General features: G+C 64.8%; 53 protein-coding genes (2 of these 53 cut by a window edge). 43 read left to right on the top strand and 10 right to left on the bottom strand.

What is annotated here, in order from left to right; all coding sequences use genetic code 11:
* The 9 genes from DKM43_RS15310 to tatC form a co-directional block, all read left to right on the top strand.
* A protein-coding gene (locus DKM43_RS15310; RefSeq protein ID WP_109799372.1) for a hypothetical protein crosses the window boundary here: on the top strand, positions 1-612 show its 3' portion. The gene continues 78 nt to the left of window position 1, outside the view; 612 of the gene's 690 nt are visible here — the last part of the coding sequence; its start codon lies off the left edge, out of view; the stop codon is at positions 610-612.
* A gap of 66 nt (positions 613-678) precedes the next feature.
* Positions 679-2430, top strand: coding sequence for an arginine--tRNA ligase (gene argS, locus DKM43_RS15305; RefSeq protein ID WP_109799371.1), 1752 nt, complete (start codon positions 679-681; stop codon positions 2428-2430).
* Between the two features lie 31 nt (positions 2431-2461).
* Positions 2462-3271 carry an SPOR domain-containing protein gene (locus tag DKM43_RS15300; protein ID WP_109799370.1) on the top strand — a complete coding sequence of 270 codons (810 nt, stop codon included), beginning with the start codon at positions 2462-2464 and terminating at the stop codon, positions 3269-3271.
* A gap of 110 nt (positions 3272-3381) precedes the next feature.
* A complete protein-coding gene (gene nagZ / locus DKM43_RS15295) occupies positions 3382-4398 on the top strand; it encodes a beta-N-acetylhexosaminidase (RefSeq protein WP_109799547.1) in 1017 nt (338 codons plus the stop codon).
* Positions 4398-5192 carry a segregation and condensation protein A gene (locus DKM43_RS15290; protein ID WP_109799369.1) on the top strand — a complete coding sequence of 265 codons (795 nt, stop codon included), beginning with the start codon at positions 4398-4400 and terminating at the stop codon, positions 5190-5192. The genes nagZ and DKM43_RS15290 overlap by 1 nt, the downstream gene beginning before the upstream one ends.
* The gene (gene scpB, locus DKM43_RS15285; protein ID WP_109799368.1) at positions 5189-5800 is read left to right on the top strand and encodes an SMC-Scp complex subunit ScpB; all 612 of its coding nucleotides are present in this window, start codon (positions 5189-5191) and stop codon (positions 5798-5800) included. The genes DKM43_RS15290 and scpB overlap by 4 nt, the downstream gene beginning before the upstream one ends.
* An 81-nt stretch (positions 5801-5881) precedes the next feature.
* Positions 5882-6142, top strand: coding sequence for a twin-arginine translocase TatA/TatE family subunit (locus tag DKM43_RS15280; RefSeq protein ID WP_109799367.1), 261 nt, complete (start codon positions 5882-5884; stop codon positions 6140-6142).
* 27 nt (positions 6143-6169) lie between these two features.
* A complete protein-coding gene (gene tatB, locus DKM43_RS15275) occupies positions 6170-6583 on the top strand; it encodes a Sec-independent protein translocase protein TatB (protein WP_109799366.1) in 414 nt (137 codons plus the stop codon).
* Positions 6580-7389 carry a twin-arginine translocase subunit TatC gene (gene tatC / locus DKM43_RS15270; RefSeq protein ID WP_109799365.1) on the top strand — a complete coding sequence of 270 codons (810 nt, stop codon included), beginning with the start codon at positions 6580-6582 and terminating at the stop codon, positions 7387-7389. The genes tatB and tatC overlap by 4 nt, the downstream gene beginning before the upstream one ends.
* A gap of 168 nt (positions 7390-7557) precedes the next feature.
* Here the strand turns inward: tatC and DKM43_RS15265 are convergent, their stop codons facing one another.
* Together DKM43_RS15265 and DKM43_RS15260 are read right to left on the bottom strand one after the other, a co-directional pair.
* Positions 7558-9261, bottom strand: a complete 1704-nt coding sequence (locus DKM43_RS15265; RefSeq protein ID WP_109799546.1) for an amidohydrolase — start codon at positions 9259-9261, stop codon at positions 7558-7560.
* Positions 9262-9263: 2 nt separating this feature from the next.
* Positions 9264-10196, bottom strand: coding sequence for an NAD(P)-dependent oxidoreductase (locus tag DKM43_RS15260; RefSeq protein WP_109799545.1), 933 nt, complete (start codon positions 10194-10196; stop codon positions 9264-9266).
* Between the two features lie 117 nt (positions 10197-10313).
* Between DKM43_RS15260 and DKM43_RS15255 the strand changes: the two genes are divergently transcribed.
* The 6 genes from DKM43_RS15255 (at position 10314) to DKM43_RS15230 (ending at position 20865) form a co-directional block, all read left to right on the top strand.
* Positions 10314-10691: a VanZ family protein gene (locus DKM43_RS15255; RefSeq protein ID WP_236632621.1), complete on the top strand. Its 378-nt coding sequence runs from the start codon at positions 10314-10316 to the stop codon at positions 10689-10691.
* Between the two features lie 71 nt (positions 10692-10762).
* Positions 10763-12028 (top strand): threonine ammonia-lyase, encoded by a 1266-nt coding sequence (locus tag DKM43_RS15250; protein ID WP_109799364.1) that lies wholly within the window; start codon positions 10763-10765, stop codon positions 12026-12028.
* A 215-nt stretch (positions 12029-12243) separates the two neighbouring features.
* A complete protein-coding gene (locus DKM43_RS15245) occupies positions 12244-13104 on the top strand; it encodes an arginyltransferase (RefSeq protein ID WP_109799363.1) in 861 nt (286 codons plus the stop codon).
* Positions 13031-15349: an autotransporter assembly complex protein TamA gene (locus DKM43_RS15240; RefSeq protein WP_109799362.1), complete on the top strand. Its 2319-nt coding sequence runs from the start codon at positions 13031-13033 to the stop codon at positions 15347-15349. The genes DKM43_RS15245 and DKM43_RS15240 overlap by 74 nt, the downstream gene beginning before the upstream one ends.
* Complete coding sequence (locus DKM43_RS15235) at positions 15349-19545, top strand: translocation/assembly module TamB domain-containing protein (protein WP_109799361.1); 4197 nt, start codon at positions 15349-15351, stop codon at positions 19543-19545. The genes DKM43_RS15240 and DKM43_RS15235 overlap by 1 nt, the downstream gene beginning before the upstream one ends.
* Before the next feature lie 75 nt (positions 19546-19620).
* Positions 19621-20865: a glycosyltransferase gene (locus DKM43_RS15230; protein WP_109799360.1), complete on the top strand. Its 1245-nt coding sequence runs from the start codon at positions 19621-19623 to the stop codon at positions 20863-20865.
* A gap of 33 nt (positions 20866-20898) precedes the next feature.
* Here the strand turns inward: DKM43_RS15230 and DKM43_RS15225 are convergent, their stop codons facing one another.
* A complete protein-coding gene (locus DKM43_RS15225; RefSeq protein ID WP_109799359.1) occupies positions 20899-22323 on the bottom strand; it encodes an aldehyde dehydrogenase family protein in 1425 nt (474 codons plus the stop codon).
* Between the two features lie 251 nt (positions 22324-22574).
* Here DKM43_RS15225 and DKM43_RS15220 point away from each other — a divergent pair, with 251 nt between their 5' ends.
* On the top strand, positions 22575-24881 hold the full coding sequence (locus DKM43_RS15220) for a putative bifunctional diguanylate cyclase/phosphodiesterase (RefSeq protein WP_109799358.1): 2307 nt from the start codon (positions 22575-22577) through the stop codon (positions 24879-24881).
* Here DKM43_RS15220 and DKM43_RS15215 read toward each other — a convergent pair whose 3' ends face one another.
* The 5 genes from DKM43_RS15215 to DKM43_RS15195 all read right to left on the bottom strand — a co-directional run bounded on the left by DKM43_RS15215 (position 24882) and on the right by DKM43_RS15195 (position 29470).
* Positions 24882-25367, bottom strand: a complete 486-nt coding sequence (locus DKM43_RS15215) for a CHAP domain-containing protein (RefSeq protein ID WP_109799543.1) — start codon at positions 25365-25367, stop codon at positions 24882-24884.
* Positions 25368-25578: 211 nt separating this feature from the next.
* Positions 25579-26988, bottom strand: a complete 1410-nt coding sequence (gene glnA, locus DKM43_RS15210) for a type I glutamate--ammonia ligase (RefSeq protein WP_109799357.1) — start codon at positions 26986-26988, stop codon at positions 25579-25581.
* A gap of 147 nt (positions 26989-27135) precedes the next feature.
* Positions 27136-27474: a P-II family nitrogen regulator gene (locus DKM43_RS15205; RefSeq protein ID WP_109799356.1), complete on the bottom strand. Its 339-nt coding sequence runs from the start codon at positions 27472-27474 to the stop codon at positions 27136-27138.
* A 276-nt stretch (positions 27475-27750) separates the two neighbouring features.
* On the bottom strand, positions 27751-28578 hold the full coding sequence (map, locus tag DKM43_RS15200; protein ID WP_109799355.1) for a type I methionyl aminopeptidase: 828 nt from the start codon (positions 28576-28578) through the stop codon (positions 27751-27753).
* 55 nt (positions 28579-28633) lie between these two features.
* Positions 28634-29470 (bottom strand): DUF4163 domain-containing protein, encoded by an 837-nt coding sequence (locus tag DKM43_RS15195; RefSeq protein ID WP_109799354.1) that lies wholly within the window; start codon positions 29468-29470, stop codon positions 28634-28636.
* Between the two features lie 53 nt (positions 29471-29523).
* Between DKM43_RS15195 and DKM43_RS15190 the strand changes: the two genes are divergently transcribed.
* From DKM43_RS15190 to argC, 3 genes are all read left to right on the top strand, one after another.
* On the top strand, positions 29524-30906 hold the full coding sequence (locus DKM43_RS15190) for a leucyl aminopeptidase family protein (RefSeq protein ID WP_109799542.1): 1383 nt from the start codon (positions 29524-29526) through the stop codon (positions 30904-30906).
* Positions 30907-30994: 88 nt separating this feature from the next.
* Positions 30995-31348 carry an SH3 domain-containing protein gene (locus DKM43_RS15185; protein ID WP_161554106.1) on the top strand — a complete coding sequence of 118 codons (354 nt, stop codon included), beginning with the start codon at positions 30995-30997 and terminating at the stop codon, positions 31346-31348.
* On the top strand, positions 31345-32274 hold the full coding sequence (gene argC / locus DKM43_RS15180; protein ID WP_109799352.1) for an N-acetyl-gamma-glutamyl-phosphate reductase: 930 nt from the start codon (positions 31345-31347) through the stop codon (positions 32272-32274). The genes DKM43_RS15185 and argC overlap by 4 nt, the downstream gene beginning before the upstream one ends.
* Positions 32275-32363: 89 nt before the next feature.
* Here argC and DKM43_RS15175 read toward each other — a convergent pair whose 3' ends face one another.
* Positions 32364-32681, bottom strand: coding sequence for a 2Fe-2S iron-sulfur cluster-binding protein (locus DKM43_RS15175; RefSeq protein WP_109799351.1), 318 nt, complete (start codon positions 32679-32681; stop codon positions 32364-32366).
* Positions 32682-32818: 137 nt separating this feature from the next.
* Between DKM43_RS15175 and DKM43_RS15170 the strand changes: the two genes are divergently transcribed.
* Positions 32819-33436, top strand: coding sequence for a DNA-3-methyladenine glycosylase family protein (locus DKM43_RS15170; protein WP_109799350.1), 618 nt, complete (start codon positions 32819-32821; stop codon positions 33434-33436).
* Positions 33437-33472: 36 nt separating this feature from the next.
* Positions 33473-34276, top strand: a complete 804-nt coding sequence (locus DKM43_RS15165) for an SDR family oxidoreductase (RefSeq protein ID WP_109799349.1) — start codon at positions 33473-33475, stop codon at positions 34274-34276.
* 3 nt (positions 34277-34279) lie between these two features.
* Here the strand turns inward: DKM43_RS15165 and DKM43_RS15160 are convergent, their stop codons facing one another.
* A complete protein-coding gene (locus DKM43_RS15160; protein ID WP_109799348.1) occupies positions 34280-34570 on the bottom strand; it encodes a 4a-hydroxytetrahydrobiopterin dehydratase in 291 nt (96 codons plus the stop codon).
* 56 nt (positions 34571-34626) lie between these two features.
* Between DKM43_RS15160 and ccmA the strand changes: the two genes are divergently transcribed.
* The 22 genes from ccmA to DKM43_RS15050 form a co-directional block, all read left to right on the top strand.
* Positions 34627-35217: a heme ABC exporter ATP-binding protein CcmA gene (ccmA, locus tag DKM43_RS15155; protein WP_109799347.1), complete on the top strand. Its 591-nt coding sequence runs from the start codon at positions 34627-34629 to the stop codon at positions 35215-35217.
* 13 nt (positions 35218-35230) lie between these two features.
* Positions 35231-35893, top strand: a complete 663-nt coding sequence (ccmB, locus tag DKM43_RS15150; RefSeq protein ID WP_109799346.1) for a heme exporter protein CcmB — start codon at positions 35231-35233, stop codon at positions 35891-35893.
* 117 nt (positions 35894-36010) lie between these two features.
* Positions 36011-37033, top strand: a complete 1023-nt coding sequence (locus DKM43_RS15145) for a cysteine synthase A (protein WP_109799345.1) — start codon at positions 36011-36013, stop codon at positions 37031-37033.
* A 159-nt stretch (positions 37034-37192) separates the two neighbouring features.
* Positions 37193-37480: a hypothetical protein gene (locus tag DKM43_RS15140; RefSeq protein ID WP_201739902.1), complete on the top strand. Its 288-nt coding sequence runs from the start codon at positions 37193-37195 to the stop codon at positions 37478-37480.
* A gap of 57 nt (positions 37481-37537) precedes the next feature.
* Entirely contained in the window at positions 37538-38230 is a 693-nt protein-coding gene (locus DKM43_RS15135; protein ID WP_109799343.1) for an ABC transporter, read from the top strand.
* A 345-nt stretch (positions 38231-38575) separates the two neighbouring features.
* Positions 38576-39073 (top strand): division/cell wall cluster transcriptional repressor MraZ, encoded by a 498-nt coding sequence (locus DKM43_RS15130; protein ID WP_201739889.1) that lies wholly within the window; start codon positions 38576-38578, stop codon positions 39071-39073.
* Positions 39070-40077: a 16S rRNA (cytosine(1402)-N(4))-methyltransferase RsmH gene (gene rsmH / locus DKM43_RS15125; RefSeq protein ID WP_109799341.1), complete on the top strand. Its 1008-nt coding sequence runs from the start codon at positions 39070-39072 to the stop codon at positions 40075-40077. The genes DKM43_RS15130 and rsmH overlap by 4 nt, the downstream gene beginning before the upstream one ends.
* A complete protein-coding gene (locus tag DKM43_RS15120) occupies positions 40074-40859 on the top strand; it encodes a hypothetical protein (RefSeq protein ID WP_109799340.1) in 786 nt (261 codons plus the stop codon). The genes rsmH and DKM43_RS15120 overlap by 4 nt, the downstream gene beginning before the upstream one ends.
* Positions 40856-42586, top strand: coding sequence for a peptidoglycan D,D-transpeptidase FtsI family protein (locus DKM43_RS15115; RefSeq protein WP_109799339.1), 1731 nt, complete (start codon positions 40856-40858; stop codon positions 42584-42586). Before DKM43_RS15120 ends, DKM43_RS15115 begins: the two co-directional genes overlap by 4 nt.
* Positions 42583-44031: a UDP-N-acetylmuramoyl-L-alanyl-D-glutamate--2,6-diaminopimelate ligase gene (locus tag DKM43_RS15110; protein WP_109799338.1), complete on the top strand. Its 1449-nt coding sequence runs from the start codon at positions 42583-42585 to the stop codon at positions 44029-44031. The genes DKM43_RS15115 and DKM43_RS15110 overlap by 4 nt, the downstream gene beginning before the upstream one ends.
* Positions 44028-45497, top strand: a complete 1470-nt coding sequence (locus DKM43_RS15105; protein ID WP_109799541.1) for a UDP-N-acetylmuramoyl-tripeptide--D-alanyl-D-alanine ligase — start codon at positions 44028-44030, stop codon at positions 45495-45497. Before DKM43_RS15110 ends, DKM43_RS15105 begins: the two co-directional genes overlap by 4 nt.
* Complete coding sequence (mraY, locus tag DKM43_RS15100) at positions 45498-46562, top strand: phospho-N-acetylmuramoyl-pentapeptide-transferase (RefSeq protein ID WP_109799337.1); 1065 nt, start codon at positions 45498-45500, stop codon at positions 46560-46562. It abuts the gene before it with no gap.
* Entirely contained in the window at positions 46559-47881 is a 1323-nt protein-coding gene (gene murD, locus DKM43_RS15095; protein ID WP_109799336.1) for a UDP-N-acetylmuramoyl-L-alanine--D-glutamate ligase, read from the top strand. The genes mraY and murD overlap by 4 nt, the downstream gene beginning before the upstream one ends.
* Entirely contained in the window at positions 47878-49113 is a 1236-nt protein-coding gene (locus DKM43_RS15090) for an FtsW/RodA/SpoVE family cell cycle protein (protein WP_407938511.1), read from the top strand. The genes murD and DKM43_RS15090 overlap by 4 nt, the downstream gene beginning before the upstream one ends.
* Complete coding sequence (gene murG, locus DKM43_RS15085; RefSeq protein WP_109799334.1) at positions 49110-50276, top strand: undecaprenyldiphospho-muramoylpentapeptide beta-N-acetylglucosaminyltransferase; 1167 nt, start codon at positions 49110-49112, stop codon at positions 50274-50276. The genes DKM43_RS15090 and murG overlap by 4 nt, the downstream gene beginning before the upstream one ends.
* Entirely contained in the window at positions 50273-51712 is a 1440-nt protein-coding gene (gene murC, locus DKM43_RS15080; protein WP_109799333.1) for a UDP-N-acetylmuramate--L-alanine ligase, read from the top strand. The genes murG and murC overlap by 4 nt, the downstream gene beginning before the upstream one ends.
* Complete coding sequence (gene murB / locus DKM43_RS15075) at positions 51709-52602, top strand: UDP-N-acetylmuramate dehydrogenase (RefSeq protein ID WP_201739888.1); 894 nt, start codon at positions 51709-51711, stop codon at positions 52600-52602. Before murC ends, murB begins: the two co-directional genes overlap by 4 nt.
* Positions 52599-53567 carry a D-alanine--D-alanine ligase gene (locus tag DKM43_RS15070; protein ID WP_109799332.1) on the top strand — a complete coding sequence of 323 codons (969 nt, stop codon included), beginning with the start codon at positions 52599-52601 and terminating at the stop codon, positions 53565-53567. Before murB ends, DKM43_RS15070 begins: the two co-directional genes overlap by 4 nt.
* Positions 53568-53573: 6 nt before the next feature.
* Positions 53574-54539, top strand: a complete 966-nt coding sequence (locus tag DKM43_RS15065; protein ID WP_109799331.1) for a cell division protein FtsQ/DivIB — start codon at positions 53574-53576, stop codon at positions 54537-54539.
* A 9-nt stretch (positions 54540-54548) separates the two neighbouring features.
* A complete protein-coding gene (ftsA, locus tag DKM43_RS15060; protein ID WP_109799330.1) occupies positions 54549-55829 on the top strand; it encodes a cell division protein FtsA in 1281 nt (426 codons plus the stop codon).
* A gap of 219 nt (positions 55830-56048) precedes the next feature.
* On the top strand, positions 56049-57524 hold the full coding sequence (ftsZ, locus tag DKM43_RS15055) for a cell division protein FtsZ (protein WP_109799329.1): 1476 nt from the start codon (positions 56049-56051) through the stop codon (positions 57522-57524).
* Positions 57525-57591: 67 nt separating this feature from the next.
* Positions 57592-57671, top strand: partial view of an SPOR domain-containing protein gene (locus tag DKM43_RS15050; RefSeq protein ID WP_109799328.1) — the 5' portion only. It continues 2155 nt past the right edge of the window; the window shows 80 of its 2235 coding nt (coding positions 1-80); the start codon lies at positions 57592-57594; the stop codon falls past the right edge of the window.

The following is a 57671-nucleotide window of genomic DNA, read 5'->3' as shown; positions in this document are numbered from 1 at the left end:
GCACTTGCGCTGGGCGGCTGCGGAAGCAAGCGTGGCGAACTGGTGGTCGACAATGCGGTGGGCGTCACGGCCCTGCGCGACCCTTGTCCGCGCGTCGGCATTCCCGATTACACCGGCGAAGTCACCCTCTTCTCCGACCCCAAGCGCACCGATTCGGCTGCGATCGATGTGGAAGCGGCCATCACCAACCTGCGTGCGCAGTGCACGGATGGCGAGCGGCTCTATTCTGTTGCCAGTTTCGACGTTCTGGCGCGGCGCACCGACACGCGCGGTGCCCGGCGTGTGACCCTTACCTATTTTTCCACTGTCGTGCGCGGCGGCACTGCGGTGGTGGCCAAGCGCATCGGCACGGTCGTGATCGATTTTGCCGACGGGCAGGCGCGTGCCACGGGCCGCGCGCAGGCGGCGGCCTATGTCGACAAGGCAGAAGCATCGCTGCCCGAAGACATCGTCAAGCGCCTGTCGCGCCGTCGGCGTGCCGGCGACGAGGACGCCGCCATCGATCCCTTCTCGCAGCCCGATGTGAAGGCCGCGCTGACCAGAGCCAGTTTCGAGCTGCTGGTCGGCTTTCAGTTGACCGAAGCGCAGTTGCAGCACAACGTCCGCAAGTAAGGCCGCGCTTGGGGATTTCCGTCGGCGCCCTTTCCCTTGCCGTGCACTTGGGCTAACCGCGCGGGCATGACTGACGCCCGGATCAACCTTCACGCCGACTTTGCTCGGGTTATCGATGCCGCGCTTGATGCGCTTGAGGCAGCGGGAACGCTGCCCGCTGGGCTTTCGCGCGGCGCTGTCACGTGCGAGCCGCCGCGCGATCCCGCGCACGGCGATCTTGCCACCAACGCTGCCATGGTGCTGGCCAAGCCCGCGGGCACCAACCCCCGCGCACTGGCGGGCGCTCTCGTGGCCGAGCTGGAAAAGGAACCCCGCGTCACTTCGGCCGAGATTGCCGGGCCGGGGTTCATCAACCTGCGCCTTTCCGATGATGCCTGGCGCGGGGAACTGGCGCTCATCGCGCAGAGCGGCGCCGATTACGGCCGTTCGCAGATGGGCGGGGGCAAGGTGGTCAACGTCGAATATGTCTCGGCCAACCCGACCGGGCCCATGCACATGGGCCATTGCCGTGGTGCGGTGGTGGGTGATGCTCTGGCCGACCTGCTCGCCTACACCGGGCACAAGGTCATCAAGGAATACTACGTCAACGATGCCGGGGCGCAGGTCGACGTGCTCGCCCGTTCGGTCCATATCCGCTATCGCGAGGCGCTGGGCGAGGACGTGGGCGAGATTCCCGAAGGGCTTTATCCCGGCGATTATCTTGTGCCCGTGGGCAAGGCGCTGGCCGCCGAGTTCGGCGATGCTTATGTCAAGGCTCCCGAAGCAGACTGGCTGATCCTGTTTCGCACCCGCGCTGTTGCGGCCATGATGGACATGATCCGCGCGGACCTTGCGACGCTCGGCATCCACCATGATCTTTTCTCGTCCGAAGCGGAGCTTCAGGCTTCGGGCAAGGTTGATGCCGCCGAAGCCTGGCTGCGTGCGCACGACCTTGTTTATGACGGGCTGCTTGAGGCGCCCAAGGGCAAGACCCCGGAAGACTGGGAGCCGGTGGAACTGCCGCTGTTCCGCTCGACGCGGTTCGGCGACGACCAGGACCGTCCTATCAGGAAGTCGAACGGGGCATGGACCTATTTCGGTGCCGATCTTGCCTATCATTTCCAGAAGGCGCAGTCGGCCGATGCGCTGGTCGATATCTGGGGCGCGGACCATGCCGGCACGGTGAAGCGGATCAAGGCTGCCGTTGCGGCGCTGACCAGCGCGGATGGCGGCACGCCAAAGCCCTTCGAGGTGAAGCTGGTGCAGATGGTGCAGCTTCTGCGTGATGGCCAGCCCGTGAAAATGTCGAAGCGCGCCGGGACTTTCGTGACACTGGCCGATGTGGTGAACGAAGTGGGCAAGGACGTGGTGCGCTTCACCATGCTCACCCGCAAACCCGATGCGCAGATGGACTTCGATTTTGCCAAGGTGGTCGAGGCATCGAAGGACAATCCGGTGTTCTATGTGCAGTATGCCCACGCACGCATCTGCCGCAATATCCGCAAGGGCGCGGAGGAAAGCTTTGCGCCTTCCGATGCCAACCTTGCCTTGCTGGGGGACGAGGAACTGGCGCTGGTGAAGCTGGCCGCGCAGTTCCCGCGCACGGTCGAGGCGGCAGCCGTGGCGCGCGAGCCGCATCGCATTGCCTTCTTCCTCCACGATCTCGCCTCGGCTTTCCACTCCTACTACAACCTCGGCAATGACCGCCCGGAGAAGCGCTTCATTGTGGCACATGACTCCGCTTTGACCGCAGCGCGCCTTTTCCTTGCTGCGCAAATCGGGCAGGTAATCCGCAACGGTCTTGCGCTGCTTGGTGTTGAGGCCGCTGAAGAACTTTGACGCCACGGATTGAAGGGTAGGGGCAGGGCAAATGCACGGCGAGGGTGAAGACAACGACTGGAACAGCAAGACGGTGCTCCAGCCCGGTGCCATGCCGCCGCTTGACGTGGCGGACGATCTTGCCGAGGTGCGCGAAACAGCGGAAACCGCGGTGGTTGATGCTGCGGCCGGACGCCTTGCGCTTGGCGATGAGGACCGGCTGCCCTGGCTTGAAAGCGCCGATGACGACGAAGATGCCGAGGCAGATTCGGGCAATCTGCGCCTTGTCGGCTTTGCCGTGCTGGGGCTGGTGGTGCTCGCCGCGCTGATCGGGGGAATCTGGTATGCCAGCAACCGGACAGCAGGCCCGGCCAATGCCGATGGCAGCCTGATCGAAGCAAGCAAGACGCCCTACAAGGTCGCCCCAACCGATCCGGGCGGCAAGACCTTTGCCGGAACGGGTGATTCCAGCTTCAAGGTCAGCCAGGGCGAAAAGCCGGCAGCGAACCTTGCCGGATCAGCCTCGCCCGTGCCGGCTGCTGCGTCCAGTCCTGCGCCAAAGCCGGGGGCCTCGTCGTCTGCCTCCTCGTTGGCCACAGCGGCTGCGGCTCCGGCTTCTGCTGCTGGCGGTGTGGGCGTGCAGGTCGGTGCGTTCTCGTCCAGCGCATCCGCAGAGGCTGGCTGGCAGAAGCTTTTGGTCAACCATGAGGCGCTGAAGGGGCTGTCGCACCGCGTGATCGAAGGCAGGGCGGATATCGGCACCGTCTATCGCTTGCAGGCCGTGGCGGCCGATCCGGCCGCCGCCGAAGCACTGTGCCGCAGGCTTCAGGCAGGCGGCCTCAAGTGTCAGGTCAAGCGCTGAACGCCCGCATCGGCATCTGATCGCGCATGGCGGTGCAGCGCACTGCCTTTTCCCCGGCGATCAGACCCGGTGCCCTTGCAAAACGCCTGATGCTGGGCGATTCGGGCATGATGCTGCCTGCAATTTTCGGACTGTCCGGCCCTGTCCTGACCGAGGACGAACGCGCCTTTTTCCGCGATGCCGATCCTGCGGGCTATATCCTGTTCGGCCGCAATATCGAAAGCCGGGAGCAGTTGCGGCGTCTGACCGATGATCTGCGCGCGCTCCATGGCCGGACCCGCACCTTCATCTGCATCGATCAGGAAGGCGGACGCGTTGCCCGGATGAAGCCCCCGGTATGGGCGGCCTATCCGCCCGGTGAACGGTTCGACCAGCTCTATGATCTGGCTCCTGCCAGCGCAATCGAGGCGGCACGGGCCAATGCCCATGCGCTGGGGCTGGATCTGGCCGAAGCCGGAATCAGCGTGAACTGTCTGCCGCTGCTCGATGTGCGTCAGCCCGGTGCGCATGATGTGATCGGCGATCGTGCGCTGGGATCGGAACCGCTGCGGGTGGCCGCACTTGGCCGGGCGACGCTTGACGGGCTGGCCCGCGCCGGAATTGCCGGCGTGGTCAAACACATGCCGGGGCATGGGCGGTCGCTGGTCGACAGTCACAAGGAGACGCCGCTGGTCACGGCTTCGGCCGAGGAACTGGAACTGGACCTTGCCCCGTTCCGGGCGTTGAACGATGCGCCGATTGCCATGACCGGGCACTTGCGCTTCACCGCCTGGGATGCGGAAAATCCTGCAACGCTTTCGCCTTTCGTCATTCATGAGATCATCCGCAAGGCCATCGGGTTTGACGGGCTGCTGCTGACCGATGACCTTGACATGCAGGCACTGGGCGGTTCGGTGCCCGAACGCGCCGTGCGCGCGCAGGCCGCGGGGTGCGATATCGCGCTCAACTGCTGGGCCAGAATGGACGACATGGTGGGCATTGCCAAGGGCCTGAGCCCGATGAGCGCGCAAACGGCAGCGCGGCTTGAGCGGGCGCTGGCAGGAACGCTGGCGTTCGAGGGGGCGATTGATATTTCGGATCAGGCAGCCCTGCTTGCCCGGCGTGATCAGCTGCTGGAGCTTGCCTGATGGCTGACCTTGCCTCGCCCGGCCTGTTTGACGGCGATGAGGCGTGGGAAGGCATTGGTGCTGCGCCCACGGGCGATGCTGCGCTCTATCTTGAACTGGATGGCTGGGAAGGTCCGCTGGATCTGCTGCTGGAACTCGCGCGGCGGCAAAAGGTCGATCTCAGGAAAATCTCCATCCTTGAACTGGTTGGCCAGTATCTCGATTATATCGAGCGGGCCAAGGCGCTGAAGCTGGAAGTGGCGGCGGATTATCTGGTCATGGCGGCGTGGCTTGCCTATCTCAAGTCCCTGCTGCTTCTGCCGCGTGATCCGGAAGTGCAACCCAGTCCTGAGGAACTGGCGCTCAAGCTCCAGTTGCGGCTGCAACGGCTGGGTGCCATGCGCGAGGCAGGGGCGCGGCTCATGGCGCGCGATCGGGTGGGGCGGGATGTTTTCCTGCGCGGCGCGCCCGAAGGGCTGCGGGTTGATCGCAGGGCCTTGTGGACGTGCGATCTCTTTACCCTGATTCAGGCCTATGGCGCGATCAAGCAGCGCAACCGTCCGGTGGTCCACATGGTGCGCGAACGGGCGGTGATGACGCTGGATGCGGCGTTGGCACGCGTATCAAGGATGCTTGGAGTGGCAGTGGAGTGGACCGATCTGCGCGCGTTCCTCCCGCTGGACGCCGACCCGCAATTGCGCAAATCCGCGCTTGCCTCCAGCTTTCTGGCAGCACTGGAACTGGCCAAGCAGGGCAAGGCTCAGATCGCACAGGATCATGCCTTTGGCCCCCTGATGCTGCGGGCTGCGCGATGAACAGCGTCCCCGACGAGCTTGAACGCGCAGTCGAGGCGACGCTTTTTGCTGCCGAGCAGCCCATGACCGCGCAGGAGATTTCGGTGCATCTGGGCGGCGCGGCGATAGATGCCGCCCTCAACCAGCTTCGCGAAGCCTATGCGGGCAGGGGGGTGGAACTGGTGGAGCGGGGCGGCCGCTGGCATTTCCAGACCGCGCCCGACCTTGCGCACCTGCTGCGCCGCGAGAAGGAAGAACCGCGCCGTCTTTCGCGCGCGGCGACCGAGGCGCTGGCGATCATTGCCTATCACGAGCCGGTCAGCCGCGCCGAGATAGAGGCCATTCGCGGTGTCCAGACCGCCAAGGGCACGCTCGACGTGTTGCTGGAGGCAGGATGGATACGGATTGCGGGCCGCCGCGAGGTGCCGGGACGGCCGACGATCTATGCCACAACGCCCGCATTCCTGACCCACTTCGGCCTGCAATCGCGGCGCGATCTGCCGGGGATCGAGGAATTGCGCGCGGCCGGGCTGCTCGATCCCGTGGAGGAAGCCTTTGCCGTCTTGACGAGGGGCGAGGAAGCGGACACGGAGGCTGCCGATCCGGATGAAGCAGACGAAGCGGAGTGACGCTACGGTTCGGCCGGTTCAGGAATAGCTGGCAAGTGGGGCGCGCCGTCCCTATCTATGGGGCGCAAAGGAGTTTGTGACATGGGTGGTCTTTCGCTTCCGCACCTGATCGTGCTGGCGCTGGTGGTGCTGATCCTTTTCGGCCGTGGCCGCATTTCCGAGATGATGGGCGATTTCGGCAAGGGTATCAAAAGCTTCAAGCAAGGCATGAGCGACGAGGACAACAAGCCGGTCCCGCCGCCGCCCGCGCAGATCCAGCAGCAGACACCGCCCGCTGCTCCGCCTGCGTCCGCGACCCAGGCCCCGACTGCTGCTCCCTCGCCAACCGATCAGACCCAGTAAGCCCCGCAGAAACAGGACGGCAGGACCGTGTTCGATATCGGCGCGTCCGAACTGCTGCTGCTGGTCATCGTGGCGATTGTGGTGATCGGCCCGAAAGACCTGCCCATGGCGCTGCGCACGGCAGGCCGCTGGGTGGCGAAGATGCGGCGCATGTCGAACCACTTCCGCTCAGGCATCGAAACCATGATCCGCGAGGCGGAAATGGAGGAGATGGAGCGCAAGTGGAGGGAGCAGAACGAGCGCATCATGCGCGAGACCGCCGCGCAGCAGGAAGCAGCGGCTTCCGCAGGCCAGACAAGCGAAGCCGCGGCTGACCAGAACGATCCCTTTCCTGTTCCGCTGCCAATCGAACGGACGGCCGGCGATCCTCCGCTTTCCAGCGATGTGATGGTCGGGCCGATGCCGCCTGAAGAGAAGCCGACCGGGGGCGTGCAACCGTGATTTCGGATATAGACGAGACGCAGGCTCCGCTGCTTGACCACCTGCTTGAACTGCGCACCCGGCTGCTGCGGTGCGTCTATGCACTTCTGGCAGCTTTCGTGGTTTGCTTCTATTTTGCCGACGACATCTTTGCCATCCTTGCGCGCCCGCTGGTCCATGCCTTTCCGCCGGGGCAGGGAAGGCTGATCTACACCAAGCTTTACGAGGCGTTCTTCGTAGAACTGAAGGTTTCGATGTTCGCGGCCTTTTTCGTGAGCTTCCCGATCATTGCCAACCAGCTCTGGGCGTTTGTGGCGCCGGGGCTCTATGCGCGCGAGAAGAAGGCATTTCTGCCCTTCCTGTTTGCCACGCCCATCCTGTTCACGGCGGGGGCAAGCCTTGCCTATTTCATCGTGATGCCCACCGCGTTCAAATGGTTCCTCGGTTTTGAAGGCAACAAGGGCGGGCTGCAACTGGAGGCCCTGCCGGGGACGGGGGATTACCTCAGCCTCGTGATGCAGTTCATTCTTGCCTTCGGCATCAGCTTTCTTCTGCCGGTTCTGCTGATGCTGCTCAACCGCGCGGGAATCGTGAGCCGCGCGCAACTCGTTGTGGCGCGGCGCTATGTGATCGTGGCAATCTTTGCGGTGGCAACGGTGGCAACGCCTCCCGATGTGATTTCGCAGTTGATGCTCGCAATCCCGCTGCTGTTCCTTTTCGAAGGGACGCTGCTGCTGATGCGCTTTACCGAAAGGGCCGATGCGAAGCGCCGCGCCGAAGAAGGCGATGCCGAGCCGGCCAATGCTGAAACACGCCTTCTGCCCTAGCGGCAAGCCACCGATCATCGACAGCCGCGAATGAAGAAACGGGGGCCGAAGCCCCCGTTTCCGTGGAAGCAAGATCGGGCCGGAAGGCCCGGCGAAACCGGTTTGAGAGGGCTGGTTCCGCGACACCGATAGTGTCGGCGTGCTTTGAAACCTGTTGTCATGCAAGTGTCAACGCTTTGAATCCGTTATGGTTTGAACTGCCTTGTCGGCGGACCATACCAGCCCCCCGCCAATCCATGTTTCGCTGATCTTTGCAGCGCGCAGCTGTGCCGGATTTGCGGTGAGCGGATCGATATCGACCAGCACGAAATCGGCCCGCATGCCGGGGGCAAGGCGGCCGAAGCGCTCTTCCGCAAATCCGGCAAAGGCGGCATCAGCGGTATAGGCGGCTAGAGCTTCGACAGGGGGGAGGCGCTCCTGCGGCTGCCATCCGCCCGGCGGCTGGTTGTCTGCCCCCTGGCGGCTGATCGCGGAAGCGAGACCCTCCCACGGATCAGGGCGTTCGACCGGAGCATCCGAACCGAAGGCAAGGCGCACGCCCGCAGACTTCAGCGATTTCCAAGGATAGGCTCCGGCCAGACGATCGGGCCCCAGACGCGCTTCGGCCATGATCCGGTCCGATGTCTGGTGCACGGGCTGCATCGAGGCAATCGCTCCGCTGCGCGCGACTTTCTCGAAATCGGCCGGATCGATGATCTGGGCATGTTCGATCCGCCAGCGCCGATCGCCCTTGTAGGTCTTTGAAAGGTCGATGATCGTATCTACCAGTGCGGCGTTGGCCCGATCGCCGATGGCGTGAACGGCGATCTGGAATCCGTCCATGGCGGCGCGGCTCATCATGTTGCCAAGCTGGGTCTCGCTCAACTGCGGCAGGCCGCGCGTGGTGGGGGCATCGGCATAGGGCGCCTTGAGCCATGCCCCGCGCGAGCCAAGCGCACCATCGAGATAGAGCTTGACGCCATTGAGGCGCAGACGGTCCTGATAGAGCCACGGCGAGGGGCCGGGGCCACCGATCAGGGTCATTTGGTCGGTCCCTGCGGCATAGGCCATGATGCGGACATAGAGCCGGTTGGCATCGCCCGCGCGGCGATAGGTCTGCCAGTCCTCGATCGTGGTGCCCATGTCCGCAACCGCCGTGACCCCGCGTTCGAACAGCAGCCTTTGCGCTGTGGCGAAGGCCAGATCGCGGTCTTCGGCGCGCGGCGCGGGCAGGCGCTTGGCGACAAGCTCCATTGCTGTATCGACCAGAACGCCCAGCGGTGCGCCATCCGTGCCGCGATCGATGCTGCCGCCCGCAGGGTCTTTCGTGGCGGCGGTGACGCTGGCAGCCTTGAGCGCGGCGCTGTTGGCCCAGCCTGCGTGTCCATCGACCCGTTCAAGCCAGACGGGGCGATCACCTGTCACGGCATCGAGTTCGGCGGCGGTGGGGAAGCGCCCTAGCTTCCACGCCTCCTGATTCCATCCCCGGCCGATGATCCACGGCCGTTCGGGATGTTCGGCGGCGAACTTGCCGATCAGCGCAAGTGCCTCTGCCAGCGAACGGGTTTCCGACAGATCAAGGCTGAGCGCACCAAAACCGATACCCATCACATGGGCATGGGTATCGATCATGCCCGGCAGCATGACCCGTCCCTTGCCATCGACGCGGTATTGATAGTCCTTGCGCGGGCGCGGCTTCTTTTCGCCCTCGCGGATCACGCGCTGGATCACGCCGACCTGGTCAAACAGCAGGGCATTGAAGCGTTCGACTTCGCCCGCCTTGCCGATGGTAACACCGCGCACGTTATCGACCAGCGTATCGGCGAGGGCGGCAGGCGCGGCTGCAAGCAGCAGGGCGGCCATAGCGGCCCCGGCCAGTGATCCTCTGCGCATGGTCATGCCTTGCGGGTGCGGCGGGGCAGGCGGCGGATCAGCGCGCTCGTATCTTCGCGGCCGTAACCCATGGCCTGCACATCGACATAGAACTGATCGACCAGCGCCGTCACCGGTACGCTCGCGCCAAGATTGCGTGCCTCTTCGATGGCAAGGCCCAGATCCTTGCGCATCCAGTCAACCGCGAAGCCGAAATCGAACTCGTCCTTCGCCATGGTGTGAAAGCGGTTGTCCATCTGCCACGATTGCGCCGCGCCGCCGGAGATTGCCTCGAACACCCGGTCGAGATCGAGATGGGCGATCTGGGCAAAGCGGATGGCTTCGGAAAGGCCCGCCAGCGTTCCGGCAATGCACATCTGGTTGGCCATCTTGGCGGTTTGCCCTGCGCCCGATTTGCCCACATGGACCACTCGCTTGGCATAGGCGGCAAGGATCGGCCGGGCGGCATCGACAGCCTTCATGCTGCCGCCGCACATGATGGCAAGCGTGCCGCTTTCCGCGCCCGATTGCCCGCCCGTGACCGGCGCGTCGACGCAGAGCAGTTCCCTGTCGCGTCCTTCGACCGCGATCTGCCGGGCAATGCGGGCAGAGACAGTGGTATGGTCGATATAGAGCGCGCCGCGCCGCAGCGTGGAAAAGACCCCGTTGGGGCTGAGCACCACATCAGCGAGGTCATCGTCGTTGCCGACGCAGGTAATCACCACATCGGCCCCTTCGGCGGCTTCGGCAGGGCTTGCCGCCACGCGCCGGGCAAGGCCGGGATTGGCTGCCTGCCACGCTTCGGCCCGCGCAGGACTGCGGTTGTAGATCGTCAGGTGATGGCCAGCCTTGCCGAGATGGCGGGCCATGGCCCCGCCCATGGTGCCAAGGCCAAGGAAGGAGACGTTGCGCGGCGTGAAGGGTTCTGCGGCGGCAGTGGGGGTCTGTTCGGTCATGCTTTGCTTCATATCCGGTTTGCGGGCCAGTGCCAGCCCCGGCAACGGCGTTTCCAGACCGCAGGCTTGCGGTGTGCGGGTTGCCAGCATTGGCGCAGTGGGGGATAGAGCCGGTCCATGATGCAGATGGTTCCCATCGCCTCGCGAATGGCGCGCTATGCGTTTTGGCCTGCGCTGGCTTTCGCGCTGGTCATGGCAGTGCTGCCGCATCCCCCGAAGCTGGCCGGTCTGGATGTGGGCGACAAGGTGCAGCACATGCTGGCCTTCTTTGTGCTGACGGGGCTGGCAGGGGCAGGCTGGCCGCGTCTGCCGCTGTTGAGGCTGGCACTGTGGCTTGCGCTGGTGGGGGCGGGAATCGAACTGGTGCAGGCGATCCCCTCTCTCAACCGGACTTCGGACTGGCGCGACTGGGCGGCGGATTCGGTGGCTATTCTTGCCGCATTCGTGCCTGTCGCCCTGTTCCGGCAAGTGATCGAGCGCACCGAGGCGCGCTAGGCGCGGGGATTGCACGCAGACAGCGGACACAGAGGTTTTCTTGCGGGGCGCTTTCCGTTAGGGCGCAGGGGATGGAAAACGCAGCGCTCAGGACCGCAGGTCAGCCACAATCCGGGCAGGGCCATGCCCTTCTCACCTTTGCCGATGTGCAGGCCGCAGCAGAGCGTATCGCCGGGCAGGTGGTGCGCACGCCCACGATGTACAGCAAGACGCTGAGCGCGATTACCGGCGCGGACATCTGGATCAAGTTCGAGAACCATCAGTTCACCGCTGCCTACAAGGAACGTGGTGCGCTCAACGCGCTGTTGCAGCTTGATGAAGAGCAGCGCGCACGCGGCGTGATTGCGGCCTCGGCCGGAAACCACGCGCAAGGGCTGAGCTATCACGGCACGCGGCTGGGGATGCCGGTGACGATCGTCATGCCGCGCACCACCCCGACAGTGAAAGTCATGCAGACCGAATCCGTGGGCGGAAAGGTAGTGCTGGAAGGGGAGACCTTCGACGAAGCCTATGCCCATGCCCGCCGACTGGAAAGCGAACTGGGGCTGACGTTCGTTCACCCCTTCGATGACCCGCGCGTGGCGGCGGGGCAGGGCACCGTGGCGCTGGAAATGCTGGAAGACGCGCCCGATATCGAGACGCTGGTGGTGCCCATCGGCGGCGGCGGCCTGCTTTCGGGCATGGGCGTAGCGGCGCGCGGGATAAAGCCGGGCATCGGGCTGATCGGCGTTCAGGCGCAACTGTTCCCGTCGATGTATGCAAAGCTCAAGCATCTCGATCTGCCCTGCGGCGGTGATACGCTGGCCGAAGGCATTGCCGTGAAGGAGCCGGGGCAGTTCACTTCGCAGGTTCTGGCGCAGATCGTCGATGATGTGGTGCTGGTGGGCGAGGCCGCACTGGAAAGCGCCGTGGCGCTGCTGTTGCAGATTGAAAAGACGGTTGTCGAAGGTGCAGGTGCGGCCGGACTGGCCGCGGTGATGACGCATCGCAAGCGCTTTGCCGGGCGCAAGGTGGGCGTGGTGCTGTGCGGGGGCAATATCGACACGCGCCTGCTTGCCAATGTGCTGCTGCGTGATCTTGCGCGCTCCGGGCGGCTGGGCCGCCTTCGCATTACCCTGCAAGACCGGCCGGGCGCCCTGTTCAAGGTGGTGGAAGAGTTCAACCGCTATCAGGTGAACATCCTTGAGGTCTGGCACCAGCGCATCTTCACCTCGCTGCCCGCCAAGGGGCTGACCGCCGAGATCGAGTGCGAAGCGCGAGACCGCGAGCAGATCGACCTGCTCGTGGCGGGCCTGCGCGCCAAGGGTTATGATCTGGAGCAGGTCGAACTGGGCTGATGCCATGGAACCGCGTGGCGCGTTAACTTTTGCGGCGCGCGGTGTCCTGTAATCGCACCAATTCCGCGCCGGGCAACATTTGCGCCATTCCGGTGGAGGCAGGTCGCAAAATTGTGCACAGTGGCATGGTTAAGGGGCTTTTACGATTGGCTGCGCTGGGGCATGTTTGTTGCTGACATGACAGACAGTCTGTCGTGAGGAGCCATCGCAAAGTCGTGACCGCCCCCGTTCGCTTCCCGCGCTTCTTCGTGACCAGTCCCGCGCCTTGCCCCTATCTTCCGGGGCGGAGCGAGCGGAAGGTCTTTACCGAACTGAAGGGGCCGAACACTGGCGAACTGAACGATGCGCTCAGCCGCATCGGGTTCCGCCGCAGCCAGACTGTTGCCTACCGGCCCAGCTGCGTCGATTGCGCGGCCTGCGTTTCGGTAAGGGTCGTGGCGGAGGAGTTTCGGCCTTCTGCCACCCAGAAGCGGATCTGGAAGCGCAACCGCGATCTTGTGGTGAATGTCTGCAAGCCCTGGTCCACCCCGGAACAGTTCGCGCTGTTGCAGCGTTATCTGGCCGTGCGGCATCCCGGCGGGGGGATGGCGTCCATGGATGAAATGGACTTTGCCGACATGGTGGAGCACACGCCCGTCAAGAGTTACGTAATCGAATACAGGGAGCCGACGGTTGACGGCTCGCCGGGAAGGCTGGTCGGTGCCTGCCTTACCGACGAGCAGGGCGACGGGCTTTCGATGATCTACAGCTTCTACGACCCACAACACGAAACGCGCTCCGGACTTGGCACTTTCATCATCCTCGACCATATCCAGCGGGCGGCCAGCGTGGGGCTGGCCTATGTCTATCTCGGCTACTGGGTCGAAGGGTCGGAGCGCATGCAATACAAGGTGCGCTTCCGGCCGATGGAGAAACTGGGCCGCGATGGCTGGGAACGGTTTGAACCTGCTGAACAGGCCGATGCGATCGAGCGGGCCGCAGCCCTTCGCCGCACTCGCGGCGATGGCGAGACCGGCGTCGAAGGCGGCCTCAAGGACGGCGTGCACGGCGCGCAGGAGCGCTACGCGCACAGTTGACGGAGCGCTGATCCGGGTCATCGCGCTGGCCCTGCTGCTTGCCGGCAGCGCCAGCCCTGAAGCCAGGGCGCAATCGCTGAATGCCGACCCGGAACTGGAAGCGCTGATTCCCGACGCGGCGGTGCAAAACCCCGAAGCGTGGGCGCTTGATACCGACGCGGCAAGAAGCGGCGCTCCGAGCGAGGCGGAAGTTTCCGAGATCGAGGCCGATAGCCCGATGGCCGATCTTCCCGGAATGACGCTGGCACAGCCCAACGGCAGTGAGTTGCCGGAGATCGAACCTCTTTCGCCCGATCCCGATATCGAGGCGGCGCAGCTTGCCACCGAATCTGCGGTGGAAGCCTTGCCGGGGCAGGAGGAAACCGACAGCGCAAGGAACGTGCGCCATGTCGATGCCGACATCGTGAAAGTCGGGCGGCGCGTGCAACTTGCATTTCCGCGCGGCGCGGAGCCGGTGGCCAGCCGCGACGATATCGTCAGCCGGTTTGCCGGGCTTTCAAGCCTGAAGACCTATGACGGCGACGATGACAATCTTGCCCAGATCGTGCGCCGTGCCCGCACGGATCGGGAACTGCTTGAGGAAATCCTGCGGCTGGTGGGCTATCATGATGCCAGTGTGTTCCAGTCGCTTGCCGGGTTGGGCAATGGCGCCGATGCCGAGACTGGTGCGACGACAGGAGGCGGTCCGATCGATCCCGGCAAAGTGGTGGTTCGGTTCGATATCCAGCCCGGCCCGCTCTATCGCTTTGGCCAGTTTGCCTTTGGCGATCTGGAGCGAACCGGGCCCGACTATCCCGACCTGCGCGCGGCGTTCCGGTTGAATCCCGGCGAGCCGGTAAACGCCGACCGGATCGTGGAGGAGCGCTTCAATCTGGAAACCGCGCTTGGCGAGAAGGGCTATGCCTTTGCCAAGGTGGGCGAGCCGGACCTGCTGATCGATCACGAACGGCGCGAAGGCGATCTGACCCTGCCGGTGACGCCCGGTGCGGTGCACGTCTTCGGCAAGGTCATTTCCTCGCGAGAGGATTTCCTGAGCGGGAAGCATCTGCAACGCATCGCGCGGTTCCGGCCGGGCGAGCGTTTCAAGCGCTCCGAACTCGATGATCTGCGGCGGGCCATCCTCGCCACGGGGCTGGTATCCACCCTGACGGTTGATACCCGCAAGGCCGAGGTCAATGACCAAACGCCAAGCGCGAATGGAGCCGGAGAAGCCCCGGCCGTGGTTGATGTCGAAGTGGGGCTGACCCCGGCGCCGCTGCGCACTCTGGCCGGGCTGGTCGGCTATTCCAGCGGCGAAGGTTTCCGCGTCGTGGGGAGCTGGGAACACCGCAACTTCTTCCCCCCCGAAGGCATGGTGCGCGCGCGGGCCGTGGCAGGCACGCAGGAACAGCTTGCCGGGCTGACGGTGCGGCGCAACAACTTCCTGATGCGCGATCTTGTGCTGATCGGTGATCTGTTCGCCCGCTATCAGAACAACACCGCCTATCAGGCCCGGACCGTATCGTTTACCGGCGGGCTTGAGCGGCAGACGACGCTCCTGTTCCAGAAGCCGTGGGTCTTTGCGGCGGGCTTCGAAGCCGTTGCCACCAGCGAGCGCGATGCCGCGGCGATCCGCGCAGACCTGCCACGCAAAACCTATTTCATCGGCGCCCTGCCGCTGCGCGCGGCATTTGATGGCAGCGACAATCTGCTTGATCCCACCACCGGCTTCCGTCTCGGCCTGAGGGTTTCGCCCGAAATATCGGTTCAGGATGGCACCCGGTCCAGCTATGCCCGGATGCAGCTTGATGCGAGCTACTATAATCCGGTGAGCGAGAAGCTGGTTCTTGCCGGAAGGGTGCGTTTCGGCACGATCCTTGGCACGCAGATCGACAATATCGCGCCTTCGCGGCGGCTCTATGCGGGCGGCGGCGGATCGGTGCGCGGCTATGGTTTCCAGTTGATCGGCCCGCGCGATACCTTCGGCGAGCCAAGCGGCGGACGGGCGCTGAGCGAGTTTTCTCTGGAAGCGCGGGTCAAGACCGGTCTGATGGCAGGCGCGATCAGTGTGGTGCCTTTCGTCGATGCCGGGGCCGTTGATACCACGGCCACGCCGCGTCTGCGCGATATCAAGGTCGGCGCCGGGCTTGGCATCCGTTATGAAACGAACTTCGGCCCCATTCGCATCGATGTGGGCACGCCGCTCAATCCGTCGCGCGGCGATGCGCGGATCGGTGTCTATGTTGCACTGGGGCAGGCTTTCTGATGGATCAGCCGTCTGATCTGCTCCCGCAAGCACCGCTTGCCCGGCCCAAGGGCCAGTGGTGGCGCGGTGCGCTGCGACGGCTGGCGATCCTGCTGCTGGCCGCAGCCGCGCTGTTGGCAGCAGCACTGGTCGTGCTCGATTCGCCGCTGGGGCACCGGCTTGTTGCCGATCGCATCGCCGCGCTTGCGCCCGAATCCGGGCTGCGCATAGAGATCGGCCGGATCGAGGGTTCGATCTATCGTTCGGCGCGGCTGCGCGATGTGCGGGTAAGCGATCCTGAAGGCGTGTTCCTGACAGTGCCTGAGGCCCGGCTTGACTGGCGCCCGGCCAACTGGCTGCGCGGCGGCCTCGATATCCGCAGGCTTTCGCTGCACCGGGGCACCTTGCGCCGTGCCCCCCGGCTGCGTCAGGGCGAGGACACCGATCAGCCCATACTTCCCGACTTCGATATCCGCATCGATCGCTTCGAGATCGACAACCTCACCGTGGTCGAGGCCATTGCCGGCCAGAAGCGCCGGGTCGATGTGCTGGCGCGCGCCAATATTCGCGCAGGCCGTGCGCTGGTGGACATGAACGGGCGGTTTGGCGGATCGGACCGGATCGTGCTGAGGCTCGATACCGAACCAGACCGCGACCGTTTTGACCTGCGCCTGATCTATGATGCGCCGAAGGGCGGCGTGATTGCCGGGCTTATGGGTGCGCAATCGGACATTCGCGCACGCGTGCTGGGCAAGGGCGGGTGGTCACACTGGGATGGCATTGCCTATGCCGCGCAGGATGGCCGCAGGCTGGCGGCCTTCGAACTGGCGAACCGGGCCGGGCAGTATCGCGTGGCGGGCCAGGCATGGCCGGGAAAGCTGCTTGACGGCGTGGCCGGGCAGGCAGTGGGGCAGACGCTCTCGGTGCTTTACGATGGCACCTTTGTGCAAAACGCTTTCGATGGCCGCTTGCGCCTGGCCGGAGATGCCTTTGGCGCGGCTGTGCAGGGCAGAATCGACCTTGCCCGCAACGAGGCGCGCGGTCTTGGCATCAATGCCCGGATCACCCGGCCCGAACGGCTGCTGGACACGCCCGAACTGGAAGGTCTGGCGCTTGAAGCGCAGCTTGACGGAGCCTTCAATAACCTTGCGATCAAGCACCGTATCACCGCGCGGCGGTTGAAGCTGGGCAGCCTTGATGCCACCGGGCTGGTCACTTCTGGCGAGGCGCGCTGGAACGGCAAGCGCTTGATGCTGCCGCTGAACCTGCGTGCCGAGCGGGTGGTGACGGGCGATGCCATGGTCGATGCCCCGCTCATGGGCGCGCGGATTGGTGGCACGCTGGCATTTGAAGGCGCACGGCTGGTTTCCGATGACCTCACGCTTGCATCGAGGGGCCTTGGCGCGCGGCTTGCGCTGCGGGCAGACATGGCGCGCGGGGGCTATGCCCTTGCCGGTCCGGTCGTTGCGCGAGGGCTGGTAGTCCCTGATCTTGGTGCGGTGGATGGCACGGCCAAGATCCTCTTCAAGATCGGCGATGGTGTGCCCTGGTCGGTTCAGGCAAACCTTGCCGGGCGGATGACCCGGATCGACAACGGGACGCTGGAAAGCCTCACCGGTGGCGGCATCCGGTTTGCCGGGGGGCTGGCGCTGGGCGAGCGCGTGCCCTTTACATTCCGCAAGACCAGCATCTCTTCGCACAAGCTTGAGATGGCGCTGGATGGAATGATGCGTCCGGGCGGGACAGGCGCGCTCAAGGGCAGCGGGCGTCACGCCGATTATGGCCCCTTCACGGTGGAAGCAGGGATCACGCCCCAAGGGCCCAATGCCGTTCTGGTGCTTGCCCGGCCCTTGCCCGCGGCGGGCTTGCAGGATGTGCGCGTGGCGCTTTCACCCGTGCCCGAAGGTTTCCGTATCGAAACCGGCGGCCAATCGGCGCTGGGGCCGTTCAGCGGAACGCTTGGCCTGTTCATGCCGCCCGGCGCAGGTGCGCGGGTCGAGATCGAGCAGTTCCGGGTATGGCAAACCGATCTTGGTGGCAGCATGACCTTCGGTGAGGATGGCGTGACCGGGAAGATCACGCTGGCTGGCGGGGGGCTTGGCGGAGCGATCGCGCTTGCCCCGCGCGAGGGCGGGCAGGGCTTCGATGCCGATGTGACCGCGCGCAATGCCCGTTTCGGCGGCGACCGCACCATTTCCATCGGCAACGCCCGCATCGATGGCGAAGGACTGATCCGCAATGGACAGTCCACGATCGAAGGCAACCTGCTGGCCGAAGGCATTGGCCTGGGCAAGGTCTTCATCGGACGGCTGGCCGCAGCGGCCTATCTCCAGGATGGCAGCGGTTCGGTCACGGCTTCGGTTTCGGGACGGCGGGGAACCCGCTTCAGCCTTCAGGGAACGGCGGCGTTCTCGCCCGATCAGGTCATCGCCTATATCGCGGGCGATTATGCCGGGCGGCAGGTCAGCATGCCCCGTCGCGCGGTGCTGACACGCGACGTGGAAGGCGCAGGATGGCGGCTTGCGCCAACCCAGATCGGTTTCGGGCGCGGTATCCTGATTGCGGAAGGCCACGTTCTGGGCGGGCTGACCGATGTGAAGGTGCAACTTTCGCGGATGCCGCTTTCGGTGATCGATATCGTGGTGGCCGATCTGGGGCTGGGCGGCGTGGCATCGGGCGTGGTCGAATACCGCAACGATGGCGAGGGCGCACCATCGGGCCGTGCCGCCCTGATGGTCCGGGGGCTTTCACGCTCCGGCCTTATCCTCACCTCGCGACCGGTGGACGTGGCGTTGGTGGCACAGCTTGATCCCGACGCACTGCAACTGCGCAGCGTGATCCGCGACCGCAGCGAAGTGCGCGGCCGCTTGCAGATGCAGGTGCGCGATTTGCCGCGCGGTGGCGGACTGATGGACCGGCTTGAGGCAGGGCGGCTGGCCGGCCAGTTGCGCTATGCCGGCGCGGCCGAAGCGCTCTGGCGGCTCACAGGCGTGGAACTGTTTGATCTGACCGGACAGTTGGGGCTTACGGCCGACATTTCGGGCACGATTTCCGCGCCGGAGATGCGCGGTGCGCTGTCTGCCAAGGCCTTGCGGTTGCAAAGCACACTGACGGGAACCGACCTGCGCGATCTGTCCGTTGCTGGAACCTTTACCGATTCCAGCCTGCAACTGGCGCGTCTCAGTGCTGTCACGCCGAATGGCGGCAGGGTTGCTGGAAGTGGCACGATTGGTCTCGCAGAACTTTCGGACCATGGCCCGGCGATAGACCTCCGGCTCTCGGCGCAGAACGCGCTGGTCATCAACCGCGATGACATGGGCGCCACCGTGACCGGCCCCTTGCGCATTCTCAGCAGCGGAGTTGGCGGCACCATAGCCGGGCGCGTGCACATCGAAACGGCGCGCTGGGCGCTTGGTCAGGCCGCCGCTGCGCGCGAACTGCCCGACATCAAGCGGCGCGAGATCAATGCGCCAGCCGATGCCGCGCCGCCGCGCGTGCCTGCAACGCCATGGAAGTTCATGATCGATGCCGCCGGAGAAAACCGCATTAATGTGCGCGGGCTGGGGCTGGACAGCGAATGGGGCGCCGACATCCGCCTGCGCGGCACCACGGCAGCGCCCCAGATCATGGGCACGGCCGATCTCGTGCGCGGGGGATATGAGTTTGCCGGAAGACGTTTCGAACTGACACGCGGGCGCATCCGCTTTGCCGGTGAAGTGCCGGTTGACCCCCAGCTCGACATTCTGGCTGAAGGCGAGGCCAACAACATTACCGCCAAGATTGCGATAACCGGCACGGGCATGAAGCCCAACATCTCCTTCACCTCAACACCTGCCCTGCCAGAGGAGGAACTGCTGAGCCGTATCCTGTTTGGCAGTTCGATTACCCAGATCTCTGCGCCGGAGGCGGTGCAACTGGCATCGGCACTTGCCTCGCTGCGCGGCGGCAGCGGACTGGATCCGATCAACAAGCTGCGCTCGGCCATCGGGCTTGATCGTCTGCGCATTGTCGGCGGCGATCCCACGGTCGGCACGGGCACCAGCATCGCCGTGGGCAAGTATCTGGGGCGGCGCGTTTTCGTCGAACTCATCACCGATGGCGCGGGCTATAACGCAACCACGGTGGAGTTTCGCATCACCCGCTGGCTCGCGCTCTTGGGCACGATGTCAACCATCGGCCAGGAAAGCCTCAACGTCAGGGTATCGAAGGATTACTGAGCGCGCGCGCGTCGGCTGTCATGGGGCTTAAACCTCTTCGTCAAACTGACATGCTGCGATGGCCAAAGCGCAGGAATGACAATCCTGCGCGAACCGTTGCTGCTGTGCGACCTTACCCAGAGCTATGCTCCGAGCGGAGGCGGAGGAATCAGCACCTACCTGCGCGAAAAGCGCCGCCATATCCTTGAGCAGACTCCGCACCGGCTGCTGCAGATCGTGCCGGGACCGGAGGATCGCATTGTCGAGCGCGGGCGCCATGTCTGGGTTGAAGTCGGCGCAGGGCAGGTGCGGGGCAGTCCCAATTACCGTTTCATCCTGCGCACCGGAATCGTGCGGCGGGTTCTTGAGCGCTACCAGCCCGATCTGATTGAATCGCAGTGTCCCTGGGTCTTGCCCTGGACAGCGATCCATTACCGGCGAGCCTTCCCGCATACTGCGCTGGTGGCGGGATATCATACCGATTTTCCCAATGCGCATGTGCACCGGGTGGGCAATGACCTTTTCGGCCCGGTGCTGGCGAGTGGCCTGCGGACGCTTGCGCAAGGCTATGCAAGGCTGACGTATGGCGCCTTCGACCGGGTCTATGCGCTCAGCCATGCCATGGCCTCGACCCTGAAGGGCATCCAGATCGATCACGTCGATGTGATCTCGCTTGGCGTCGATACCGAACTGTTCGGTCCGCATCGCCGCGATCCGGCCTTCAGGCAGGAGATCGGCCTGTCCGCACGCGGACCCCTGCTGGTCTATGCCGGACGGATTGACAACGAGAAGCGGGCCGACCGGCTGCTCGCGATGCTTCGCGCATTGCCGCCCGCGCTTGACGCCGGTCTGGTGATGATTGGCGATGGCAAGCTGCGCGATGCGCTGAGCACGCAGGCGCGCGGGCTGCAAGTGGCATTCCCCGGCTTCATTGCCGAGCGGACTGAGCTGGCGCGGGCGCTGGCATCGTCGGACATCTATGTTTCCGCCATGGCCGACGAGACTTTCGGCATCTCGATCGTGGAGGCACAGGCCAGCGGGCTGCCCGTGGTCGGGGTGGCATCGGGTGCCATGCTCGAACGGGTCGTGCCCGGCACCGGCCTTCTGGTTCCGGTCGACGATGTGGCGGCTATGGCGCGGGCTGTCGCATCCGTCTGGCAGGGGCGCCATGCGGCAATGAGCGCAGCCGCGCGGGCGCATGTGACGGGGTGCTTCGAATGGACGCAGACCTTCGAGACATTGCTGGGCCAAGTCTATCCTCTGGCGTTCGCCGCAGCGGACGCGCGCATGAAGAAAAGCCGCCCTGCACGCAGGACGGCCTTTCCGCTGGGTCTTGACTGAGGGGCCGCGGTTGAACGGCCCTGATAGCAGGTATCAGGCGGGCAGGCCGCTGATCGCCTTCATTTCCATGAAGTCCTTCAGGCCATAAAGACCCCCTTCACGGCCGTTGCCAGACTGCTTGTAGCCGCCGAAGGGCGCGCCGGGCGTCGGTCCCCAGTTGTTGATGGCCACCATCCCGGCGCGCAGGGCAGGGGCGATTTCGGCCGCCTTTGCCGGATCGCCGGTGATGCAGGCGGACAGGCCATAAGCGGTATCGTTGGCAATCTCGATGGCCTGATCGAGGCTGTCGTAGGCCATGATCGTGGCCACGGGGCCGAAGATTTCCTCCTGCGCGATGCGCATTTCCGGTGTGACGCCCGAAAATACCGTGGGCTTGATATAATAGCCGCGGTTGACGTTTGCCGGAAGGTCGGGGCCGCCGGTTTCCAGCTTCGCGCCATCGTCGATCGCCGACTGGATCAGGCCGCGGATCTTCTCGAACTGGGCCTTGTTGACCACCGGGCCAAGGTGGTTGCCTTCCTGCATCGGATCGCCAACGGGCGTTGCCGCATACATCGCCGAAACGAAAGCGGCGGCTTCGGCCTCGCGTTCGCGCGGGACGAGGATGCGGGTGGGCGAAATGCACGATTGCCCGCTGTTGACCAGCGGCCCCGAAGCGGTGGCAGGAAGATACTTGGCAAAATCGGCATCAGGCAGAACCACGTTGGGCGACTTGCCCCCCAGTTCCTGATGCACACGCTTGACGGTTTCGGCTGCGGCCTTGGCCACGAGGATGCCCGCACGGGTCGAGCCGGTGAAGCTCACCATATCAATGCCGGGGTGCGAACTGATCGCCGTGCCGACACCGGGGCCATCGCCCTGCACAAGGTTGAAGACGCCCGGCGGCACACCAGCGGCATCGAGGATCTCCGCAAAGATTGCCGCGTTCGTCGGGCACTCTTCCGAGGGCTTGAGGATCATGGTGTTGCCCGCCGCGATGGCCGGGGCCACCTTCAGCGCAATCTGGTTGAGCGGCCAGTTCCAAGGGGTAATCATGCCGACCACGCCGATGGGTTCCCACGCCACCTTGTAGGCACCATTGTCTTCAAGGAAGTTGAAGTCCTTCAGCGCGGCCATCGTGCCGAGAAAGCCGCCGATACCGGCACCGACCTGTGCGGTTCCGGCAAAGCTGACCGGAGCGCCCATTTCCTCGGCCATGGCCACGGCCAGATCACCGGCGCGCTTCTTGTATTCGGCAACGATCCGATCCATCAGCGCAAGGCGTTCCTCGCGGGTGGTCTTGCTGAAGGTCTTGAAGGCGCGCTGTGCGGCAGCCACGGCCTTGTCGACATCGGCCTGCGTGCCAAGCGTGATCACGCAGCATGGTTCTTCAGTGGCGGGATTGATGACCTCGTGGCGCTTGCCGCCTTCGCTGTCGACCCACTTGCCGTCAATGTAGTGCTGAAGCCTTTCGCGCATCGTCTTTTCTCCCGGAAACCGTGTGAACGAGCGGGCCGGATGATCCTGTCCCCCGAACCTCGCAACGTCTCGAAGCTAGGCAGCGATCGGGCGCTGCGCAAGCTGCCAGCCATGTCGGATTCCATCACCCGGCTGCATGACGGGGCCGGTCGCAAGCCACAGAGTCTTAAGCAATCCTTTTGCGGGCACACTCGGCGGCGCGTACCATTTGATAACCATTTCTTTGTATCCGCCCGATAACCCTGCATGGCATGGGCAATCCCCCCTCACAGACGCACGCAAGGCTGCGGCACGAAACCGGTGCGATCGGCGCCGGGTGGGTGGTTGCGGCCACGCTGCTTGCCCTGTTGGCTCTGACCGTGGCGCTGGTGGTGGCCTTCCGGAACTCGACCGGAATCGCCGATGCCTATGCCCGCGAGGAAGAGCAGCGCCTCGTGGCCCGTTACCTTGAACGCAGCCAGAAGCAGCTGCTGGAAACCGGCCGCTTGCAGGTTGTCTGGGATGATGCGGTCGTCAGGCTGAACAGCGCCGATGCCGATGAATGGTCGCGCAATTTCATCGTCGGCTATTTCTGGGGCACCCACAATGTGGACCGGATCTACCATGTGCGCTTCGATGGAGCGGTGGTGCGGTGCTGGCGCGGCACGAAGGCCGCGCGCGACTGTAGTCTGGATCAGCTTGGCGGGATGGTGCGCAATCTTGTGGGCAGGTCCGTGCGCGAGGATCGCTCCGGAAGCCCGGTTGCCGAATGGCGCTCTCATGGCGGGGTGCGTTGGCCATACGATGCCAAGGGGCTGCCCATTTCGCGCGGCAGCGCCGCGATTGTCCGGTTCGACGGCCGTCCGGCCTTCATTGCCGTAGCATCGGTCATCCCCGACGTGACCCCGTCACTTCTGCGCGGTGCACCCGATTACATCGTGCTGGTGCGGCAAATCGACGGGCGCGTTATCGGGGATCTGGCCGGTTCCCTTTTGCTTGAAGATGTGAGGTTCAGTGCCGAGCCTTCCCGCGATGCCTTGAGCAACGCGCTGGCCATCCGCGATTTGAACGGTGCTGGCATCGGCTGGATATCGTGGGCATCCAAGCCGCCAGGACCGGCAATCCTGCGCCAGACGGCGCCGCTTCTGGCCATCTACATCCTCTTCTTTGTCGGTGTGGTGGCAGGGGGCGCCATGCTGGTGCGCCGGATGCGGCGAACGACCAGCGAGTTGATCGCCAGCGAAGCGCAGGCGCAGCACAACGCCCTGCACGATGCCATGTCGGGGCTGCCCAACCGCGCCCATTTCATGCAACGGCTGCGGCAGGAGCTGGCGGCCTGTGTCGCGCGGCGCGAACTGGGCGATGTCTTTGTGGCCTATGTCGATATCGACCGCTTCAAGGTGGTGAACGATACGCTGGGTCATCATGTCGGGGATGAACTTGTGCGGCAGGTGGCTTTGCGGCTGCGCCGTTCGCTTCCACCCGGAGACTTCCTGTCGCGCTTCGGCGGCGACGAGTTCGTGATCTTGCGCCGCGCCACCGGCGGGCGCACAGCAGCCGACATGCTTGGGCGGCAGATAATGGCGCTGGCGCGCGAGCCCTTCGTGATATCCGGCCACAATCTGGACATAAGCTTTTCCTGCGGGATCAGTTGGGGACCGGAACAGAGCGAGGACCCTGGCGAACTTCTGCGCCGGGCCGATATCGCGCTCTACCGGGCCAAGCAGCGAGGGCGGGCGCGATACCGGCGGTTCACGCGCGACATGGACGCATCGGTCAAGCTGCGGCGCGAAATGGAAATGGAACTGCGCCGCGCCATTGCCCGTGACGAGCTGACTCTTGCCTATCAGCCGATCGTGAATGCCGCTGACGCGGCGATCGAGGGTTTCGAGGCCCTGCTGCGCTGGCCGCATCCCGAACGCGGGCCGATCCGTCCGGGACTGTTCGTGCCGGTGGCGGAACAGGCCGGGCTGATGGGGCCGTTGGGATCGTGGGTGCTGCGCCGCGTGTTCAGCGAATGCCGAGACTGGCCCGCTTGCGACATCTCGGTCAACCTTTCGCCGCTCCAGATCATGGCCGCGGATTTCCTGCACAGCATGGACGATCTGATCCGCGAGACCGGCGCCGATCCGCGACGCTTCGTGCTGGAAGTGACCGAGGGTGTCATGCTCGACCGCAGCGAGCATGTGGTCGAAGTGCTCAAGGGGCTGAAATACCGGGGCTTCCGCATCGCGCTCGACGATTTCGGAATCGGCTATTCCTCGCTCAGCTACCTGCGCTCGTTCCAGTTCGACCGGATCAAGATCGACCGTTCATTCGTCCAGAACATCGAGGCCGATCTCGATGCCCATTCCATCCTGCGCGCCATCGTCTCGCTGGGGCACACGCTGCGCATGAAGGTGGTTGCCGAAGGGGTGGAAACGCCGATGCAACGGGCGCTGGTGCAGGCGGCCGGATGTCAGATGATCCAGGGGCACCTGTTCTGGCAGGCCATGCCCGCGCAGGAAGCGCAGCGTCTGCTTGAGGGCGAAAGCCCGACTGCGGACGAGATTGTCGAGGCGCGAGTGGCGTTTGGCTGATCAGCCGTTGGCGGGTGTCGCCGTCTCGGCCCTGGCACTGCGCGTGGTGGGATAGATGAAACCCTTGGCGGGGCTGGCGCGCAGACCGACCGACTTCGTCGGCGCATACCATACGCGCACTTCGCTCCAGTCGCCCGCCGACGAGACATCGACGGCCATCACGCCCTTTTCCACCATGCCGGGGCCAGACCAGTTGGCATGGTCGATAAGGATATGGCGATCGTCAACCACCTTGCGGACCACGGCGACGTGACCATAGGGCATGGCGCGGGTGCCGCTGAAAGCAAGAACGGCACCGGGCACGGGCTGCTGGCCGCGCTCATATCGTCCTTCGGCATTGTTCCACCAGTCACGCGCGTTGCCGCTGATCTGCACGTCGGAAATCTGGCGCGCATAAGTGACGCACTGCAGGCGGGCATGTGCGGCGCCGGGCAGGGCGGTGATGGAAGCGAAGGCGAGAAGAGTGGCGACCACGGTTCTTAGCATGTGCAGCATGACTAAGGATTTGCGCGGATTCGGCGAGTCCCCCAGCGCTCCGTTCATCCTGCGGCAATAACAGTTCGTCCCGCCTTGTCGCCGCCTGTGGATAAAGTCACAATTTGCCTGTCGACAGCCGGATGGCCGCAAAGAAGAAGGGCGCCCGGTTTCCCGGACGCCCTCTTTTCTTTCGGTGTTCCGATCGTGCGGTGCGCCGCGATCAGAGCGAGTAGTACATGTCGAATTCGACAGCCGAAGGCGTGGTTTCCCAGCGCATCACTTCCGGCCACTTGAGTTCGATGTAGGCTTCGATCTGGTCCTTGGTGAAGACGCCGCCCTGAAGCAGGAACTCGTGGTCGGCTTCGAGGCTTTCCAGAGCTTCGCGCAAGCTGCCGCAGACCGTCGGAACCTGCGCCAGTTCGGCCGGCGGCAGATCGTAGAGGTTCTTGTCCATGGCTTCGCCCGGATGGATCTTGTTCTTGATCCCGTCGAGACCGGCCATGAGCAGTGCTGCGTAGCACAGATAGGGGTTGGCCATCGCATCGGGGAAACGGAACTCGACGCGCTTCGCCTTGGCACCTGCGCCATAGGGAATGCGGCACGAGGCCGAGCGGTTGCGGGCCGAGTAAGCCAGCAGCACCGGCGCTTCATAGCCCGGCACGAGACGCTTGTAGCTGTTGGTGGTCGGGTTGGTGAAGGCATTCAGCGCCTTGGCATGCTTGATCACGCCGCCGATGAAGTAGAGGCACATATCCGAAAGACCGGCATAGCCATTGCCCGCGAAGAGCGGCTTGCCGCCATCCCAGATCGACATGTGAGTGTGCATGCCCGATCCGTTGTCCTTCATGATCGGCTTGGGCATGAACGTGGCGGTCTTGCCATACGCATGAGCGACCTGCTGCACGACATACTTGTAAACCTGCATGCGGTCGGCGGTCTGCACCAGCGTGCCGAAGGTCAGGCCCAGTTCGTGCTGTGCCGAAGCCACTTCGTGGTGGTGCTTGTCGCAGGGCAGGCCCATTTCGATCATGGTGCGGACCATTTCGCCGCGGATATCGACGCAGCTGTCAACCGGCGCAACCGGGAAGTAGCCGCCCTTGGCGCGCGGACGGTGGGCAAGGTTGCCGCCTTCGTAGTCCTTGTTCGAGTTGGTCGGCAGTTCGACGTCGTCGATCTTGAAGCCGTTGCCATCGTAGCCGTCATAGAACTTGACGTCGTCGAACAGGAAGAACTCGGCTTCCGGGCCGACATATACGGTGTCGCCGAAACCACCAGCCTTCACGAAGGCTTCAGCGCGCTTGGCGGTCGAGCGCGGGTCGCGGGCATAGAGTTCGCCGGTCGAAGGCTCGACGATGTCGCAGCAGATGATCATCATCGGCGATGCCGAGAACGGATCAATGTAAACCGCGTTCAGGTCGGGCTTGAGGATCATGTCGGACTCGTTGATGGCCTTCCAGCCCTCGATCGAGGAGCCGTCGAACATCAGGCCGTCTTCGAGTTCGTCCTCGCCGAGCACGCTTGCGACCATGGTCAGGTGCTGCCACTTGCCCTTGGGATCGGTAAAGCGCAGATCGACCCATTCGATTTCCTCATCCTTGATGCGGGCGAGGATTTCCTTTGCAGTTGCCATCGCTGGTCCTTCTTAATGCCCCGGTGGAGAGTGCCGGGGGTATCTGGGGTGGTGTTTGCGGAGGCTGCCCGTCCACAGGCCCACCCCCGTTATGCCGCTGGCGGAGGATGATGTCCGCGCCAGCTTCAATCACGATGCGTCGTGCGATCAGATTGCGTCGTCGTCACGCTCGCCGGTGCGGATGCGCAGTGCGCTTTCGATGGGTATGACGAAGATCTTGCCGTCGCCGATGCGGCCGGTCTGCGCCGCCGAGGCGATGGCTTCAACCACGCGGTCAACCAGCGCGTCGGACACCACGACTTCAAGCTTCACCTTGGGCAGAAAATCGACGACGTATTCAGCGCCGCGGTAAAGTTCGGTGTGGCCCTTCTGGCGTCCGAAGCCCTTGGCTTCGGTCACGGTGATTCCGGAAACGCCGATTTCGTGGAGCGCTTCCTTTACTTCATCGAGCTTGAAGGGCTTGATGATCGCTTCGACTTTTTTCACGCCGTTCGGACCCCTGCGTCACATGCCGCGCCGCGCCAAACCGCGACCGACATTCTTTTCCTGAGTGTGACAAAACACTGAACCGGCTGTTTCAAGAATCGTGCCACACGCTCTGCCCTGTCAGTAGGCCATCGCACGTAAACGGGAAAGCCGAAAAAATCGGCCTTTTGGCAAGATGTGAAGCCGAAACGGGGGATAAGCATACGCAAGATTGCGCGCACTTGTTCGAAAAGTGCCCAATTTTTGCGCAGGCTTGCCTGTTTTTTAAGCAGCGGCTCAGGCGTAGGGAGGCTTGTCCAGTCCCTTGGGGCTGGTCGTGAAGATCTCGCAGCCATCCTCGGTAATGCCGATGGAATGCTCGAACTGCGCCGAGAGCGAACGGTCACGTGTCACGGCCGTCCAGCCATCGTCGAGAATCTTCACGCCCGGCTTGCCGAGGTTGATCATCGGCTCGATGGTGAAGAACATTCCGGGGCGCAGTTCGGGGCCAGTTCCTGCCCGCGCTGCGTGGATCACCTCAGGCGCATCGTGGAACAGGCGGCCAAGGCCATGGCCGCAGAACTCGCGCACCACGCCATAGCGCTGCTTTTCGGCATGGGCCTGAATGGCCGCGCCGATATCGCCCAGCCGCGCGCCGGGGCGCGCCTGCTCAATCCCGATCATCAGGCATTCATAGGTCACATCGACGAGGCGGCGCGCTTTCAGCGGAACATCGCCCACCAGATACATGCGGCTGCTGTCGCCGTGCCAGCCATCGAGCAGTGGCGTCACGTCGATGTTGACGATGTCTCCGTCCTTGAGCGTCTTTTCCGACGGGATGCCGTGGCACACGACGTGATTGACCGAGATGCAGCAGGAATGCGCATAGCCGCGATAGCCCAGCGTTGCCGGGATCGCCCCGGCATCAAGGGTCATCTGGCGGACGAAATCGTCAAGTGCATCCGTGCGCACGCCCGGAACGACCAGCGGAACAAGCGCATCGAGGATTTCGGCAGCCAGCCTTCCGGCCCTGCGCATGCCTTCGAAGGCGGCAGGGCCATGCAGCTTGATCGTGCCGTCGCGCAGCTGCACGTCGTTGTCGTCAACAGTGAGGTATTCGGTCATCAGTCTCATGTAGCGGGCCTGCCGTGAAATTGCGAGATGCGCTTGCCGGGCCGTTTCACCGGGGGGCCGTGACAAAGGCGGCGCGGTATTCCGGGCGGACGGCTTCAAGCACCTTTGCGGTAACGGGCAATGTCACCTCGTATTCGCCTTCGGCATAGGGGCCGGCGGCGTAGGGCGCAATCAGCACGCCGATGCGATCGAACGTGCGGCCATTGGACGAGCCAAGGATGACGGTCTGGGCAGCGGGATCGATGCAAGCGTCGAACTCGGAAATCCCGCTGGAGGCCTGATCGCCGCCGCGCTTCTTTGCCCGCTGGCGGTCCAGTTCGCGGCAGAAGGGCGCGCGTATGGCCGCAGAGAGCGCCGCCGCCGACGTGAACAGATCAACCGGTGCGCGGCGTTTGTCGGCTGCGCGGTCCCAAAGCAGGGTATCAAACACATAGTTGGGATGCGCGCCGCCGCTGTAGAAGCTGACCAGCGCGGAAAGGCTCAGCCAGCCCGGAAGGTCTGTCACGACCTGCCAGTTCACGCTGCGGCTGTAGGGATTGAAGGGAAAGCTGCTCTCGCGCGCGAGTGCTGCGCCTTCCTTGGCTTCGGTTGCAAGTTCGTCGCGGTTTCGGGCCAGATCGGCTTCAAGCATTGCCCGCAGGGACGCAATGGCCGCGGCTTGTGCCGGATAGGCATATTCGAACTGGTAAAGCTCGTTCTCTTCCTTCACGTCACGCGCCGTTGCCGGGGCCGGAGGCGTTTCCGGCCCGGCCGTGCCACCGACGGCTGCGCTCGCGCTGGCGCTGGTCGAAGATGCCACGACCGGTTGCCCCTTGTCCGAGCACGCCCCCAGCGCCAGCAGCGCCAGAAACAGCGTGGACCCAAGGGGCGGTTTGCTGGGCATCGGGCAATTTCCTCTCGCAACCGGCCGCGCTCTGCGGCATGAACCTGAATGACATGACGGACAAGAACGCGCTGATCCAGCCCGACCGAGGCCAGCAGGCCATTGCCCTGCACCTTGTCGACAAGACCACGCTGCCCGATTTTCTAAAGGGACTCAATGGCGGACAGCGCGCCGCGCTTGCCGCCCAGAAGTTCGAGGGCGGTGCGGGCGAACATGCCATCGTGCCGGATGGCGAAGGCTGGTTCGCCGTGGCGGGCGTTGCCGATGCCGCACAACTTTCCTCATGGTGCATGGCGCGTCTGGCCGAGGTCCTGCCGGGCGGCACCTATCGCCGGGTCGAGGGCGAACCCGGCCGGGCGATGCATGGCTGGGTGACGGGGCAATACCGGTTCGACCGCTATCGCAAGGACGCGAAGGAGACCGAACCGCGCGTGCTGCTGACACGCGATGTGGCCCGGATCGAACCTGCACTGGCCGAAGCAGCGGCCGTTCTGATGGTGCGCGATCTCGTCAATACCCCGGCCGAGGACATGGGGCCATTGCAGCTTGAAGCCGAAGCGCGGGCGCTGGCAAAGCGCCACGGCGCCGAACTGCACGTGGTTTCGGGCGATGCGCTGGAGCGGGATTACCCCATGGTCCATGCCGTGGGCAGGGCGGCCGCGCGCAGCCATGCGCCCCGCCTGATCGAACTGGAATGGGGCGATCCGGCCCATCCGCGCGTGGCCATCGTGGGCAAGGGGGTCTGCTTTGATTCGGGCGGACTGGACATCAAGCCCTCGTCGGCCATGGCGCTGATGAAGAAGGACATGGGCGGGGCCGCACATGCGCTGGCGCTGGCCGGGCTGGTCATGGCGATGGGGCTGAAGGTGCGGTTGCATCTTCTGGTGCCCGCGGTGGAGAATGCCATTTCGGGCAATGCCTTCCGCCCCGGCGACATTCTGCGCGCGCGCAGCGGCCTTTCGGTCGAGATCACCAATACCGATGCGGAAGGGCGGCTGGTGCTGGGCGACGCGCTGACACGGGCCAGCGAGGCAAAGCCTGATCTTGTGCTTGATTTTGCCACGCTGACGGGCGCGGCACGGGTTGCGCTGGGGCCTGATCTGCCCGCAATGTTCGCCCGCACCGAGGCTACGGCGGCCGAGCTGCTGCAAGCCGGCCTTGACCGGGACGACCCCTGCTGGCGCCTGCCGCTGTTCGAAGGCTACCGCGAATACCTGAAATCGGACGTTGCCGATCTCCAGAACGCGCCCGCAAACGGTTTCGCCGGAGCAAGTGTTGCGGCGCTGTTCCTTGACCGCTTCGTGGCCGAAGGGCTTGACTGGGCGCACTTCGATACCTTTGCGTGGCGGCCCGTGGCCAAGCCGGGGCGGCCCAAGGGCGGCGATGCGCTTGGCCTGCGTGCGGCTTGGGGCCTTCTAAGGGCGCGCTACGGCTGATCCGGGTCTGACCTCTGTGCAGCATCGCTTGCCTGAACGCGCCGACGCCGCTAATCGCCCGGCTTTCCTGCTGCGGGGACAACCGGAATTGACTGCTGAAGCCACGCCTCTTCCCGTTAACGTGCCGACCGGCCAGCTTGCGCTCGTGCGTCCGGCTGATCGTTCCGACAAGCCGCACCTGCCGGTGCGCGGCGATCTGGCGCATATCGGCCTCGCCGGACGGTATTTCGTTCCGCACTATGCCGTGCCCATGCCGCATGTGGTGCGCGAGGAGGCGATGCTGCGCGGTGCCGGAAAGGCGGAGGCGGAACCGCTGCGCACACTGGCTGCAGGCGAAGTCTTCGATGTGCTCGACATTGCCGGTGGCTGGGCCTGGGGGCAGGCACAGGCCGACCTTCTGGTCGGCTACGTGGCGTGCTCGCATCTGGAGCCCGTCGCATGACCACGAGCGTCTTCATCGACGGTGCGGCAGGCACAACCGGCCTTGAGATTGCCGAACGGCTTGCCGGCCGCAGCGAGTTCAGCCTGATCGCGCTCGATGATGCGCGGCGCAAGGACAATGCCGCCCGCGCCGAGGCGATCAACGATGCCGACGTGGTGATCCTGTGCCTGCCTGATGATGCCGCGCGCGAATCCGTGGCCATGATCCGCAATGATCGGACCTGCGTGATCGACGCCTCGACCGCGCACCGCGTGGCCGACGGCTGGACTTACGGGTTCCCGGAACTCGTCGGGCGTGAAGCTGTCGCGGGCTCCAAGCGCGTATCCAATCCCGGCTGCTATCCCACCGGCTTCCTCGCGCTGCTGGCGCCGCTGGTGCACAACGGGCTGCTGCCGGCCGCATGGCCTTATGCCTGCACCGGCGTTTCGGGCTATTCGGGCGGGGGCAAGGCGCTGATCGCGCGTTTCGAGCATGACCGCGACATTGCCTGGCGCGGCTACGGCCTGTCCTTCGGGCACAAGCACGTGCCGGAAATGCAGCGCTATGCCGGTCTGGCGATTGCGCCGCTCTTCAGCCCGGCGGTGGTCCCGGCCCATCGCGGCATGGTGGTGGAAGTGATGCTGCCGCTGGGCGTAATGCCGGGCAACGTGCCTGCCGAATTGTTGCGCGCAGCGCTCACGCAGTTCTATGGCGAATCGCGGATCGTCACCGTGGCGCAGGAAGCTCCAGCCGAAGGCGAACTGCTGCTGCGCGGTTCGATGGAGCCGTGGGATGGCCTGAAGCTGCACGTCATTGGCAGCGCCGACAGCGAACAGGCGCGGCTGGTGGCCGTGCTCGACAATCTCGGCAAGGGCGCCAGCGGGGCTGCCGTGCAGACGCTGAATCTCATGGCCGGACTGGACGAGACCGCCGGGCTGCGCCTGTAACCGCGCTTCATCCAGTCATCGCCGCCATGAAAAAGGCCCGCGCTCCATAGGGAGGCGGGCCTTTTTCATCGCACCCCGGCGCGGGAAGATCAGTCTTCCGGGGCGATGGTCACGCGCAGGCCGTCAAGCGCTGCGGAAAGCTGCACCTGGCACGAAAGACGCGAGGTTTCATTGCGGTGGTCCGAGCTGTCGAGCAGGTCGTTCTCGTCTTCGCTCATCGGCGCAACCTTGTCAGCGAAGGCCGGATCGACATAGACATGGCACGTGGCGCACGAGCAGCAGCCGCCGCACAGTGCGAGAAGCTCATCAAAGCCGTTGTCGCGGATCGCTTCCATCAGCGAAAGGCCGGCATCGGCCTCGACCGTCTTTTCCTCACCTGCACGATTGACAACCACGATCTTCGGCATCGTCTGTTCTCCAATTGCGGCGCCGGGCTTTAACGCAGCACCCGCGCCCCCTGTTCGCCTTTGGCACGGGCTGCTATCGCGCTGTTCGGCCTTTGGCAACTGCCGATCCGGCCGAAACTGGCGTTCGGAGATTTAAGGTGGGGCTTTCAGGCGAAGCGATCCGGCAGGGGCTTGACCATATCGCGGCCATTACCCCGGCCATGGGGGATGCGATCCGCCGCGTGGGCTATCCGGAGCCGCGCATCCGGCCCACCGGGTATCGCACCATGCTGCGCACGATCGTGGGCCAGCAGGTCAGCGTTTCGGCAGCCGCCTCGGTATGGGGCAGGCTTGAGGCGCTGCTGGGTGAAGACCTGCCGCCCCATGATCTGCTGGCAGCCGATTTCGATGCCCTGCGCGCCTGCGGGCTGTCGCGCCAGAAGCAAGGGTATGCGCGCTCCCTGTGCGAACTGGTCGTATCGGGCCAACTTGATCTGGATGCGCTGCCCGAAGACGACGAGGCCGCGATTGCCGAACTGGTGAAGATCAAGGGCATCGGGCGCTGGTCGGCCGAAATCTACCTGCTGTTTGCCGAAGGGCGGCCCGACATCTGGCCTGCGGGCGATCTGGCGGTGCAGGTGGGGCTGGGGCGTCTCCTTGGCCTGGCCAGTCGCCCCGACGAGAAGGAAACCCGCGCGCTTGCAGAGTGCTGGCGGCCGCATCGCGGCGCGGCGGCAATCTTCACCTGGCATTGCTATAACAATCCGGCGCTGTAATCTTCTGCTGACAATAGTGTGAGCAGAGGGGTTGCAGTGACAGGCAGGACAATTTTCATCACCGGGGGGGCATCGGGAATCGGGCGCGCGGTGGCGCAGCGCTTTGCGCAAGGCGGCTGGTTCGTGGGGCTGGCCGACGTCAACGAGGCAGGCATGGCCGAGACCGCCGCCCTCCTTCCGGCGGGGCAAAGCTCGTGTCACCGGCTTGATGTGCGGGACCGGGCCGCCTGGGATCAGGCGCTGGCCGATTGTGCCAGAGCTGCGGGCGGGCGGATCGATGTGGTGTTCAACAATGCGGGCGTGCCCATCGGCGGGGCGATTGTCGATCTGACGACCGAGGAGATCGAACGCACGCTCGATATCAACCTCAAGGGCGTGATCTTCGGTGCGCAGGCTGCCTATCCGTGGCTCAAGAAGAGCGCGCCGGGATCATGCCTGCTCAATACCGCCAGCGCAGCCGGCATTTACGGATCGCCCGGTGCTTCGGTCTATTCCGCCACCAAGTTCGGGGTGCGCGCCATTACCGAATCGCTTGATGGTGAATGGGCCGAGGATGGCATCGCGGTGCGTGATCTCATGCCCAGCTTCATTGAAACGCCGCTGCTCGATCACGCGCCCAACCGCGCCAGCAACGAGGACATCCGCACTCGTGTTCTGGGGGCGGGCCTTGAACTCACGCCGGTCAGCGAAGTGGCCGAAGCCGCATGGGCAGCCGTGCACGCAGACCGGTTGCACACGGTGGTGGGCAAGACTGCCCGCAGACTTGCCTTTGCATCGCGCTGGATGCCGGGGTCATTGCGCAAACAGATGCGATCATCGGCAAAACCGATGGGCAGGTAGGGTTCAGACAAAGCTCTCCATCGCCCGCGCCATGGCGGCATCCCGCAATGAAAGGCCATTGGCATCGTGCGTTGTCAGCGTCACTTCGACGCGGTTGTAAACGTTGAACCATTCGGGGTGGTGATCGGCCTTTTCGGCATAGAGGGCGACGCGGTTCATGAAAGCCCAGGCTTCGGAAAAGTCGGCAAAACGGAACGTGCGGACGATTGCCAGGCCATCTTCGCGCAAGTGCCATTCGGGCAGTTCGGCCAGCAGCGCATCGCGTTCGGCATCGGTCAGGCGGGCTATGGTCATACTCGTTCCTCTGGCATCCTTGGCAGGTGCGCCCGTTTCCCCTATCGCGTGGTCTTATGCAAGAATGCGGTCTTGTCGCCACGGATATTGCCTGCCGGCGCGGGGACCGGATTCTGTTCAGGGGTTTGTCGCTCACACTGGGGGCGGGCGAGGCGATCCATCTTGCCGGGCCGAACGGGATCGGCAAATCGAGCCTGATCCGCATCCTTGCCGGGCTGCTGCGGCCTTTTACCGGGCATGTCGAGCGGCGCGGCAGGCTTGCGCTCGCGGATGAGCGCCTTGCGCTTGACGGGCATCAGCCGCTGGAAAAGGCGCTGGCCTTCTGGGCGCGGGTTGACCGCGCTCAGGATGCACAAAGCGCTATCCCTGCGTTCGATTTCGGGCTGGCCGATCTGCTCGATGTGCCCGTGCGCTATCTTTCCACCGGACAGCGCAAGCGGGCGGCGCTGGCGCGGGTCGCGGCAAGCGATGCCCCGGTCTGGCTGCTGGACGAGCCGCTCAACGGGCTGGACACGCACTGGGCCGACCGGGTGCAGGCCGCCATTGCCGCCCACTGCACTGGCGGCGGCGCGGTCATCGTCGCCTCGCATCAGCCGCTTGCGCTTCCCGCGCTGAAGACCATCCGCCTGCTGGATTTTCAGGCATGACGGGGCTGAAGGCATGACGGGTAGGCTCTGGCCCATCTTTCTGCGCGATCTGGCCTTGTTGACGCGCGGCGCGCAGGGGCGCGGCGGGGCGGTGTTGCCGCTCCTGTTTTTTCTGGCGGTGGCAATGCTCTTTCCCTTCGCGGTGGGGCCGGACGCGCGGCTGCTGGCGCGCACCGGGGCGGGGGTCATCTGGGTGGCCGCGCTCCTGGCGGCGATCCTTCCACTCGACCGTCTGGTCGAACCGGATGTGGAGGCCGGCTTTTTTGACCAGTGGGCCTTGCGCGGCCTGTCGGAAGAAGTTCTGCTGATGGTGCGCATCCTGGCACACTGGATCAGCTTCGCAGTGCCCCTGATGCTGGCCGCGCCGCTTTCGGCCGGATTGCTCTCGCTTGATGGGCCGCAGTTGCTCACCGTGGAAATCGGCCTTCTGCTGGGGACACCGGGGCTGGCGGCAATCGGCGTGACGATTGCAGCGCTGACCGCCGGAATGCGCGCAGGTGCGGCACTGGGCGGCCTTCTGGCAATTCCGATGGCGGTGCCCCTTCTGATTTTCGGTGCAGGGTCATTGCAGCCGGGCGGCGAGGGCGGACTTGCGTTGCTGGCGGCATGCAGCCTTGTGGCTCTGGCGATTGCGCCCTTTGCCGGAGGTGCCGCAATCCGCGCGGGCCGTGAATGACACTGCGTGCGGGTGGCGCAAGACGAGGGCAAAGCGGAGGTGGGGTAAAGCGGGTCTGGCCAGCGCCCAAGCGCAATTTCGTTGGCAAGCGCGCAAAGTGCCCTTAACTCCGGCCACATGATGGCTCCAGCGATTACACCCGATACCATTTCCCTCATCGGCAACACGCCGCTCGTCAGGCTCAAAGGGCCGAGCGAGGCGGCGGGAGCCGAGATCTATGGCAAGTGCGAGTTCGCCAATCCCGGCGCTTCGGTGAAGGACCGGGCGGCGCTGTGGATCGTGCGCGATGCCGAGGAGCGCGGGCTGCTCCAGCCGGGCGGCACGATCGTCGAAGGCACGGCGGGCAATACCGGCATCGGCCTCGCGCTGGTGGCAAACGCGCGCGGTTACAAGACCGTGATTGTCATGCCCGAAACCCAGTCGCGCGAGAAGATGGACACCCTGCGCGCGCTTCGTGCCGAACTGGTGCTCGTGCCGGCAGCACCTTTTTCCAATCCGGGGCACTTCGTCCACACTTCGCGCCGCATTGCAGAGGAAACCGAAGGCGCGATCTGGGCCAACCAGTTCGACAACATCGCCAACCGCCGCGCCCATATTGAAAGCACCGCGCCCGAAATCTGGGAGCAGATGGAGCATCGCATCGACGGCTTCACCTGCGCGGCGGGCACGGGCGGCACCATCGCGGGCGTGGGCCTTGGCCTCAAGGCGTTCAACGAGACGATTACCATAGCGCTTACCGATCCCCATGGCGCGGCGCTCTACAACTACTATGCCAATGGCGAACTGAAAGCCGAAGGCTCGTCGGTTGCCGAAGGGATCGGGCAGGGACGCATCACCGCCAACCTCGATGGCGCCCCCATCGACACGCAGTTCCGCATTTCCGACGAGGAAGGGCTTTACTGGGTGGAGCGGCTGCTGGCCGAGGAAGGGCTTTGCCTTGGCCTTTCAAGCGGGATCAACGTCGCGGGTGCGGTGGCGCTGGCACGGCAGCTTGGGCCGGGCAGCCGCGTGGCCACGATCCTGTGTGACACGGGCTTTCGCTATCTCTCCTCGCTCTACAATCCCGAATGGCTGAAGGCCAAGGGATTGCCAGTCTTTCCGTGGCTGGAAAATGTTCCCCCGGCAGGCACGATGCGCTAAAGTTGAGCAATGGCAGTTTTCGGCAGATCCTGGTCCAGGCGCGTGTCCTCGTCCGCTGCGGGGCCGGTCGCGAGTGAACGGGCGTCTGCCGATCCGCGAGGGGTTGATTCTGCGGCAACCGGCAGCATTCTTGCCCATGTCCCGCCCACGACACGAGAGTTGCGCGCGCAGGCAGTGCACCGGTTGCAGGTCGGCCTGTTCGGACTGGCGGGAATGCTGCTGCTGGTCAGCCTTGCGAATGTCATCATGGACAGGGCCAAGTTTGTCGACGCGGCGGCGGTCAACACCGCAGTGCCGATAATCGAACCAAGCACCACCGCCGCCAAGGATCCGCTGGCGGATATGGGGGTGGCCCCGCAGCTTCCGGTCACGGCAAAGGACACTGCTCCGCCTCCGGGCGTGACTTCGCCCGCGCCTCCGGCCACGGCCGCTGCGGCTCAGCCCTGACAGGGGCAGGCTCTGCAAGCCTTAAGGTATCCGCTGGTCCTTGTCCTTCTGGCCGTGATGGCCGGGTTCGGGTTGTGGCAAACGGCATCGCGTCCCGCAACGAACGTGGCGCCGATCGGCCTGTTCACCAGCCTGCCCATCCTGTGGAGCGAACAGGCGGATCTTGCCCGCATCGTCGATGATGATTCGCCTCCGCACTGGGCACGTGGCGAGATCGAACGCCTTGGCCGCCCTGTCGCGCTAGATACGCTGCTCGACCTGGGCAGCATCGACCGGCTGATCGTGGCACAGCCCCGCGCCCTGGCTCCGGACGAAAATGTCGCGCTCGATCAGTGGGTGCGGCAAGGCGGCAAGGTGCTGCTTATCGCCGATCCGATGCTGACTCAGGAAAGCGCTTTCCCCCTGGGGGATCGGCGCAGGCCGCAGGATATTGTCATGCTTTCGCCCATTCTTGGCCGCTGGGGCCTGACGCTGCACTTTGACGAAGCGCAGCAGGCGGGCGAGCATCTGGCGGAGCGGGAAATTGCGGGAGCGTCGCTTCCAGTCAACCTGCCGGGCCATTTCACACCCGGCGGGCGGGGGCACGAGGCACGTTGCGCAATCAGTCCGTCAGGCCTGCTGGCACGCTGCCGGATCGGCAAGGGGCATGCCCTCTTGCTTGCCGATGCCGCGCTGCTGGAACCCGATGATGCGCAGGGCAGGCGGAGCAAGGCCTTTGCTGCACTGCTTGACGAGGCCTTTCTGCAATGAGCGCGCCCGGTCTGGATGATCTGTTTGCGGGAAAATACGGGATGAATGCGAGGCACGGTCATGTTGGGCAAAGAGGCCCTTTCATTTCCTTTGGATTGTTTGGGATTCTGCCTGCCGCAATTTCAGGCAAGGTATGGTTAGCAATCTATTGCTTCGTGGAAAAAATCATACGGAATCATAGCTAGTCCGCATTTTCCCGCATTTTCCCCTTTTCGCCCGCCCGGTCCCGCGTTAGTAATGCTGGTTATCGGGACGGACTCCAGTCGCATCCGCGGGGGATGAGTCGGCCATGCGCGATGGCGTCTGGCCGGGCGAGGGAGTCTGTCGGCGTGTGGGGTGTCCAGCGTGGCAGGAGGGCCGGTCAATCTGGTGGGGCAAGGCTTTTCGCCGCGGGGCGAAAAGGGCCGCTTCGTCCTGCCTGCCGACTTCCGTTCCGATATCTATGCCGCTTCCGCCAACCAGCGCATTCTGTGCCTCGACAAGCATCCCCGGCTGCCGTGCCTGACCGGCTTCGGCCTGTCGCGCCTCGATGATTTTGCCGCCGAGATCGACCGCGAGGAGGAGAAGCGGCTCCGCCTCGGTCAGGATTTCGACCGCGACATGGCCGAAGCGCAGGTTTACGGCTTCTATCGCGCCAGCTTCGATGACAGCGGGCGCTTCGTCCTGCCCGATTACCTGTCCGAACTGGGGCAGGTGGAAGACGGCCTCTACTTTCATGGCGGGGGGCGGCAGATCACCATCTGGAATCCGCGCATCCTGTTCGAACAGGGGCCGGGCTGGGACAGCGCCAAGGCGGGCTGCCGCGCCAAGATGGCCGAAGCTGCCAAGGGCAAGCGCAAATGAGCGCCCCGCACATTCCCGTGCTGCTTGATGAAGTGGTCAGCGCGCTTGCGCCGCAGCCCGGACAGGTTCTGGTCGATGCCACTTTCGGTGCGGGCGGATATACCCGCCGCCTGCTTGATGCGGGGGCAACGGTCCATGCTTTCGATCGTGATCCCGATGCGATCGCCGCAGGCAGGTGCTGGCCTGAAACGCAGGAAACGCCGCCGCGCCTGATCCTTCACCCCCGGCGCTTTTCCGAACTTGCCGAAGGTCTGGCCGAGGCGGGCGTGGCGCATGTCGACGGCGTCGTGTTCGATATCGGCGTCAGTTCCATGCAGCTCGATCAGCCGGGGCGTGGATTTGCCTTTTCCTCCGATGGCCCGCTCGACATGCGGATGTCGCAGGACGGGCCGAGCGCGGCCGATTTCCTCAACGGTGCCGACGAGGCCGAGATTGCCGATGTCCTCTATCGTTTCGGCGAAGAACGTCAGTCGCGCCGGATCGCACGCGCGGTGGTGGCGGCGCGCCCGCTTGAAACTACGGGCCAGTTCGCCGCTGTCGTGCGCAAGGCGCTGGGCTATCGCCCCGACATAAAGGGGCCAAAGGCGCAGAAGGATCCGGCAACGCGCAGCTTTCAGGCCGTGCGCATCCACGTCAACGGCGAGCTTGACGAACTGATCGAGGGCCTTGATGCCGCCGAACAGGTGCTGCGTCCGGGGGGGCGCATCGCGGTGGTCAGCTTCCACAGCCTTGAGGACCGCATCGTCAAGCAGTTCCTGCGCGAGGCGGCCGGGGCAGTGCCCGCCGGTTCGCGCCATCTGCCGCAGATGCCGGGCAAGGTTGAGGCCGTGTTCGAGAAGCCCTCTGCGGCGATCCGCCCCACGGCCGAGGAAGAAGCCCGCAACCCGCGCGCCCGTTCGGCAACTCTGCGCTGGGCGGTGCGCACCGGGGCACCTGCGCGCAAAGGGCCGGAAGCCGGGGCAACGCGCAACGCAGGGCCGGGCAAGGGGAGGGCTGCCGCATGATTGCCACGGTCAATCGTCTGCGCACGGTCGGCTGGCTGGTGCTGCTCGCGCTCTGTCTTGGGCTGGTGCTGGTCACCGCCTTCCGCGTCAACGCGCTGCGCAGCCAGATCCACCGCGCCGAAGCCCGCATCGTCGCCCTGAAGCAGGAGCGGCTCTATCTGGAAACCGAGTTCGAGACGCGCTCCAACCAGCAGCAGCTCAAGACATGGAACGATGTCGAATTCGGCTACGCCGCGCCCGGTGCCGGGCAGTATCTTGAAGGCGAGCGCGCGCTGGCAGCACTGAGCGTCCCGGCGCGGCCCGATGCGCCAGCGCCGATCCGCGTGGCAAGCGTCGATGATAGCGTGATTGCCTCCAGCGCCTTTCCGGCGATGGTCTCGCCGCTTTCTGGCAAACCCCAGAGTACCGAATCTGCCCGGATCGCTGCCGCTGATGAGGACCGGGATGAACCCGTGCAGGAGCGCGCCAAGGCTGTCGAAACGCTGAGCGATCGTCTGGGCAAGGTGGTCGATGCGCGGCCCGGCGGTCCTGTGCGCAAGCCTACGGGGGCGAAGGTTGGTCCCGCCGGAAGCGGCGATGATGGCAAGGGGCGCGCCGCTGCGGCACCGGCCGAGAAGAAGGGCAAGCCGAGCGAGGTTGCTGCATCCCCCAAGACAAAGCCGGAAAAGGGGGCTGCCCCGGCAGGCAAGCCGGCGGTTGCCGAGAAGCCAGCGGCCAAGCCAGCAAAAACCGCAGCGGCCACGCGCCCGGCAAAGCCGAAGGAGGCTAGGGTCACGCTGTGAACGCGCTCACTGCCTCTGCCGCGATTGCCACGGGCCGGGTCAGGCTTGCGAATGTCCGTCAGCAGTCGCTGGTGGAAGCCAAGATCCGCGTGCTGCTGGTGGCCGCGCTCTTTCTGCTCGCGGGAATTGCTGCATTCGTCCGCATCTTTCAGCTTGGCCTGTCCGGCAATGCGCCCGAACGCCGGTCGCTGAGCGAAGCGCTTTTGCCGCCGCGTGGCGAGATCACCGATCGCAATGGCGTGCCGCTGGCCCGCGCTTTCCCGGCCTATGCGCTGTGGTTCAATCCCAGGGCGCTGGGCCAGAATGGCTCGCCTCTGGTCAAGACGCCGGAAGAAGTGGCCGCCGCGCTCATGCAGATCTTCCCGGATGCGGACTACAATGACCTGCTCCGGCGCCTGAAATCCGACAAGCCCGGCTATTTGCGCCAGAGAGTGATGCCCGAAGAGGCCAACCGCGTCTTCGCCCTGGGCGAACCAGCGCTTGAGTTCCCGCGCGAGAACCAGCGCTATTATCCGCAAGGCTCGCTGGGTGCGCATGTCCTCGGCTATGTCGACAGCGAGGGCAAGGGGCACGTCGGCATGGAGCAGGTGCTTGAAAAGCAATTGCTCGATCCGGTGCAGCGCGCCCGCCCGGTGGCGCTGTCAATCGACATGCGCGTGCAGGGCGCGCTTGAGGACGAACTGGGCCGCGGGATGCTCGAAACCGACGCCAAGGGTGCTGCGGGCGTCATTCTCGACGTTGATACCGGCGAAGTCGTCGCGCTGGCATCGCTGCCCTCGTTCAACCCCAACCGGTCGGACCGCGCTCTGAACGAACTGGTTTTCAACAAGGTCACAAACCAGGTTTACGAGCTCGGCTCCACCTTCAAGCCGCTGAGTGTTGCCGCCGCCATCGATGCGGGCGTGATTACCGATCTGGCGGCGCGCTATCCAGCCGACCGGCCGCTTGAGATCGGCGGCTTCCGCATCCGCGACAGCCACTATCTCGGCGCATCGCTAAACGTTCCCGAAGCGCTTATCCACTCGTCCAACATCGTCACCGCGCAAGTGGCGGACAAGCTTGGCGGTGTGGCGCTGAAGCGCACCATGGCCGCGCTTGGCATGAACGAGCGGCCCTTCATCGAACTGCCCGCGCGCGGGTTTCCGCTTTGGCCCAAGGGAGAATGGCCGCGAATCACGACCATGACGGTCAGCTACGGACATGGCATTGCGGTGACGCCGCTGCATCTTGCCGCCGCCTATGCCGCGATGGTCAACGGCGGTGTCTGGCGGCCTGCCACACTGTTCAAGGTCGATCCTGCCAAGGCCCCCGAAGGCCGCCGCGTGTTCAAGGCATCCACCAGCGCGCGCATGCGCCAGCTCCTGCGCATGATCGTGGTCGATGGCACCGGAAAGTCTGCCAATGCTCCCGGCTTTCGCGTCGGAGGAAAGACCGGATCGGCTGAAAAGCCGGGCGGCAGGGGCGGTTACAATCGCACCTCGCTGGTCGCGACATTCGCGGCGGCTTTTCCCATGGACAAACCGCGCTATGTGGTGATCGCCATGCTTGACGAACCGAAGGGCACTGCCGCCACATCCTATCAGCGCACCGCCGCGTGGAATGCCGCGCCGATTGTCGGCCGCGTGGTGCCGCGTATCGGTCCGCTGCTTGGCGTGGTGCCTGATGACACGCGCGACATCGACATTTCCGATCTTTCCCCGCTGGTGGGCAAGGGAGAGAAGCCTTGAAGCTTGGGGCGCTTCTGGAGGCGGCAGGGTTCGGGACAAGCGGCGCTGAGGCCAATGTCACCGGATTTGCCATAGATCACCGCAAGGTTGCGCCGGGCACGGTCTTCGGCGCCTTTCCCGGCACGCGCTTCAACGGCGAGGATTTCATCGCCGATGCGGTAAAAGCAGGAGCCGTGGCCGTCGTTGCCCGTCCCGAAGCGAACGTAGAGGGCGCGCTGCATATCCCCGATGCAGAGCCGCGCCGCGCCTTTGCGCATCTTGCCGCGCGCTTTTTCCAGCCCGTGCCCGACACCATTGTGGCCGTGACCGGCACCAACGGCAAGACATCAACCGTGGAAATGACCCGGCAGATCTGGCGCATGGCAGGCCATTCGGCGGCCTCCATCGGCACGCTTGGTGTCACCACCGCCGATGAAAGCGTTTCGACCGGGCTGACCACGCCCGATATCGTGACGTTCCTCGCCAACATGACCGGACTGGCCCGCGAGGGTGTGACCCATGTCGCCTATGAGGCGTCGAGCCACGGGCTTGCCCAGTTCCGCAACGAGGGGCTTAAGGTCATCGCGGGCGGCTTCACCAATCTCAGCCGCGATCATCTCGACTATCACGAGACGATGGATGCCTATTTCGCGGCCAAGATGCGGCTGTTCGATCACGTGGTGATGGATGGCGGCACGGCGGTCGTGTGGATGGATGACGAATGGTCTGCCCGCGCCGCCGAACATGCCGCGCGGCGCGGGCTCGAATTGCTGACCGTGGGCAGCCGGGGCTCCGGTATCCGGCTGACTGGCCGCACGCCCACGCAGCTTGGCCAGACGCTGGCGATCGAATGGCAGGACAATGCACGCACCGTGTCCCTGCCGCTGATCGGTGCCTATCAGGCGGCCAATGCGCTTGTTGCCGCGGGTCTCGCCATTGCGTCGGGGGTGCCGGCGGCGCAGGTGTTTGATGCGATTGCCCGCCTTCAGCCCGTGCGCGGACGGCTTGAGCGGGCGGCCATCAACCGCGCGGGGGCGCCGGTCTATGTGGATTATGCCCACACGCCAGATGCGATCACCGCCGCCATTGCCGCCTTGCGCCCGCATGTGGCGGGCAGGCTGATTACCGTTTTCGGCGCAGGCGGCGACCGTGACGGCGGCAAGCGCCCCGAAATGGGCCGCGCGGCCTGTGCGGGTTCGGATGTGGTCATCGTGACCGACGACAATCCCCGCGGCGAGGATCCTGCCGCCATCCGCGCCGCCGTGCTTGCCGGTTGCGATGGCAAGGCGCGCGAGATTGCCGATCGACGCGAAGCCATTGCCGAGGCCATCGCACGGGCGGGCCGCGATGATATCGTGCTGGTGGCGGGCAAGGGGCACGAACAGGGGCAGATCATCGGCAGGGGCGATGCCATGCGCATCCTGCCGTTCGACGACGTGCAAGTGGCAAGGGAGTGTACCGCATGACCGCGCACCCGGCCCTTATCGACTGGCCAGAGGAAGCATCGGACAAGGCGGGTCTCGCCTTGTGGACGAGCGAGGAGATCGCCGCAGCAACAGGAGGCCGCGCCAGCGCGCCCTTTGCCGTGTCGGGGGTGGAGATCGACAGCCGCGAGGTGGCCGAAGGCGACCTGTTCTTTGCGCTGAAGGGCGAAACTTCGGACGGGCACCGCTATCTTGACGGCGCCTTTGGCAGGGGCGCGGCAGGCGCCGTGGTTGAACATTCCGCGCTACATCCGCACGTCCTGGTGGCCGATACCGCCAAGGCGCTTGAGGCGCTGGGCCGTGCCGCGCGCGGGCGGGCGGATGCAGGCATCATCGGCGTTACCGGCTCGGCCGGAAAAACCGGGGTGAAGGAGGCGCTTTACGCCGCGCTTGACCGTGCCAGCCGGGGCCGCGCGCATCGCTCGGTCAAGAGCTACAACAATCACGTGGGCGTGCCGCTCAGCCTTGCCAGAATGCCGGCATCCTCGCGCTTCGGCGTGTTCGAGATGGGCATGAACCACGCAGGCGAATTGTCGGCCCTGACGCGGATCGTGCGCCCGCACGTGGCCATCATCACCACAATCGCGCCCGCGCACATCGGCCACTTTGCCAATGAGGAAGGCATTGCCGATGCCAAGGCCGAAATCTTCGAAGGTCTTGAGCCGGAAGGCGTGGCGATCATTCCCGCGGACAACCGCCATTACGAACGCCTGCGCGCCAAGGCCGAAAAGCATGCCGCGCGCATCATCACCTTCGGGCGCAGGGCGGATGCCGACGCCCGCCTGATCGATGCCGTTGCCTCGGCCTGTGGCGGAACGCTGGTCACGGCGGATCTCGGTGGGCGCAAGCTGTGCTACACGATCTCGCAACCGGGCGAGCACTGGGTGGCCAATTCGCTGGCGGTCATGGCCGCTGTCGAGGCCATCGGCGGCGATCTTGGCGCAGCCGGGCTTGCTCTTGCCGAAATGGAAGGACTTGCCGGACGCGGCGCGCGCCATACAATCCCGGCCTCCGGTGGCGATGGATCGGGCAAGGCGCTGGTCATCGACGAGAGCTACAACGCCAATCCGGCATCCATGGCCGTTACCCTGCGCCAGCTTGGCGCAACGCCCGCTGCCCGGCGCATCGCGGTGCTGGGGGCCATGAAGGAACTGGGCGCACAGGAAGCGCGTTATCACGCCGAACTTGCCGGGCCGATTGCAGAGGCAAAGGTTGATCGGCTGGTCCTTGTCGGTCCTGAAATGGCGCCGCTGGTCGAAGCCTTGGGGAAAAGCGGAGCCGCTTCGCTTGCCGGTGCAATCGATGTGGCGCATGTGCAGACGGCGGCTGATGCGGCGCAATGTCTGGCGGCCGATGGTGTGCGCGGGGGTGATGCCATCCTCGTGAAGGGGTCGAACTCGGTGGGGCTGGGGGCGCTGGTGCGCACGCTCACCGCCAGGGAACAGTGAATGCTCTATCTGCTGGCACAGTGGCTGCAATTCGAAGGGTTCAGCAATCTCATCCGCTACCAGACGTTTCGCGCCGGCGCGACGCTGCTGACCGCGCTGCTGATCGGTCTCGTCATCGGGCCGCGCTTCATCAACATGTTGCGCGTGCGCCAGGGCAAGGGCCAGCCCATCCGCGACGACGGCCCGCAGTCGCATCTGGCCAAGCGGGGCACGCCGACGATGGGCGGGCTGATGATCGTGACCGCGCTCACACTTTCGCTGCTGCTGTGGATGGACCTGTCGAGCAAGCTGGTCTGGGCCTGCGTGGTCGTCACGCTGGGTTTCGGGCTGATCGGGTTCCTCGATGATTACGACAAGGTCACGAAATACGCGCACAAGGGCGTGCCGGCGAAAGTCCGCCTTGCGGGCGAGTTCGTGGTTGCCGCCATTGCCGCATGGTTCGCGGTGGGCGAAACGCATCTTTACGTTCCGCTGTTCAGCAATCTCTACGTGCCGCTGGGGCCGTTCTACTATCTGTTCGCGATCTTCGTGATCGTGGGCGCGGGCAATGCGGTCAACCTGACCGACGGGCTTGACGGGCTGGCCATCATGCCGGTCATCATCGCGGCAGGCACTTTTGCCATCATCGCCTATCTGGCCGGGCGTGTCGACTATTCGAGCTATCTCGGCATCCCGCATGTGAAGGGGGCGGGCGAACTGGCTATTTTCTGCGCGGCGATGATGGGGGCGGGCCTTGCCTTCCTGTGGTTCAACGCACCTCCTGCTGCGGTGTTCATGGGCGATACCGGAAGCCTCGCGCTTGGCGGCGCGCTGGGCGTGATCGCGGTGGCATCGCATCACGAAATCGTGCTTGCGATCGTCGGCGGGCTGTTCGTCATGGAGGCAGTTTCGGTGATCGTGCAGGTGGCCGTTTACAAGCGAACCGGCAAGCGCGTGTTCCGCATGGCGCCGATCCATCATCACTTCGAACAGCTCGGCTGGAAGGAATCGACCGTGGTGATCCGTTTCTGGATCGTCTCGATCGTGCTGGCGCTGATCGGCCTTGCCACGCTGAAGGTGCGATGATCGTCTCGCCCGCCTTTTCCGGCAAACGCTTTGCCGTGCTTGGCCTTGCCCGATCCGGGCAGGCCAGCGTCGAAGCGCTGCTTGCAGGCGGGGCCGAGGTCACGGTGTGGGACAGCCGCGAGGAGCCGCGCGCCGCCTATGAAGGGCGGTGCGCCATTGCCGATCCTCTGGCAATCGACCTCACCGGTTTTGCGGGCGTTGTCGTCAGCCCCGGAGTGCCGCTGAACCGCCACCCCATCGCGGCCCATGCCGCATCGTTCGGCGTGCCGGTGATCGGCGACATCGAACTCTTCGCGCAGGCGCGGGCCGATCTGCCGCCGCACCGCGTGGTCGGCATCACCGGCACCAACGGCAAATCGACCACGACCATGCTGGTGCATCACATCTGCAAGGCGGCGGGGCTGGAAGCGCGGCTTGGCGGCAATATCGGTCTGCCCGTGCTGGGGCAGGAGCCTTTGCCCGCGGGCGGGGTCTATGTTCTTGAACTGTCGAGCTATCAGATCGATCTCACGCGCAGTCTGGATTGCGATGTGGCCGCGCTCATCAATCTCAGCCCGGACCATCTTGACCGATACGACGGCTTTGCCGCCTATGCCGCCGCCAAGGCCCGCCTTTTCCAGATGCAGGCGGCAGATCATCATGCCGTGCTGGGGTGCGGTGACGAGCATACGCTGGCCATTGCCCGCGATGTGGCCGCACACCACCGTCCCGGCTTCGTCCATGTGGTAAAGCCCGATGCACTTGGGGGACAGGCACAGTGGCCTTCGCTGCAAGGCCCGCACAATCTCCAGAATGCGGCAATCGCGGTGGAGATCGTGCAGCAACTCGGCATTACCGAAGACGTATGGCGCCCCGCGCTTGCCAGCTTCGTGGGCCTGCCGCACCGGATGGAGCGCGTGGCTGAGGCCAATGGCGTGCTTTTCATCAACGACAGCAAGGCCACCAATCCCGCATCGACTGCGCCAGCGCTGGGCGCCTATCCGCGCATTCACTGGATTCTGGGCGGACTGCCCAAGAGTGACAACCTCGATGAATGTGCGCCCTATTTCGGCAATGTTGTTGCGGCCTATACCATCGGCGAGGCCGGGCCGATGTTCGCCGACATTCTTGCCCCGGTCATGCCGGTGACCCGCAGCGAGATGATGTGCGATGCCGTGCGCCAGGCAATGGACGCGGCGCAGCCGGGCGACGTGGTCATGCTTTCGCCGGCCTGTGCCAGCTTCGACCAGTTCCGCGATTTCGAGGCGCGTGGCGATTCCTTCCGCCAGATTGTCGAGACCCTGATCGCCGATCGGGCCGCTGCGGCAGGTGAACGATGAGCACTGCACCCACGCCCACCCGGCTTGTTGCCACCCCGATGCCCGATGGCAGCGTGCGCGTGGTCGGCCATGGTTCACGCTTTCGGCGCAGCCGCCGCAGCGAGCTGATGATCTGGTGGCGCGAGATCGACCGTTTTCTGCTTGCGCTCATCCTCATGCTCGTCGTGATCGGCTGCGTTGCGGTGGCGGCTGCATCACCGGCCAGCGCACAGCGTCTGTCCACCGCGAAGAAGTCGCTTGGCGATCTCTATTTCTTCTGGATTCACCTGCGCTGGGTGGCAGTGGGCCTTGTGGCCATGTTCATTGCCTCGCTGCTGCCCAAGGAAACCGCCCGGCGCGGCGCCATCCTTCTGGCGGTGGCGATGATCGTCGCGCTCGTGCTGGTGCCGCTGGTCGGCAGCGAAGTGAAGGGGGCCAAGCGGTGGCTGTGGATCGGCTTCAGCCTGCAACCTTCCGAGTTTCTGAAACCCGGCTTTGCGATTGCGCTGGCCTGGGTGCTTTCCTGGCGTCTGCGCGATCCCAAGCTGCCTGTCATTCCGATCACCGTGGCGGTGATGGCGCTGGTGGCCACGCTGCTCATGGCCCAGCCCGATTTCGGTTCGACGGTGCTGTTCGGGGGGGTCTGGTTCGTGCTGGTCCTGCTTTCGGGCCTGCCGTTCAACCGCATCCTGTGGTCTATGGGCGCCGGGCTGCTGGGACTGGTTGCAGCTTACCTGTTCTATCCGAACGCCACCAATCGCATCGACAGCTTCATTTCCGGCGGGAGCGAGTTCGATCAGGTCGATCTGGCGATGCGGACGCTGCTCAACGGAAGCTGGAGCGGCGCGGGGCTGTGGCTCGGCAGCCGGAAGAACGCCCTGCCCGAAGCGCATACCGACTATATCTTCTCGGTGGTCGGTGAGGAGTTCGGGCTGATTGCCTGTGCGGTTATCGTGCTGCTCTATTGCGCGGTGGCGCTGCGCGTGCTGATGCGCCTGCTGGATGAGGACGATCTTTTCACCATCCTTGCCGCTGCCGGGCTGACCGCGCAGCTGGTGGGGCAGGCGTTCATCAATATCCTCGTCAACCTCCAACTGTTTCCATCGAAAGGCATGACCTTGCCGCTCATCAGCTATGGCGGTTCATCGACCATTGCGCTTCTTCTCGGCGTGGGGCTGCTGCTGGCGATCACGCGGCGCAATCCCTATCTCTCGCGCGAGAAGTTCGACATTGCCGATCTGGTGCGCAAATGAGCGGTCCTTCGCGTCACTATGTGCTGGCCGCAGGAGGGACCGGCGGGCATCTGATTCCCGCCTTTGCGCTGGCGGTAGAGCTTGAACGGCGTGGCCATCATGTCGCGCTGGTCACGGACGAGCGCGGGGCGAAAATCCCCGGAAAGCCCGATTTTCTGCCGGCCCACGTGCTTCCGGCAGGGCGTCTGGCAAAGAACCCGGTGGCGGCGGTCAAGGGGCTGCGGGCGATCTGGCGGGGACGCGCCATGGCATTGCGCCTGTTCGAGAGCTTCGCGCCTTCGTGCGTGATCGGGTTTGGCGGCTATCCGGCGCTTCCGGCCCTGCTGGCGGCGCGATCGGCGCGCATCCCCACGGTCATTCACGAACAGAATGCCGTGCTGGGACGGGTCAACCGCTTTCTGGCAGGACGGGTTGATGCGATTGCCACGGCCTATGCCGAGATTGACCGCCTTGATCCAAAACTGTGGGGCAAGGTCCGCCGGGTGGGCAATCCGGTGCGGCCCGAAGTGCTGGCGCTGCGCGGCGAACCTTTTCCCGCGTTCACCGAAGACAGCCTTTTCCGCGTGCTGGTGACAGGCGGCAGCCAGGGCGCATCGATTCTGTCCGAAGTCGTGCCCGATGGCCTTGCCATGTTGCCGCCCGCGCTGCGCCACCGCCTTCAGGTAACGCAGCAGTGCCGCCCGGAAGACCTTGAGGCCGTGCGCGCCCGCTATGCCGCGCATGAAATCCCTGCCGAACTCGGCACCTATTTCGAGGACATGCAGTCCCGTCTGGCTGGTGCGCACCTGTTCATCGGGCGCGCGGGGGCTTCGACCATCGCCGAACTGACGGCGGTGGGCCGTCCTGCCATTCTGGTGCCGCTGCCCATCGCCACCGACGATCATCAGACCGCCAACACGCGCGAGATCGTGGCGGCGGGCGGGGCGCGCGCGATCCGCCAGACCGCGTTCACTCCCAAGGAACTTGCCAAGCAGATTCAGGTCATGGCCCAGCATCCCCAGACCCTTGCCAATGCCGCCCATGCCGCGTGGAACTGCGGCCTGCCCAACGCGGTGAAGGACCTTGCCGATCTGGTCGAGAGTTTCGGGGGCGAGCCGATCATGGACGTGATCCGGGTGGACAGCCGCAAGACCGCCGCGCAGGGTCAGGAGCAACTGGCGTGAAGGGCGTCGGCACGGAAATCGGCACGATCCACTTCGTGGGAATCGGCGGAATCGGCATGTCGGGCATTGCCGAGGTCATGCACAACATGGGCTATGCGGTTCAGGGATCGGACATGGCGGAAAGCTATGTCGTGGATGGCCTGCGCGCCCGCGGCATCAAGGTGATGATCGGCCAGAAGGCTGAGAACGTGAAGGGCGTGGCCGTGGTCGTCACATCCACGGCCGTCAAGCGCGACAATCCCGAAGTCGTGGCAGCCCTCGAAAACCGCATTCCCGTTGTGCGCCGCGCGGAAATGCTGGCCGAACTGATGCGGCTCAAGAATACCGTGGCCGTGGCCGGAACCCACGGCAAGACCACGACGACATCAATGATTGCCTGCCTGCTCGATGCGGGCGGGATCGATCCCACGGTCATCAACGGCGGGATCATCAATTCCTACGGCTCCAATGCGCGGCTGGGTGACAGCGAGTGGATGGTGGTGGAAGCGGACGAGAGCGACGGCTCGTTCCTGCGGCTGGATGGCACGCTGGCGGTCGTTACCAATATCGATCCCGAACACCTCGATCACTATGGCAGCTTCGAGAGGGTGAAGGCCGCCTTTGTCGAGTTCATCGAGAACGTGCCCTTCTATGGCGCGGCCATGCTCTGCATCGATCACCCCGAAGTGCAGGCGATCATTCCCAAGGTGCGCGACCGTCGCGTGGTGACTTATGGCTTTTCCGCGCAGGCCGATGTGCGCGGCGAGGCCGTAACGCCCATTCCGGGCGGGAACCGTTTTACCGCAATGCTGCGCCAGCGCGATGGCACGTTCCGCCGGATCGAGGGCATCGAACTGCCCATGCCCGGCCGACACAATGTGCAGAATGCACTGGCGGCCGTGGCCGTGGCGGCGGAAATGGGTGTTCCTGACGATACGATCCGGGGCGGCTTCGCCAAGTTCGGCGGGGTCAAGCGCCGCTTCACCAAGGTGGGCGAACTGGCGGTAGGCAGCGGGACGGTGACGATCATCGACGATTACGGGCATCACCCGGTCGAAATCCGCGCCGTTCTTGCCGCCGCGCGCGAGGGTGTGCCCAGAGAAGGTCAGGGCGGGCGAGTCATCGCGGTGGTCCAGCCGCATCGCTTCACCCGGCTGCGCGATCACATGGAGGACTTTCAGGGCGCCTTCAACGATGCCGACATCGTCTATGCCGCGCCCGTCTATCCGGCCGGTGAACAGCCGATCGATGGCGTTGACAGCGCCGCGATGGTCGAAGGCATCAAGGCGCGCGGCCATCGCAGCGCCCATCTGGTTGCCGGCCCGGAAGCTCTGGCCAGAGAACTGGCAGGAGCTGTGCAGGCGGGCGACATGGTCGTGTGCCTTGGCGCGGGCGACATCACGAAATGGGCTGCCGGGCTGGCGGATGCCATCGGGCGCGAAAGGGGGCAGGCATGACGACGCTGGCCCTGCCGCAGGTCCGCGGCAAGCTGACTCCGGATGCTCCGCTTGCGCCGCTGGTCTGGTTCAAGTCGGGCGGGAATGCCGACTGGCTGTTCGAACCGAAGGACATTGCCGATCTTCAGGATTTTCTCGCCGGGCTTGCCCCCGAAGTGCCGGTCATGGCGCTGGGGCTGGGCTCCAATCTGATCGTGCGCGATGGCGGGGTGCCGGGGGTGGTGATCCGGCTGGGCAAGGCCTTTGCCACGGTCAAGACGGTTGATGCCGTCACGCTGGATTGCGGTGGCGGGGCCAGCGGCATTCTCGTCTCGTCCACGGCGCGCGACAACGGGATCGCCGGGCTTGAGTTCCTGCGCTCGATCCCCGGCACGGTGGGCGGCTTCGTGCGGATGAACGGCGGGGCCTATGGCCGCGAGGTCAAGGACGTGCTGGTCGATTGCGATGTGGTGATCCGTTCGGGCGAGATGGTGCGGCTTCCCGTGGCGGAACTGGGTTATGCCTACCGGCATTCCGAGCTGACCGATGGCGCGATCGTGGTGGCGGCCCGTTTCCGCGGCCATCAGGGAACGCCGGAGGCCATTCAGGCCGAAATGGACCGTATCAGTGCCTCGCGCGAGGCATCGCAGCCGCTGCGCAGCAAGACCGGCGGCTCGACCTTCAAGAACCCCGATGGAGCCAAGGCGTGGGAACTGGTTGACCGTGCCGGCTGTCGCGGGCTGACGATGGGCGGCGCGCAGGTGAGCGAGAAGCACACCAACTTCCTCATCAACACCGGCAATGCCAGCAGCACCGAAATCGAGGCGCTGGGCGAAGAAGTGCGCCGCCGCGTGCGCGAAAGCTCCGGGGTGGAGCTGGAATGGGAAATCAAGAGGATAGGCCGCAAGTGACTTTGCCCAGACTTCATGTTGCGGTTCTCATGGGCGGCTGGTCGAGCGAGCGGCCGGTCAGCCTCATGTCGGGCGAGGGAGTGGCAAAGGCGCTCGAAGCGCGCGGGCACAAGGTCACGCGCATCGACATGGGGCGCGATGTCGCGCAGAAACTGGCCGAAGCCCGGCCCGATGTCGTGTTCAACGCGCTTCATGGCACACCGGGAGAGGACGGTTCCATTCAGGGCCTGATGGACATCATGGGGCTGGTCTATACCCATTCGGGGCTGGCGACTTCGGTCATCGCCATCGACAAGGAACTGACCAAGCAGGCGCTGGTGCCGCATGGCATTCCGATGCCCGGCGGGCGCGTGGTCAAGGTGTCAGACCTTTACCGGGCCGATCCCCTGCCGCGCCCCTATGTGCTGAAGCCGGTCAACGAGGGCTCTTCGGTGGGTGTGGCCATCGTCACCGCGGATGGCAACTTCGGCAATCCCATCAGCCCCGACGCGCGCGGACCGTGGCAGGAGTTCGACGAGCTGCTGGCCGAACCCTTCATTCGCGGGCGTGAACTGACCACGGCCGTTTTGGGCGACAGGGCGCTGCTCGTTACCGAACTGCGGCCGAAATCCGGCTTCTACGATTTCGATGCCAAATATACTGATGGCATGACCGACCATATCTGCCCGGCCGAGATCCCTGACGAGATCACCGAGGCTTGCCGGCAGCTTGCCCTGCGCGCGCACCAGTTGCTTGGCTGCAAGGGCACCAGCCGTTCGGATTTCCGCTGGGACGACGAGCAGGGCGTTGAAGGCCTGTTCCTGCTGGAGGTGAATACCCAGCCGGGGATGACGCCGCTCAGTCTCGTGCCCGAACAGGCGCGCGCGCTGGGAATGGATTATCCGGACCTCGTCGAGGCGATCATCGCCGAGGCCCTCAAGGATGCAAGAACGGACGATAGGGCAGCACGGACGGCAAGAGGCTGAAGGCTCATGGCGCAGACGATCAAGCGGGGCGGAAAAGGCGTGCGGCGCGCAGCCGCGACGCGCACGGCGCAGCGCAAGGTGCAGACCGCGCGCAGACAGACCGGGTCCGCGTTCGATGAAGTGATGCGCTGGCTCCCGTTCGGCGAGGAAACGCTGCACCGTATCGTCATGGCAGCCATTCTCGCGGGCGTCGGCGGGCTTGTCTGGATGGTGGCGGTCATGGCGGGCGTTCCGGCGCTCGCGGCCGAGCAGGCATCGCTGGTCGCGGCAAAGGCCGGTTTCAAGGTCAGCCATCTCGAAGTGCGCGGCGTCAATCACATGAACGAGCGCAAGATCTTCGAAAAGGTCCTGGGGCAGAACGACCGGGCGATGACATCGCTTGATCTGGCGGCGCTGCGCGATGAACTGAACCGTCTTTCATGGGTCAAGGATGCCCGTGTCTCGCGCAAGCTGCCCGATACGCTGGTGATCGATATCGTCGAGCGCACACCGCATGCGGTCCTGCGCAAGACCGACCGGCTGGTGCTGATCGATGACAGCGGCGCCGAACTCGAAACTGTCAGCGCCGAGCGCGCGAAGGGGATGCTGGTCCTTTCTGGGCCGGGGGCAGGCAGGAACGTTCAGGCCCTGACGCATCTGCTCGATGCCGCGCCCGCACTGCGGCCGCAGGTGGCCGAAGCGGAATGGATCGGCAACCGGCGCTGGAATCTCACCTTCAAGACGGGGCAGGTTCTGGCCTTGCCCGAAGGCGAGGAGCCATCGGCCAGCGCGCTGCTGAGCTTTGCGCGCATGGATGGCGTGAACCGCCTGCTGGGCGGCAAGGTTGCCGCATTCGACATGCGCGCGCCCGATCGCATCTACATGCGTGTCCCCGGCCATGCCGAAGAACGCGCCGCCGCAAAGCGCGCCGAGGAACAGGCCAAGGCAGAAGCCCGTCGCATCGTTGCGGCTGCCAAGACCGACGAGGGCTGATCCCCGGTCATGGCGTCTCCGCGTTTTTCCAAGGTCTTTGCCGCCGTCAACATCGGCTCCTTCCGCGTTTCGGCCATGATCGCCGGGCTTTCGGAGACTGGCGAGATGGTGGTGCTTGGTTCCGGGCACCGCGCCGCGCAGGGGATCAAGCGCGGCTATGTGACCGACATGCAGGCAGCCACCCATTCGGTGCGCGACGCGATCGAGCGCGCCGAGAAGATGGCCAATGTCGGCATCCAGAAAGTCTGGATCGGCTGTTCGGGGGCGGGCCTTGCCAGCACGACGGCGAAGGTCGAGGTCGAGATTGGCGGCCGCCGTATCGAGCAGGACGATATCGAGCATCTGCTCGTGGCCGGACGCGAGGTGATCGAACCCGACGGCCGCACGGTGCTCCACGCCCAACCGGCGCATTACACGCTTGATGGCGCGCATGGCGTGCCCGATCCCAAGGGGCTTCATGCCGAACGGCTTGCCGTGGACATTCATGTGATGCTCGCCGACGGTGCCCCGGTGCGCAATCTGCGCGAGGCGGTGCAGAACGCCCATCTTGAAGTGGAAGCAGTCGTCGGCGCGCCGGTTGCCGCAGGCTATGCCTGTCTGACCCCCGAAGAACGCGAACTGGGCGTGGCGCTGATCGAGTTCGGCGCGGAAGTGACGACCGTTTCGGTCTATGCCGCCGGCATGCTGCTGGGAATGCAGGTGATCCAGTATGGATCGGGCGACATTACCGATGCGATTGCCTCGGCCTTCGGCATACGCCGCTATCAGGCCGAACGGCTGAAGTGCATGTCGGGTTCGGCCATCGCCAGCCCGGCCGATCATCGCGAGATGATCCCGGTCAACGCTCCCGGCGATCCCGAAGGTGGTCCGGTTGCGCGCCATGCCGACGACAAGAACCGCATTCCCCGCGCCGAGCTGATTTCGGTCATCACCCAGCAGCTCGGCTTCTTCACCGAAGAGGTGTCGCGCGCGCTCAAGGCACTGGGCTTCGTGGGCAAGACAGGGCAGCAGGTGGTGCTGACGGGCGGAGGGGCGCAGCTTCCCGGCCTTGCCGATTATGTGCAGGCTGCGCTTGGCCGCCCCGTGCGCATCGGTTCTCCGCCAACCATGCTGGGCCTGCCGCCCGGCCACGCCACGCCCAGTTCGTCGACGCTTGTGGGCCTTGTGCTCTTCGCAGCCGCCGATCCGGTGGATATCCGCAGCATTGGCCCCGCTCATGCCGCAAGCGGTTCCTACAAGGGCTGGGGTCTGCTGAGTCGGCTATGGCAAGCGGTGAAGGACTACTTCTGATCCGGTTTTCCACCGTTCCGGCCGGGAATGCGCCGGAATGGCCGGAAACCGGGGCAAAGAGAATGTTGCAACCTGTGCAAAAACAAGGCCGGGCCTTTGATTCTGCCCGGCTGCCTGTGCAACAGGTCAACGTCAATTGTTCGATTGCGCCATGGGTCAGGGAACGGCTTGTGGCAGGATCATGAGTCCGCAAGGCATTTGCCCGCAGGGAGACCGACTATGAGCATCAACATCGGACCGCCGGCCATCGACGAGCTGCGGCCCCGCATCACGGTGATCGGGGTTGGCGGCGCGGGCGGCAATGCCATCGCCAACATGATCAAGGCGCAGATCGAAGGCGTCGATTTCATCGTCGTCAACACCGATGCCCAGGCGCTCAACAACTCGATCGCGGAAACGCGCATCCAGCTTGGCCCCGACATTACCCAGGGGCTGGGCGCGGGCGCCCGCCCCGAAGTGGGCCGCGCCGCCGCCGAAGAGACGATCGAGGAGATCGAGCGTGCGCTCGATGGCGTTCACATGGTCTTTATCGCTGCCGGCATGGGTGGTGGCACCGGCACCGGGGCGGCTCCGGTCATTGCTGAAGTTGCGCGCCGCAAGGGTGTGCTGACGGTCGGTGTCGTGACCAAGCCATTCCTGTTCGAAGGCACGCGCCGGATGCGTGCAGCCGAAGCTGGCATCGAAGAGCTGCAAAAGCATGTCGATACGCTGATCGTCATTCCCAACCAGAACCTGTTTCTGGTGGCCAAGGCTGAAACCACCTTCAAGGAAGCCTTCCAGCTTGCCGACGAGGTGTTGCAGCAGGGGGTGCGCTCGATCACCGATCTCATGGTCATGCCGGGCCTCATCAACCTCGACTTTGCCGACGTGCGCTCGGTCATGGGGGAAATGGGCAAGGCCATGATGGGCACGGGCGAGGGCGAAGGCCCGAACCGCGCGCTTGAGGCGGCGGAACGCGCCATTGCCAATCCGCTGCTTGATGGCGTGTCGATGCAGGGCGCGAAGGGCGTCATCATTTCGATCATCGGCGGCGACGACATGAAGCTGCTCGAAGTCGATGAGGCCGCGAACCATATCCGCGAACTGGTCGATCCCAACGCCAACATTATCTGGGGTTCGGCGTTCAATCCGGACCTTGATGGCAAGATCCGCGTCTCGGTTGTCGCCACGGGCATCGAGCAGAGCCAGGAGCAGGCCGAGATCGCTTCGCGTCCGGTCACGATTCCCGGCACGTCGCGCGGTCCGGCCGTTCCTGTTGCAGGCGCAGCGCCAGCCGCCGCAGTCTACACGCCGCCGCCCGCTGCACCGGTTGCCACGCCCGCGCCCGCAGCCGCTCCGGCCGAACCTGCGCCTGCGGTCTTCACCCCTCCGGCAGAGCCAGTGGCCGAACCGCTGGACCTGACCCCGGCGGATGAAGCGCAGCCTTTCGTGCCGGATGTGCCCGCCGCGGATGAACTGCTGCTGGGCGGCATGGAGGCACCTGCCGAAAGCGCGCCCGAACCGGAGCCTGCGCCACGGATGCCGCGGCTGGGACTGGGCGATGAGCCTCAGGCGAGCAAGCCTTCCTCTGGCAGCACCCTGTTCGAGCGCATGGCCAATCTTTCGCGGGGCGGTCGATCTGAAGATCAGGGCGATGCCGAAGAAGGCGCGGCGCTCAACATTCCCCGGTTTCTCAATCGGCAGAACAACCAGTAAGCCGTGAGGCGCGCGGCGACACCTGTTGCCGCAGCTTCATGAAGTGTCCGGTAATGAGCGCGGCAGGATGACTGATCGTTTCCCCATCGCGCCTAGGTTGCGCCTTGTGCTTGGTCTGCTTTCCGGCGGGGCTTTCGGCCTTTTTCC

The sequence above is a fragment of the Novosphingobium meiothermophilum genome (genome assembly GCF_003171715.1).
Lineage (GTDB): Bacteria > Pseudomonadota > Alphaproteobacteria > Sphingomonadales > Sphingomonadaceae > Novosphingobium > Novosphingobium meiothermophilum.
This window is presented reverse-complemented; position numbering and strand designations above follow the sequence as displayed.

Bases quoted from the DNA above. Each gene is read 5' to 3' on its own strand.
- argS (WP_109799371.1), top strand. From the start codon at position 679: ATGACTGACGCCCGGATCAACCTTCACGCCGACTTTGCTCGGGTTATC.
- DKM43_RS15300 (WP_109799370.1), top strand. From the start codon at position 2,462: ATGCACGGCGAGGGTGAAGACAACGACTGGAACAGCAAGACGGTGCTC.
- nagZ (WP_109799547.1), top strand. From the start codon at position 3,382: ATGCTGCCTGCAATTTTCGGACTGTCCGGCCCTGTCCTGACCGAGGAC.
- DKM43_RS15290 (WP_109799369.1), top strand. From the start codon at position 4,398: ATGGCTGACCTTGCCTCGCCCGGCCTGTTTGACGGCGATGAGGCGTGG.
- scpB (WP_109799368.1), top strand. From the start codon at position 5,189: ATGAACAGCGTCCCCGACGAGCTTGAACGCGCAGTCGAGGCGACGCTT.
- DKM43_RS15280 (WP_109799367.1), top strand. From the start codon at position 5,882: ATGGGTGGTCTTTCGCTTCCGCACCTGATCGTGCTGGCGCTGGTGGTG.
- DKM43_RS15265 (WP_109799546.1), bottom strand. From the start codon at position 9,261: ATGCGCAGAGGATCACTGGCCGGGGCCGCTATGGCCGCCCTGCTGCTT.
- DKM43_RS15260 (WP_109799545.1), bottom strand. From the start codon at position 10,196: ATGACCGAACAGACCCCCACTGCCGCCGCAGAACCCTTCACGCCGCGC.
- DKM43_RS15255 (WP_236632621.1), top strand. From the start codon at position 10,314: ATGATGCAGATGGTTCCCATCGCCTCGCGAATGGCGCGCTATGCGTTT.
- DKM43_RS15250 (WP_109799364.1), top strand. From the start codon at position 10,763: ATGGAAAACGCAGCGCTCAGGACCGCAGGTCAGCCACAATCCGGGCAG.
- DKM43_RS15240 (WP_109799362.1), top strand. From the start codon at position 13,031: ATGGCGAGACCGGCGTCGAAGGCGGCCTCAAGGACGGCGTGCACGGCG.
- DKM43_RS15235 (WP_109799361.1), top strand. From the start codon at position 15,349: ATGGATCAGCCGTCTGATCTGCTCCCGCAAGCACCGCTTGCCCGGCCC.
- DKM43_RS15230 (WP_109799360.1), top strand. From the start codon at position 19,621: ATGACAATCCTGCGCGAACCGTTGCTGCTGTGCGACCTTACCCAGAGC.
- DKM43_RS15225 (WP_109799359.1), bottom strand. From the start codon at position 22,323: ATGCGCGAAAGGCTTCAGCACTACATTGACGGCAAGTGGGTCGACAGC.
- DKM43_RS15220 (WP_109799358.1), top strand. From the start codon at position 22,575: ATGGGCAATCCCCCCTCACAGACGCACGCAAGGCTGCGGCACGAAACC.
- DKM43_RS15215 (WP_109799543.1), bottom strand. From the start codon at position 25,367: ATGCTAAGAACCGTGGTCGCCACTCTTCTCGCCTTCGCTTCCATCACC.
- glnA (WP_109799357.1), bottom strand. From the start codon at position 26,988: ATGGCAACTGCAAAGGAAATCCTCGCCCGCATCAAGGATGAGGAAATC.
- map (WP_109799355.1), bottom strand. From the start codon at position 28,578: ATGACCGAATACCTCACTGTTGACGACAACGACGTGCAGCTGCGCGAC.
- DKM43_RS15195 (WP_109799354.1), bottom strand. From the start codon at position 29,470: ATGCCCAGCAAACCGCCCCTTGGGTCCACGCTGTTTCTGGCGCTGCTG.
- DKM43_RS15190 (WP_109799542.1), top strand. From the start codon at position 29,524: ATGACGGACAAGAACGCGCTGATCCAGCCCGACCGAGGCCAGCAGGCC.
- argC (WP_109799352.1), top strand. From the start codon at position 31,345: ATGACCACGAGCGTCTTCATCGACGGTGCGGCAGGCACAACCGGCCTT.
- DKM43_RS15175 (WP_109799351.1), bottom strand. From the start codon at position 32,681: ATGCCGAAGATCGTGGTTGTCAATCGTGCAGGTGAGGAAAAGACGGTC.
- DKM43_RS15160 (WP_109799348.1), bottom strand. From the start codon at position 34,570: ATGACCATAGCCCGCCTGACCGATGCCGAACGCGATGCGCTGCTGGCC.
- ccmA (WP_109799347.1), top strand. From the start codon at position 34,627: ATGCAAGAATGCGGTCTTGTCGCCACGGATATTGCCTGCCGGCGCGGG.
- ccmB (WP_109799346.1), top strand. From the start codon at position 35,231: ATGACGGGTAGGCTCTGGCCCATCTTTCTGCGCGATCTGGCCTTGTTG.
- DKM43_RS15145 (WP_109799345.1), top strand. From the start codon at position 36,011: ATGATGGCTCCAGCGATTACACCCGATACCATTTCCCTCATCGGCAAC.
- DKM43_RS15135 (WP_109799343.1), top strand. From the start codon at position 37,538: ATGGCCGGGTTCGGGTTGTGGCAAACGGCATCGCGTCCCGCAACGAAC.
- rsmH (WP_109799341.1), top strand. From the start codon at position 39,070: ATGAGCGCCCCGCACATTCCCGTGCTGCTTGATGAAGTGGTCAGCGCG.
- DKM43_RS15120 (WP_109799340.1), top strand. From the start codon at position 40,074: ATGATTGCCACGGTCAATCGTCTGCGCACGGTCGGCTGGCTGGTGCTG.
- DKM43_RS15105 (WP_109799541.1), top strand. From the start codon at position 44,028: ATGACCGCGCACCCGGCCCTTATCGACTGGCCAGAGGAAGCATCGGAC.
- mraY (WP_109799337.1), top strand. From the start codon at position 45,498: ATGCTCTATCTGCTGGCACAGTGGCTGCAATTCGAAGGGTTCAGCAAT.
- murD (WP_109799336.1), top strand. From the start codon at position 46,559: ATGATCGTCTCGCCCGCCTTTTCCGGCAAACGCTTTGCCGTGCTTGGC.
- DKM43_RS15090 (WP_407938511.1), top strand. From the start codon at position 47,878: ATGAGCACTGCACCCACGCCCACCCGGCTTGTTGCCACCCCGATGCCC.
- murG (WP_109799334.1), top strand. From the start codon at position 49,110: ATGAGCGGTCCTTCGCGTCACTATGTGCTGGCCGCAGGAGGGACCGGC.
- murB (WP_201739888.1), top strand. From the start codon at position 51,709: ATGACGACGCTGGCCCTGCCGCAGGTCCGCGGCAAGCTGACTCCGGAT.
- DKM43_RS15065 (WP_109799331.1), top strand. From the start codon at position 53,574: ATGGCGCAGACGATCAAGCGGGGCGGAAAAGGCGTGCGGCGCGCAGCC.
- ftsA (WP_109799330.1), top strand. From the start codon at position 54,549: ATGGCGTCTCCGCGTTTTTCCAAGGTCTTTGCCGCCGTCAACATCGGC.
- ftsZ (WP_109799329.1), top strand. From the start codon at position 56,049: ATGAGCATCAACATCGGACCGCCGGCCATCGACGAGCTGCGGCCCCGC.